This window comes from Actinoplanes sp. TBRC 11911 (assembly GCF_012933445.1).
In the GTDB taxonomy this organism is placed as follows: Bacteria; Actinomycetota; Actinomycetes; order Mycobacteriales; family Micromonosporaceae; genus Actinoplanes.
The window spans coordinates 113466-171136 of sequence record NZ_JABBNC010000008.1; the positions used below are offsets into that span (position 1 = coordinate 113466).

General features: G+C 69.7%; 46 protein-coding genes and 1 pseudogene (1 of these 47 only partly in view). 19 read left to right on the forward strand and 28 right to left on the reverse strand.

Annotation, left to right across the window (positions count from 1 at the left end; all coding sequences use genetic code 11):
• A protein-coding gene (locus tag HH310_RS14190; RefSeq protein WP_169176128.1) for a helix-turn-helix domain-containing protein crosses the window boundary here: on the forward strand, positions 1–354 show its 3' portion. It extends 3 nt beyond the left edge of the window; 354 of the gene's 357 nt are visible here — the last part of the coding sequence; its start codon lies beyond the left edge, outside the window; the stop codon is at positions 352–354.
• A gap of 14 nt (positions 355–368) precedes the next feature.
• Here HH310_RS14190 and HH310_RS14195 read toward each other — a convergent pair whose 3' ends face one another.
• Positions 369–1847 carry an MFS transporter gene (locus HH310_RS14195; RefSeq protein ID WP_169175989.1) on the reverse strand — a complete coding sequence of 493 codons (1479 nt, stop codon included), beginning with the start codon at positions 1845–1847 and terminating at the stop codon, positions 369–371.
• Positions 1848–1998: 151 nt separating this feature from the next.
• A complete protein-coding gene (locus HH310_RS14200; RefSeq protein WP_169175990.1) occupies positions 1999–2751 on the reverse strand; it encodes a universal stress protein in 753 nt (250 codons plus the stop codon).
• Between the two features lie 263 nt (positions 2752–3014).
• Here HH310_RS14200 and HH310_RS14205 point away from each other — a divergent pair, with 263 nt between their 5' ends.
• A complete protein-coding gene (locus HH310_RS14205) occupies positions 3015–5117 on the forward strand; it encodes a heavy metal translocating P-type ATPase (RefSeq protein WP_169176129.1) in 2103 nt (700 codons plus the stop codon).
• Positions 5118–5835: 718 nt separating this feature from the next.
• Here the strand turns inward: HH310_RS14205 and HH310_RS14210 are convergent.
• Positions 5836–6240 carry a hypothetical protein gene (locus HH310_RS14210; protein ID WP_169175991.1) on the reverse strand — a complete coding sequence of 135 codons (405 nt, stop codon included), beginning with the start codon at positions 6238–6240 and terminating at the stop codon, positions 5836–5838.
• A 60-nt stretch (positions 6241–6300) separates the two neighbouring features.
• Here HH310_RS14210 and HH310_RS43815 point away from each other — a divergent pair, with 60 nt between their 5' ends.
• Positions 6301–8283, forward strand: a complete 1983-nt coding sequence (locus tag HH310_RS43815) for an EAL domain-containing protein (protein WP_169175992.1) — start codon at positions 6301–6303, stop codon at positions 8281–8283.
• Here the strand turns inward: HH310_RS43815 and HH310_RS14220 are convergent.
• A complete protein-coding gene (locus HH310_RS14220) occupies positions 8248–8619 on the reverse strand; it encodes a VOC family protein (protein WP_169175993.1) in 372 nt (123 codons plus the stop codon). The two genes, HH310_RS43815 and HH310_RS14220, sit on opposite strands and share 36 nt — an antisense overlap.
• A 9-nt stretch (positions 8620–8628) precedes the next feature.
• Positions 8629–9195: a TetR/AcrR family transcriptional regulator gene (locus HH310_RS14225; protein WP_169175994.1), complete on the reverse strand. Its 567-nt coding sequence runs from the start codon at positions 9193–9195 to the stop codon at positions 8629–8631.
• Between HH310_RS14225 and HH310_RS14230 the strand changes: the two genes are divergently transcribed.
• Positions 9196–10002 carry a chlorophyllase gene (locus HH310_RS14230; RefSeq protein WP_211192159.1) on the forward strand — a complete coding sequence of 269 codons (807 nt, stop codon included), beginning with the start codon at positions 9196–9198 and terminating at the stop codon, positions 10000–10002.
• On the opposite strand, the gene chrA is transcribed toward HH310_RS14230, so the two are convergent.
• Positions 9995–11140, reverse strand: a complete 1146-nt coding sequence (gene chrA / locus HH310_RS14235; protein WP_169175995.1) for a chromate efflux transporter — start codon at positions 11138–11140, stop codon at positions 9995–9997. The genes HH310_RS14230 and chrA overlap by 8 nt on opposite strands.
• A 150-nt stretch (positions 11141–11290) precedes the next feature.
• Between chrA and HH310_RS14240 the strand changes: the two genes are divergently transcribed.
• The 3 genes from HH310_RS14240 to HH310_RS14250 all read left to right on the forward strand — a co-directional run bounded on the left by HH310_RS14240 (position 11291) and on the right by HH310_RS14250 (position 14475).
• The gene (locus HH310_RS14240; protein WP_248293995.1) at positions 11291–12382 is read left to right on the forward strand and encodes a tryptophan dimethylallyltransferase family protein; all 1092 of its coding nucleotides are present in this window, start codon (positions 11291–11293) and stop codon (positions 12380–12382) included.
• A gap of 14 nt (positions 12383–12396) precedes the next feature.
• Entirely contained in the window at positions 12397–13773 is a 1377-nt protein-coding gene (locus tag HH310_RS14245) for a tryptophanase (protein ID WP_211192124.1), read from the forward strand.
• 117 nt (positions 13774–13890) lie between these two features.
• Positions 13891–14475, forward strand: coding sequence for a hypothetical protein (locus HH310_RS14250; RefSeq protein ID WP_169175996.1), 585 nt, complete (start codon positions 13891–13893; stop codon positions 14473–14475).
• Here HH310_RS14250 and HH310_RS14255 read toward each other — a convergent pair.
• The 3 genes from HH310_RS14255 to HH310_RS14265 form a co-directional block, all read right to left on the reverse strand.
• The gene (locus tag HH310_RS14255; RefSeq protein ID WP_312034062.1) at positions 14460–15032 is read right to left on the reverse strand and encodes an NAD(P)H-dependent oxidoreductase; all 573 of its coding nucleotides are present in this window, start codon (positions 15030–15032) and stop codon (positions 14460–14462) included. The two genes, HH310_RS14250 and HH310_RS14255, sit on opposite strands and share 16 nt — an antisense overlap.
• Before the next feature lie 63 nt (positions 15033–15095).
• Positions 15096–15965 (reverse strand): helix-turn-helix domain-containing protein, encoded by an 870-nt coding sequence (locus HH310_RS14260; RefSeq protein WP_169175997.1) that lies wholly within the window; start codon positions 15963–15965, stop codon positions 15096–15098.
• Positions 15962–16630, reverse strand: coding sequence for a GntR family transcriptional regulator (locus HH310_RS14265; RefSeq protein ID WP_312034063.1), 669 nt, complete (start codon positions 16628–16630; stop codon positions 15962–15964). Before HH310_RS14265 ends, HH310_RS14260 begins: the two co-directional genes overlap by 4 nt.
• A gap of 93 nt (positions 16631–16723) precedes the next feature.
• Between HH310_RS14265 and HH310_RS14270 the strand changes: the two genes are divergently transcribed.
• The gene (locus tag HH310_RS14270; RefSeq protein ID WP_169175998.1) at positions 16724–17266 is read left to right on the forward strand and encodes a YbhB/YbcL family Raf kinase inhibitor-like protein; all 543 of its coding nucleotides are present in this window, start codon (positions 16724–16726) and stop codon (positions 17264–17266) included.
• Positions 17267–18856: 1590 nt separating this feature from the next.
• Here the strand turns inward: HH310_RS14270 and HH310_RS14275 are convergent.
• From HH310_RS14275 to HH310_RS14295, 5 genes are all read right to left on the reverse strand, one after another.
• Positions 18857–19411: an ATP/GTP-binding protein gene (locus tag HH310_RS14275; protein WP_169175999.1), complete on the reverse strand. Its 555-nt coding sequence runs from the start codon at positions 19409–19411 to the stop codon at positions 18857–18859.
• A 26-nt stretch (positions 19412–19437) separates the two neighbouring features.
• Positions 19438–19803, reverse strand: a complete 366-nt coding sequence (locus HH310_RS14280) for a DUF742 domain-containing protein (protein ID WP_169176000.1) — start codon at positions 19801–19803, stop codon at positions 19438–19440.
• Entirely contained in the window at positions 19793–20206 is a 414-nt protein-coding gene (locus HH310_RS14285) for a roadblock/LC7 domain-containing protein (protein ID WP_312034064.1), read from the reverse strand. Before HH310_RS14285 ends, HH310_RS14280 begins: the two co-directional genes overlap by 11 nt.
• Positions 20203–22551 (reverse strand): nitrate- and nitrite sensing domain-containing protein, encoded by a 2349-nt coding sequence (locus HH310_RS14290; RefSeq protein WP_312034065.1) that lies wholly within the window; start codon positions 22549–22551, stop codon positions 20203–20205. Before HH310_RS14290 ends, HH310_RS14285 begins: the two co-directional genes overlap by 4 nt.
• A gap of 142 nt (positions 22552–22693) precedes the next feature.
• Positions 22694–23656 carry a carboxylesterase gene (locus HH310_RS14295; RefSeq protein ID WP_169176001.1) on the reverse strand — a complete coding sequence of 321 codons (963 nt, stop codon included), beginning with the start codon at positions 23654–23656 and terminating at the stop codon, positions 22694–22696.
• A 333-nt stretch (positions 23657–23989) separates the two neighbouring features.
• Here HH310_RS14295 and HH310_RS14300 point away from each other — a divergent pair, with 333 nt between their 5' ends.
• Both HH310_RS14300 and HH310_RS14305 read left to right on the forward strand, forming a co-directional pair.
• Positions 23990–24265: a hypothetical protein gene (locus HH310_RS14300; protein ID WP_169176002.1), complete on the forward strand. Its 276-nt coding sequence runs from the start codon at positions 23990–23992 to the stop codon at positions 24263–24265.
• 83 nt (positions 24266–24348) lie between these two features.
• Positions 24349–25254, forward strand: coding sequence for an NAD(P)H-binding protein (locus HH310_RS14305; protein ID WP_169176003.1), 906 nt, complete (start codon positions 24349–24351; stop codon positions 25252–25254).
• 39 nt (positions 25255–25293) lie between these two features.
• On the opposite strand, the gene HH310_RS14310 is transcribed toward HH310_RS14305, so the two are convergent.
• The 7 genes from HH310_RS14310 to HH310_RS45335 form a co-directional block, all read right to left on the reverse strand.
• Positions 25294–30171, reverse strand: a complete 4878-nt coding sequence (locus HH310_RS14310) for a carbohydrate-binding protein (protein ID WP_169176004.1) — start codon at positions 30169–30171, stop codon at positions 25294–25296.
• Entirely contained in the window at positions 30164–30844 is a 681-nt protein-coding gene (locus HH310_RS14315) for a hypothetical protein (RefSeq protein WP_169176005.1), read from the reverse strand. The genes HH310_RS14310 and HH310_RS14315 overlap by 8 nt, the downstream gene beginning before the upstream one ends.
• 1106 nt (positions 30845–31950) lie before the next feature.
• The gene (locus HH310_RS14320; protein ID WP_248293996.1) at positions 31951–32844 is read right to left on the reverse strand and encodes an ABC transporter ATP-binding protein; all 894 of its coding nucleotides are present in this window, start codon (positions 32842–32844) and stop codon (positions 31951–31953) included.
• A gap of 120 nt (positions 32845–32964) precedes the next feature.
• A complete protein-coding gene (locus HH310_RS14325; RefSeq protein ID WP_169176006.1) occupies positions 32965–33933 on the reverse strand; it encodes a hypothetical protein in 969 nt (322 codons plus the stop codon).
• A gap of 59 nt (positions 33934–33992) precedes the next feature.
• A complete protein-coding gene (locus HH310_RS14330; RefSeq protein WP_169176007.1) occupies positions 33993–34613 on the reverse strand; it encodes a hypothetical protein in 621 nt (206 codons plus the stop codon).
• 9 nt (positions 34614–34622) lie between these two features.
• Positions 34623–37643, reverse strand: coding sequence for an OmpL47-type beta-barrel domain-containing protein (locus HH310_RS14335; RefSeq protein ID WP_169176008.1), 3021 nt, complete (start codon positions 37641–37643; stop codon positions 34623–34625).
• Positions 37644–37713: 70 nt separating this feature from the next.
• A complete protein-coding gene (locus HH310_RS45335; protein WP_312034066.1) occupies positions 37714–42210 on the reverse strand; it encodes an Ig-like domain-containing protein in 4497 nt (1498 codons plus the stop codon).
• A 223-nt stretch (positions 42211–42433) separates the two neighbouring features.
• On the opposite strand from HH310_RS45335, the pseudogene HH310_RS14345 reads away from it, so the two are divergent.
• Together HH310_RS14345 and HH310_RS14350 are read left to right on the forward strand one after the other, a co-directional pair.
• Positions 42434–42796, forward strand: a pseudogene (locus HH310_RS14345) (aminoglycoside phosphotransferase); the annotation flags it as partial.
• A gap of 26 nt (positions 42797–42822) precedes the next feature.
• Positions 42823–44145, forward strand: a complete 1323-nt coding sequence (locus tag HH310_RS14350) for a DUF6745 domain-containing protein (protein WP_169176010.1) — start codon at positions 42823–42825, stop codon at positions 44143–44145.
• Positions 44146–44158: 13 nt separating this feature from the next.
• On the opposite strand, the gene HH310_RS14355 is transcribed toward HH310_RS14350, so the two are convergent.
• Positions 44159–45163, reverse strand: coding sequence for a hypothetical protein (locus HH310_RS14355; RefSeq protein WP_169176011.1), 1005 nt, complete (start codon positions 45161–45163; stop codon positions 44159–44161).
• A 200-nt stretch (positions 45164–45363) separates the two neighbouring features.
• Here HH310_RS14355 and HH310_RS14360 point away from each other — a divergent pair, with 200 nt between their 5' ends.
• Positions 45364–46908: an alpha-L-arabinofuranosidase B gene (locus HH310_RS14360; protein ID WP_169176012.1), complete on the forward strand. Its 1545-nt coding sequence runs from the start codon at positions 45364–45366 to the stop codon at positions 46906–46908.
• Between the two features lie 106 nt (positions 46909–47014).
• Positions 47015–47701, forward strand: a complete 687-nt coding sequence (locus HH310_RS14365) for a hypothetical protein (protein ID WP_169176013.1) — start codon at positions 47015–47017, stop codon at positions 47699–47701.
• Here the strand turns inward: HH310_RS14365 and HH310_RS14370 are convergent.
• Together HH310_RS14370 and HH310_RS43150 are read right to left on the reverse strand one after the other, a co-directional pair.
• Positions 47641–48522 (reverse strand): hypothetical protein, encoded by an 882-nt coding sequence (locus HH310_RS14370; RefSeq protein ID WP_169176014.1) that lies wholly within the window; start codon positions 48520–48522, stop codon positions 47641–47643. The genes HH310_RS14365 and HH310_RS14370 overlap by 61 nt on opposite strands.
• 148 nt (positions 48523–48670) lie before the next feature.
• A complete protein-coding gene (locus tag HH310_RS43150) occupies positions 48671–48850 on the reverse strand; it encodes a hypothetical protein (protein ID WP_211192127.1) in 180 nt (59 codons plus the stop codon).
• A gap of 47 nt (positions 48851–48897) precedes the next feature.
• On the opposite strand from HH310_RS43150, the gene HH310_RS14380 reads away from it, so the two are divergent.
• Complete coding sequence (locus HH310_RS14380) at positions 48898–50970, forward strand: glycoside hydrolase family 36 protein (RefSeq protein ID WP_169176015.1); 2073 nt, start codon at positions 48898–48900, stop codon at positions 50968–50970.
• 60 nt (positions 50971–51030) lie between these two features.
• Here the strand turns inward: HH310_RS14380 and HH310_RS14385 are convergent, their stop codons facing one another.
• The 4 genes from HH310_RS14385 to HH310_RS14400 are packed head-to-tail and all read right to left on the reverse strand — an operon-like array spanning position 51031 to position 54136.
• Positions 51031–51864, reverse strand: coding sequence for an ABC transporter permease (locus HH310_RS14385; RefSeq protein ID WP_169176016.1), 834 nt, complete (start codon positions 51862–51864; stop codon positions 51031–51033).
• A complete protein-coding gene (locus HH310_RS14390; protein WP_169176017.1) occupies positions 51861–52772 on the reverse strand; it encodes an ABC transporter ATP-binding protein in 912 nt (303 codons plus the stop codon). The genes HH310_RS14385 and HH310_RS14390 overlap by 4 nt, the downstream gene beginning before the upstream one ends.
• Positions 52769–53878, reverse strand: coding sequence for a hypothetical protein (locus HH310_RS14395; protein WP_169176018.1), 1110 nt, complete (start codon positions 53876–53878; stop codon positions 52769–52771). The genes HH310_RS14390 and HH310_RS14395 overlap by 4 nt, the downstream gene beginning before the upstream one ends.
• A gap of 12 nt (positions 53879–53890) precedes the next feature.
• Complete coding sequence (locus HH310_RS14400) at positions 53891–54136, reverse strand: hypothetical protein (protein WP_211192128.1); 246 nt, start codon at positions 54134–54136, stop codon at positions 53891–53893.
• A gap of 177 nt (positions 54137–54313) precedes the next feature.
• On the opposite strand from HH310_RS14400, the gene HH310_RS14405 reads away from it, so the two are divergent.
• The 4 genes from HH310_RS14405 (at position 54314) to HH310_RS14420 (ending at position 57643) form a co-directional block, all read left to right on the forward strand.
• A complete protein-coding gene (locus tag HH310_RS14405) occupies positions 54314–55477 on the forward strand; it encodes a cytochrome P450 (protein ID WP_169176019.1) in 1164 nt (387 codons plus the stop codon).
• On the forward strand, positions 55474–56397 hold the full coding sequence (locus tag HH310_RS14410; RefSeq protein ID WP_169176020.1) for a GNAT family N-acetyltransferase: 924 nt from the start codon (positions 55474–55476) through the stop codon (positions 56395–56397). The genes HH310_RS14405 and HH310_RS14410 overlap by 4 nt, the downstream gene beginning before the upstream one ends.
• 264 nt (positions 56398–56661) lie before the next feature.
• A complete protein-coding gene (locus HH310_RS14415) occupies positions 56662–57210 on the forward strand; it encodes a DUF402 domain-containing protein (protein ID WP_248293997.1) in 549 nt (182 codons plus the stop codon).
• A complete protein-coding gene (locus tag HH310_RS14420) occupies positions 57203–57643 on the forward strand; it encodes a nuclear transport factor 2 family protein (RefSeq protein WP_169176021.1) in 441 nt (146 codons plus the stop codon). The genes HH310_RS14415 and HH310_RS14420 overlap by 8 nt, the downstream gene beginning before the upstream one ends.
• The last annotated feature ends 28 nt before the right edge of the window (positions 57644–57671 follow it).

Consider the following 57671-nt stretch of genomic DNA (forward strand, 5'->3'; position numbering starts at 1 on the left):
GATGAGTGCGTTGAAGCCCAGGACGTCATGCAGAGCGTGCAGGGCGTCCTCGATACGCTCGCCCGCCGCTGGACCGGAGAACTACTGATGGCCGGGACGGAGGGGGCGCGGCGGTTCCGTGAATACCGGCGTGCTGTCCCCGGCATCTCCGACCGGATGCTGACCTTGCGTCTTCGGGAACTCGAGACGCTGGGCCTGCTGTCCCGGACGGTGGTGCCGAGCACGCCGGTGCAAGTGTTGTACGCACCCACCAAGCACGCCGCCGAACTCCTGGAGGCCGTGCGGCCGCTGGTCCGGTGGGGCACGCAACACATGGCAAAGGCGGGGGCACAAGTAGTCGCCCCCGCCTCCTGACCACTTCCGTTGCCCTAGTCGCCCATCGCGGGCTCGAGAGCGACGGACGGCACCTCGTCGGGCGACGGCTCCACCGGCGTCTCCTCGGGGGTATGCCGGCCGTCGCGAGCCCGAAGCCCGAGGAAGGCGACGAGCGCCGAGGCCACCAGAACGGCCGCGCCGATCATGAAGCCGCGGTCGAAGCCCTTGACCAAGGCGTCGTTCGCCGGGGTGCCATCGGCGACCAGGCTGCTGGTGTACGCCGCCGCGACCGAGGCCAGGATGGCCAGGCCGATCGCGCTACCCAGCTGCTGCGAGGTGTTGATGAGACCGGAGGCGAGTCCGCTCTCCTCCGGCTTCACGCCGACCGACGCCACCAAGAACAGCGACGCCCAGGCGAAGCCCGCGCCGATCGCGGTCAGCAGCATGCCGGGCAGGAAGTCGCCGGCGTAGTTGCTCGTCGGGTGGACGAAGCCCAGCCAGAAAAGACCGCCCGCGATGATGAGCAGACCGGGCCACAGCGCCGCCTTCGGTCCCGCCTTTCCGATGAGCTTCTGAGCGAACGTGCTGGCCACCGCCATCGCGGCCGGCCACGGCAGGAACGCCAGGCCCACCTTGATCGGGCTGTAGCCCTTGATCTCCGCCCAGTACAGCACCGGGAAGAACATCATCACGAAGACGCCGCCGGTCATCAGGAGCATCGAGCCGTTCGAGACCGCCAGCGCCCGGTGCCGGAAAATGCCCAGCCGGACCAGCGGCTGCTTGGACACCGACTCGATCACGAAGAACGCCACGATCAGAGCGGCCGCCCCGGCCACGAAGCCGATGAACTTGCCCGAACCCCAGCCCCAGTCGTCCGCGTTCACGATGGCGTACACCAGGAGCATCAGACCGGCCGTGATGGTGACCGCGCCCGGCAGGTCCATCCGGTTCTTCTGTCCTTCGATACGGTGCCGGCTGTTCGCGACCACCTTGATCGCGCCGATGATGGCGATCGCCGCGATCGGCACGTTCACCAGGAAGATGGCGCGCCAGTCGACCCACTCGGTGAGGATGCCTCCGGCCAGCATGCCGGCGCCGCTGCCGGATGCGGTGACCGCGCTGAAGGCGCCCAGCGCCTTGGTGCGATCCTTCACGCTCTCGAACGTGACCAGGATGATCGACAGCACGGCGGGCGAGGTGAGCGCGCCACCGAGGCCCTGCACCGCGCGGCCGACGATCAGCGTCTCGGAGTTCTGCGCGAGGCCGTTGACCAAGGACGACAGGCCGAAAAGCGCCAACCCGATGATGAACAGGCGCTGACGGCCCAGGAGGTCACCGGCCCGGCCGCCGAACAACAGGAAGCCGCCGAACAGCAGAATGTAGGCATTGATGACCCACTGCAGCTGCGTCTGGCTGTCGAAATGCAAACCGGATTGGATGGACGGCAATGCCACCGTCACGATGGTCGCGTCGAGCACGACCATGAACTGAGCGATGAGGACGATCCAAAGGACCGCCTTGGATCTCGCCATTTTGGTTCCCCCCATAAGGATGAACGCCGGCCGGATCCCCCACCGGCCGTGCGATCCCAGGGTTCGCGATCTCCAAGGCGTTAACAAACTGCCCTTTAGTTACTTACCGAACCGGGGCTTTCGTTTAGTGGCCTCGATTGCTCCGCAGTAGTCAGCGGGCGATGAAGACCGGGCAGTCCGACCTGTCGAGCAGGCGGGAACCGACCGATCCGAGCATGACTCCCTCGTAGCCGTGCCGGCGAGGCGCGACCACGACGAGCTGCGCGTCGCGCGAGCGCTGCACCAGCACCTTGTCCGGGCGCCCGGAGATGACCTCGCTTTCGACGGCGACCTGCGGGTACTTGCCGCGCCACACGTCCAGGCCGGGCACCGCCGGCTCCCGCCCGTCGGTCTTGGCGGTGACCGTCACGACGGGCACTCCGCGCAGCGCCGCCATCTCGAAGGCGCGGCCGAGGACGGCGTCCGCCGCGCCCTCGTCGATCCCGGCGATCACCGGCCCGGCGTCCGCGCCGGAGCGGCCGCGGACCACCACGACGCAACACTTGGCCTGGGTGGCGACCTGGGTCTGGACCGACCCGGCGTGCAGCCCCGGGAAGCGCCCGGCCCGGCGCTCGCCGACGACCAGCATGGCCGAGTCCTCGGCGGCGTGCAGCAGGATCGGCACCGCGTACCCGTGCATGCCCATCGTGATCATCTCGACCTCGGGGGCGGCGCTGCGGGCATGCGCGGCGGCGTCGTGCACCACGGCCGCGGGCTGATCCTCGTCGGCGCTGGGCGTCCGCGGGTAGGCGGTGAGGATGCGCAGCTCGACGCCGCGCCGCTGGGCTTCCGCGGCGGCCCATCGCACCGCGGCGACCGCGCTCGGCGATCCGTCGGCACCCACCACGATCCGAGTCTTCTCCATGGCCGCCTCCCAGCCGGGTTGTGCTCGACAACACTTCCAATGTCTTCCTCGCCACTGCCAAATGACAAGGCGAATCCACCTCCGGCCCGACCTTGTCCCCAGGTGAAATTTCCGACACCCGGAAGGCGGCTCGGCTTCCGTCCGGTACCCCCAGGGGGTATATGTTGGTCGGCATGAGCGACGGAATGGGCAACGGAGGCCACGCGGGCCATCACAGCGCCGCGTCGCCGAACGACGCGGCGGCCGAGCACGCCGAGCACGGGATGGCCGAGCACGCGGACCACGGGATGGCCGGGCACGCGGACCACGGGATGGCGGGGCACGGCGGCCATGGCGCGCACGCCGGGCACGACCCCGCCGTGTTTCGGCGAAAGCTCTGGCTCAGCCTCGTCCTGACCATTCCCATCGTGCTGACCAGCGACATGGTCATGGGCTGGTTCGGCTACTCGCTCGACTTCCCGGGCGTCTCCTGGATCGCCCCGGTCCTCGGCACCGCCGTCTTCTTCTACGGCGGCTGGCCCTTCCTGAGCGGCGCGGCCGCCGAGATCCGCAGTCGCGCACCCGGCATGATGATGCTGATCTCGATGGCGATCACGGTCGCCTACGTGGCCTCCATCCTCACCGCCTTCGACGTGTTCGCCCTGGACTTCTGGTGGGAGCTCGCGGCCCTGGTCACGGTCATGCTCTTCGGCCACTGGCAGGAGATGAAGGCGGTCGTCCAGGCACAGGGCGCCCTCTCCGCGCTGGCCGCCCTGCTCCCCGACGAGGCCGAGCGCCTCACCGCCGACGGCACCACCGAACGCGTACGGCTGGACGCCTTGGTTGTCGGCGATCGCGTGCTGGTGCGATCGGGCGCCCGGGTCCCCGCGGACGGCCACATCGTCGACGGCGCCGCCGAGATGGACGAGTCGATGATCACCGGCGAGTCGCGCCCGGTGTCGCGGCAGATCGACGACCGTGTCGTGGCCGGCACGGTGGCCACCGACTCGGCGATCCGCGTGCGGGTGGACGCGGTCGGCGAGGACACCGCGCTCGCCGGCATCGGCCGCCTGGTCGCCGAGGCGCAGGCGGCCGGCTCCCGCGCTCAGGTGCTGGCCGACCGCTTCGCCGCCTGGTTGTTCTTCGTCGCCACCGGGGTCGGCCTCATCACCTTCATCACCTGGGCGGCGCTGGGCGAGGTCGGGCAGGGCGTCGAACGCACCGTGACGGTCCTGGTCATCGCCTGCCCGCACGCCTTGGGCCTGGCCATCCCGCTGGTGATCGCGCTGTCCACGGCGATCTCCGCGCGAGCCGGCATCCTGGTCAAGGACCGGCTGGCGCTGGAGCGGATGCGCACGGTCCAGGCCGTCCTCTTCGACAAGACCGGCACCCTCACCAAGGGCGAGCACTCTTTACGGGCGGTGGCCGCGGCCCCGGGCCACCCCGAGGACGAGGTGCTCCGCCTCGCCGCGGCGGTCGAGGCCGACAGCGAGCACCCGCTCGCCAAGGCCTTGGTGGCAGCAAGGAAGCGCAGCGTCGCCAACGACCTGGTGGCGGGCGTGCCGGAGCATCCGGTGGCCACCGGCTTTCGCTCGCTGACCGGGCGCGGCGTGCAGGCCAGCGTCGCCGGCCACCCGTACGCCGTCGGCGGCCCGGCCCTGCTGCGCGAGCTCGGCGTGACGGCTCCCAACGATCTGGCCGATTGGTCACGGCGAGGCGCGGTGCTCCTGCATCTGGTCGATCTTTCCGGTACGCCCGAGGTGGTCGGCGCCTTCGCCCTGGAGGACGCGGTACGCCCGGAGGCCCGCGCGGCGATCGCCGAACTGCGCTCGGAAGGCGTCGCCAAGATCGTGATGATCACCGGTGACGCCCGCCCGGTGGCCGAGGCCGTGGCCGCCGACCTGGGTTTCCGGCCGGGCGTGGACGAGGTCTTCGCCGAGGTGCTCCCCGCCGACAAGGACCGCGCGGTCGCCGACCTGCAGTCCCGCGGCCTGACCGTGGCGATGGTCGGCGACGGCGTGAACGACGCACCCGCGCTGGCCCGCGCCGACGTCGGCCTGGCCATCGGCGCCGGCACCGACGTCGCCATCGAGTCGGCCGGCGTCGTCCTGGCCTCCTCGGACCCGCGCGGGGTGGCCAGCGTCATCAGGCTGTCCCGAGCCTCGTACCGCAAAATGATCCAGAACCTGGCCTGGGCCACCGGCTACAACGTCATCGCCATCCCGCTGGCCGCCGGCGTGCTGGCCGCGGTCGGCTTCACCCTGAGCCCGGCGATCGGCGCCCTGCTGATGAGTGGCTCCACGATCGTGGTCGCCCTGAACGCCCAGCTCCTCCGCCGCCTCCACCTCACACCCAGGTCGCCGGTCGAGGCGCCGCCACAAGATTGACAAGCGCCCGGTCAACCTTCCCACCAGATCGCGGCCGCCGTCGTGGCGCGCCGAGGAGACCATTGGCCGAGTCGGTTTAGTGGCAGCCGCACGTGCCGCACAAGCACGGCGACCGGGCTGCTCGACGCGCCGGGCCATCCCACTGACTGGGACCACGCCGTCGCATCGTGGGCTTTCGGTGAATCTTGGAAACTTGCGCCCACATGCGAGCCCCAACTCTCCAAGGTTCACTTCAGGCCCGAGAAAGCCGCCGGGCGAAAGCCTCATAGCGCGACAATTGCTCTCTCCACAATGGACGCCAGTCTCACATGACGGACGTCGGGTCCACGACGTGGTCGCCGGTCTCGGTATGCGGCCGCCAGTCCCACATGATGGAACACCACGCGCCACCTGCCCGGTGTAGCGGGCCGGAGGCCGGATCGCCGCGATGCCTGGGGTCACCGGCATGAAACTGGCGGCACGGCAACCCGGCGGCGCGGCGCTGCACGGCAACGTGGTGGCCCAGCTGGTCACCAAAAATGGGCCATGCGGGGGCGGCGCCTAGCCTCCGATGCCCGTGGTGTGACCCGGTGTGCCACTTGCTTCGGGGTGTCGCGGTGGGCGCTACGCGCGCGCCGCGGTGGGCACCGGCCGCCGAAGGGCCTTCGCGCGTCGTTCAGCGCTCCGACCCGCGTCGCCGATCCCGCTGAGCCCCGCTACCCGGGCGTCGCCGTCGGCGCTATCCGCGTGTCACTGCCCACGCCACGCCCACCGCGGCGGCGTCCTCGGCCAGCGCCGCCGGGATCCCCGGCCGGTATTTACGCCAGGCCGCCCCCGCATAGCTCGCCCCCAGTGCGGCGGCGCCGGCTGCGAGCGCGGACGGCAACACCGGCCGGCCATGACGGCGGGCCAGCAGAGCACCGGCCAGCGCCCCGGCCGCGACCCGGCCGGTCAGTTCGGGCTGGTGCAGGCGGCTGGGCGTACCGGGAAGCTTGTCGCCGATCAGCTCGCCCAGCGCGCCGGCCGCGGTGACCGCCCGGAGCCAGCCGCCGCGGCGCAGGGCCAGCATGGCCAAGGGGGTGAGGCTGCGCGCGCCGGACGCGGCGCCCAGGGCCGCCGAGCGGACCAGGAAGCTATCGACCATGATCGCCAAGCTACCCGCGCCCGGCTCAGCCCGAGAGGCCGGTGTGCCGATAGTGGCGACGTGCGGACTTTTCTCGCCCGGCGGCGCCCGGGTGGCCCCGAGGCGCCGGTCGGGGGTGCCTCACGGTGGCGGCTGGGCCTGCTGTGGCTGATGATCATCAGCGCGATCACGGTGACCGGGGTGAGCGCCGTGGCGATCACCGAGCTGCAGCGCAAGGCCGAGCGCGCCGGCGAACTGCAGGATCTCCTGAACGACATGAAGGTCGCCGCCTGGCAGCAGAGCACGCTCACCTCGCAGGCCGTCATGGCGCACGCGCTGACGCCGGCCGCGGAGCGCCGCCGCGACGAGATCGACGAGGCCGTCGACGCGATCGGGAACGAGTTCGAGGACCGCGACCCGGGCAGTGCCCAGGCCCGTGCGGTGCAAGCGGCGTACATCGTCTACGACACCGCGGTCGACGAGGAGTTCGACCTCTTCGCCGAGAACGACATCGCGGGCGCGCAACGCATCCAGGCCGAGCGGTCCGATCCGGCCTTCCAGGCGCTGACCGCCGAGCTCGAAAGGGCCGACCGGCATTATCAGGAGGCGGCCGACCGGGCCGGCACCCGCGCCCAGGTCGGGACCGCGCTGATCCTGGCCGCCGCCGCCCTGATCATGGTCGTCCTGGTGGGACAGTCGCACCGGGTGCGCTCCCGTGCTTTCCGGCGGGCCACCTTCCAGGCGTCGCACGATGCGCTGACCGGTCTGCCGAACCGCGTGATGCTGCACGAGCGCATCGCGGCCGCCGCGGATCCGGCCGGCGAGCAGATCGGCGCGGCGCTGCTGCTCATCGACCTGGACCGGTTCAAGGAGGTCAACGACACCCTCGGGCACCATTACGGCGATCAGCTCCTGATCCAGGTCGCCCGCCGGATGCAGGGGGTGCTGCGCCGCGACGAGATGGTCGCCCGGCTCGGCGGCGACGAGTTCGCCATCCTGCTACCGGGCGTGACCGAGAGCAAGGACGTCGCGTCGGTCGCGGACCGGCTGCACGACGCGCTGGACCAGCCGTTCCCGCTCGACGGGATCAACCTGACCGTGGGCGGCAGTATCGGCGCGGCCCTGTGCCCCGAGCACGGCAACACCGCCGACGAGCTGCTGCAGCGCGCGGACATCGCGATGTACGCCGCGAAGACGAACCGCACCGGCTACATGCTGTTCAACGCGAGCCAGGACAGCAGCGACCCGCGCAAGCTCACCCTCGCCAGCGAACTGCGCCGCGGCATCGAACAGGGCGAACTCGTGCTGCACTACCAGCCCAAGGTGGACGCCCAGACCAGCGAGGTGCTCGGCGCCGAGGCCCTGGTCCGCTGGCAGCACCCGGAGCACGGCATGATCCCGCCGGACGAGTTCATCCCGCTCGCCGAGCACACCGGCCTGATCACCCCGCTGACCCGTTTCGTCCTGGACGCCGCGATACAGCAGTGCCGGTCCTGGCGATTGGGCGGCCACGAGATCCCGGTCGCCGTCAACGTGTCCACCCACCGGCTGCTGGACCTCGCGTTCCCGGCCGAGGTCGCCAACCTGCTCGCCCGCTGGGAGTTGCCGGCCCGTCTGCTCACGCTCGAGATCACCGAGAGCGCCATCATGGCCGACCCGGACCGGGCGCTGGAGGTCGTCCAGCAACTGCACGCGCTGGGTGTCAGCCTCTCGATCGACGACTTCGGCACCGGCTACAGCTCGATGGCGTACCTGAAGAATCTGCCGGTCGACGAGTTGAAGATCGACCGCTCGTTCGTCAGCAGCATGACCACCAACGAGCGGGACGCGGTGATCGTGCGGTCCACCGTCGAGCTCGGCCGCAACCTGGGCCTGCACGTCATCGCGGAGGGCGTGGAGGACATCGCCACCTGGAACGAGCTGGACGCGGTCGGCTGCCATGCCATCCAGGGCTACTACGTCTCCCGCCCGGTGACGCCTGGCCAGCTGGAGGAGTGGCTGAACCGGCAGCCGACCACCGCCCCGGGGTCAGCCGTTGGGGCGGGAGGCGAGCGCCTGCAGTGACCACTTGTTGCCGTCCGGGTCACTGAAGTAGACGAAGTTGCCCCACGGCTGTACGTCCACGTCGCTGGCCTGGACGCCGGCGTCGAGCAGCTGCTTGCGGGCCACCTCGGCGTCGGCGACCACCACCTGGATCTGCTGCGTGCCCGGGGTCATGTCGGTGACGCCCTCGCCGACGACGATCGAGCACGCCGAGCCTGGCGGCGTGAGCTGCACGAACCGTAAGCCCTCCTGCACCTGGTGGTCGTGGTCGGCGTTGAAGCCCACGCTCTGATAGAAGTCCTTCGCCCGATCGACATCGGTCACGGGCACCGGGATGAGTTCGATTTTCCAGTCCATCCGCTCACCCTAAGTGCGGCGGCAGCCGACGAGGAGCCGCGCGACCATCTCCTTCGCGTCGCCGCGCTCGTACCCACCGCCGAGAATGCTCAAATTCCCCACGGCCCGCATCAACGTGTACGCCTTGACGTCCGCGTCCAGCTCGCCGGCCGCGACACCGGCCTCGATCAGCGTGGCGCACGCGGGCACCAGTTTGTCGAGCATGAGCGTGTGCAGATTCTGCAGACTCGGGTCCTCGGACCGCAGCGCGGCGCCGAGCCCGTGCTTGGTGACCAGGAACTCGACGAACGCGTCGATCCACCGGCTCAGCGCCTCGGCCGGCGAGTCGAGTTCGCGCAGCAGCTTCGGGGCCAGCACGGCGCACTCGTCGAGCTGGTGCCGGTACACCGCGGTGACGAGGTCGGCCCGGGTCGGGAAGTGCCGGTAGACGGTGCCGAGACCGACGCCCGCCCGTCCGGCGATGTCGCGGATCGGTGCGTGCACGCCCTGTTCCACGAACGCCGCCGCGGCCGCCGCGAGCAGGCCCTCACGGTTGCGTCGCGCGGCCGCCCGCCGTGCCCCGGTGGGCTCCGTCACATGATCCTCCTGCCGGTCATCGTCTTCTCGCACGGCAACGCGTGGTCGATGGACGGCTACGGGCCGCTCGCCGACCGGTGGGCCGCGGCCGGGTTCGTCGTCGTGCAGCCGACCCACCTGGACTGGCGCCGCAACGGCATCGGATTCGAGGATCCCCGGTACGCGACCATCTGGCGCGTCCGCATCGCCGACCTGCACGCGATCCTCGACCACCTCGACGCGATCCTCGCCCAGGCCGGCGGCTTGGACGCCCGGATCGACCACGACCGGATCGCCGCGGCCGGGCACTCCTGGGGCGCCCAGACGGCCGGGCACTCCTGGGGCGCTCAGACGGTCGGCACCCTCCTCGGCGCGCGGGTCCTCGGCACCGACGGCGAGGACTTCACCCACCCCGCGGTCCGGGCCGGCGTGCTGATCGCGGCAACCGGGACCGGCGACTCGCTCACCCCGTTCGCGGCCGAGCACCTGCCGTTCATGAAACCGGACTACGCCACCATGACCACCCCGGCGCTGGTCATCGCCGGCGGCAACGACCAGTCCGCGCTGTCCACCCGCGGGCCGGACTGGTTCACCGACGCCTACCACCTCAGCCCGGCACCGAAGAGCCTGCTCACCATCGCGGGCGGCGAGCACACCCTCGGCGGCCTGGCGGGCGAGAAGGTCGCCGAGACCACCGACGAGGACCCGTCCCGCGTCGCCCTGGTCGCCGACGCGGTCGCCGCCTACCTCCTGGACGCGTTCAAGCTCGACGGCACCGCCTGGACGGCTCTCGCCGGCGAAGGCGGCGTGCAGAGCAAACTCAGCTAGGGAGTGGCCCGCCCGCCAGGGCGATGACGACCCCGACCGCGGCGGCGGACAGCAGCGTCAGGACCGGCCCGCGGCGCAGCGCCAGCAGCAGCACGGCGGCGCCGGCCAGCACCGCGAACTGCCACGGCTCGGTCAGCGCCCGGGCCAGCGGGATCGCGGACCCCAGAATGGCGCCGACCGCGCCCGGGCCCGCGCCGTCCAGGAAGGCCCGCACGCCCAGGTTGCCGCGCAAGCGATCGAAGCGGTGCGCGCCCAGCAGGATGAAGGCGAACGACGGGCTGAACGCGACCGCCGAGGCCAGCACGCCGCCCCCCACGCCCGCCGCCGCGTAACCGACCACCGCCACCGTCTGCACCACCGGGCCGGGCGTGATCTGACCCAGCGCCACCGCGTTCAGGAACTGAGCGGCGGTCATCCAGTGATAGTGACCGACCGCGTCGGCCTGCATGAGCGGGATGATGACGAAGCCGCCGCCGTACGACAGGGCGCCCACCTTGATCGCCACCCAGGCGACCGAGAGCAGCACTCCCCCGCCGGCCCCGGCCAGCAGCACCGGCACCGCGGTCAGCCGGCGCGCCGACACCGGGACGCGCTGGGCGATCGCCTCGGCGATGCCGCACGCGATCAGCAGCAGCACCAGCCAGGGTCCGATGGTGGCGGCGGCCGCCCCGCCCAGCGCGAGATACAGCAGCCAGCGGGCCCGGTTGCTCTGCTCGGGAGCTCGCCGCCACCCGGGCCGCACCAGGCTCCACCCGGCCTGCACGGCCACGCCCGCCACGGCGGCGCCCGCACCGGCGCCGGCGGCCTTCACCCACAGCGGCGGATCGCCGCGCAGGAACAACGCCGCGAGCGCCAGGATCAGAACCAGGCCGGGCAGGACGAACGCGGCACCGCCCGCCAGAGCGCCGGCCCGGCCACGCACCCGCCAGGCGCAGAAGATGGCCAGTTGCGTGGAGGCCGGGCCGGGCAACAGGTTGCACACGGCGATCGCGTCCTCGAACTCTCGCGCGTCCAGCCACCGGCGATCGTCGACGCAGAGCTTGCGCAGCAGGGCGATGTGCGCGGGCGGCCCGCCGAAGCCGACGCACCCGATCCGGCCCCACTCCCGGAGGACGGTAACCAGCGAGACGTCGCTCATGCCCGATTACATCAAGACCCCTCCCAGTTGTCGGCCCCGTCCAGGTGAAACTTCGGTTGTGATCTATATCTCTCTCGACTTTGCGTGAGCAAGTGATCACGATGAGTTCGGCACGTGATCAACACGGGGGCCGGCACGGGAGGAACATCGTTGACGCAGGACCATTCGCTCATCGACCGGCTCGGCGGACCCTTGGCAGGACTGTGCGAGGTCGTCGGGATGCCACCGGAGCAACCCGTCGAGCTCCTCACCGGACTGCTCGGCCCGCACGGCGCACGGCCCGCGAACGCCGGCCCGGTCTGGCCCTCGGACATCGCGGACGACCACTCGCCGGCCGAGTTCTCGCTGGCCTACAACGACAACGAGCCGCCGGCTCTGCGCATTCTGGCGGAGGCGCTGGCCTTGACGCCGAGCCTTCGGTCCAATATGGACGCTGCGGAGAGTTTCCTGCAGGCGCACGCCGACCGATTAGGCATCTCGTTCCGGCACCTGGACCGGATCCGCGACCTGTTCGCCGCCGAGCAGCCGCACGGACCGTTCGTTCTCTGGCTCTCCCTGGTCTTCCGCAGCGACCGGCGCCCCGAGTTCAAGGTGTATCTGAACCCCGAGGTGCACGGCGCGGACAACTCGAGCGAGGTGGTGGCCGAGGCGCTGCACCGGCTCGGCCTCGGCGAGACCTACCAGAAAATGCTGGACCACGCCGTACGCCCGGGCGAGCTCGGCAAACGCGACCGGCTCACGTTCCTGGCCCTCGATCTGTACGACGAGCCGCAGGCGCGGGTGAAGCTGTACCTGAGTCATCACGAGGCCCGGGCCCGCGACGTGGCCCGGGCATCGTCCATCGTGGACGGCGTGGACGCGGACGAGGTCGCGGCGTTCTGCTCCGCGGCCGGCTTCCGCGGACGTTTCGACAGGCGGCCGCTGGTCGGCAGCTACACGTTCACCGGCGACGCGGACCGCCCGGTCGGGTACAGCGTCTACGTCCCGATCCGGGACTACGTCGGCGACGACCTGGAGGCCCGCTTCCGGGTCCAGGCCCTGCTCGCCTGGCACGGCTTCGACACCACCCTGTTCGACCGGGCGCTCGGCGCGATCAGCACCCGGCCCCTCGCCGACGGCGTCGGCCTCATCCCGCACGTCTCGCTGCGGCTCGGCCCACCCCGGCCGGGCGTCACCGTCTATCTCTCGGCCGAGGCGTACGGGGTCATCCCGCCCCGCACGGTCCGTGCAAAAGTTGCTTGAAGCGAGGACTAAAGATGCCCATCACCCCTCCCCCGTACCGGATCAAGGTCGTCGAGCCGATCCCCTTTCTCAGCGCCGGCGAACGCCGCGGCGCCCTGGCCGAGGCCGGGTACAACCCGTTCAACCTGCGGGCCGACCAGATCACCATCGACCTGCTCTCCGACTCCGGCACGGGCGCCACGTCGGCGGCGCAGGAGGCCGCGGCGGCGGTCGGTGACGAGTCGTACGCCGGAGCCCGCTCCTGGTTCCGTTTCCACGACGAGATCGCCGAGCTCACCGGCTACCCGCACATCCTGCCGGTGCATCAGGGCCGGGCCGGCGAGCGGATTCTCTTCTCGGCGCTGCTCGGCCGCGGGAAGATCTGCGTCAGCAACACGCACTTCGACACCACCCACGCCAATGTGGAGCTGCTCGGCGCCGAGGCCCGCGACCTGCCCTGCCCGGAGGCGCTCGACTTCGACAGCGACGAGCCGTTCAAGGGAAACATCGACCTGGTCGCGCTCGAGGAACTGCTCGGCGGGCCGGACGGCGGCCGGGTCGGTCTGGTGCTGATGACCATCACCAACAACGGGCTCGGCGCGCAGCCGGTGTCGATGGCGAACCTGCAGGCCGTACGGGCGCTGTGCGACCGGTACGGGGTGCGGTTCTTCCTCGACGCGGCGCGCTTCGCGGAGAACGCGTGGCTGGTACGCGAGCGCGAGGAGGCGTACCGGAACCTGACGCCGCGGCAGATCGCCCACCGCGCCTTCCAGCTCGCCGACGGCTGCGTAGTGAGCCTCAAGAAGGACGGCCTGTCGTCGATCGGCGGGTTCCTTGGACTGCGAGATGTCAACCTGTTCGCCGTCTGCGAGGCCAATCTCATTGCCACCGAGGGCTTTTCCACGTACGGGGGTCTGGCCGGCCACGACCTGGAACGGCTCGCTGTCGGCGTCCGTGAGGTGACCGATCCGGCCTATCTGCAGGCGCGTGCCGAGGCGACCGCCCGGCTGGCCCGCCGGATCAACGAGGCCGGCGTGGACACCGTGCAACCGGCCGGGGTGCACGCCCTGTATCTCAACGCGGGACGGCTGCTGCCGCACCTGTCCCCGGCCGAGTTCCCCGGTCACTCGCTGGGCTGCCAGCTGTTCCTGGACGGCGGGATCCGGTGCGCCGAGCTGGGTTCGCTGTATCTCGGCACCATGGACGAGCAGCACCGCCTGCTGACGCCGGCGCCCTTCGAGCTGGTGCGGCTGGCGATCCCGCGGCGGGTCTACTCCGAGGAGCATTTCGAGTACGTGGCCGACGTGCTCGCGGACATCGCGAAGTCGCCGGAACGCATCCGCGGCTACCGCATCGAGTCGGCGCCGCCGGTGCTGCGCCACTTCAAGGTGCGGCTGGCACCGCTGAGCTGACCGGTTGCGGGGGTGGGTGCCCACCCCCGCAACCTGCCCGCAACCGGGTGGCACTCATCCGGTCCGCGGCGCGGCCGAACTATCCGGGGCCGCCGCCGCGACCAAGGGGACGTTCCGATGAGCCACCTCCCGTACCAAGCGCCGCCCCCGCCGAAGTCGCGCCGGACGCTCTGGATCGTCCTTGGCCTGCTCGGCGCGGTGACGCTGCTCGGGTGCTTCGGCGGATGTGCCGTGCTGGTGGTGTCCGCCGCCGACTCACCGGCCCAGCGCGCCTCGGCCCCGCCTGCGTCGGCTCCCACCGGGCAGATCGCCGCCAAGGTCGGTCAGACCATCACCGTCCTGCCCCGGCACCTGGACGAGGACTGCGAGGTCCGCTACAGCCTGAGCAACGTGCGCCGGGTGAAGCCCACCCTGGCCGCGCCCGAGAACGGCATGTACGTCAGCGCGACGTTGTCCGTGAAGGTCATCAAGGGCACCGAGTGGGCGTCCGACAGCGATCTGTCCTTCGTCACCGCGGGCGGAACCGTCTACCACACCACGTACGCGGGGTTCGAAAACGAGTTCGAGCCGGTCGAGCTGCGCGAAGGCCAACGCAAGGTGGGCCTGGTGGTGTTCGACGTCCCGACCGACGCGCTCAGCGGCGGACGGATCCAGCTGAACAGCCTGTTCGACGACGAGCCGTACGGCTACTGGACGCTCTGATCCCGGACCGTCCGGAGCGCCCGCGACCAGGTGACGAGCTGGTCGAGCTGACCGGCCAGCGCCTCCTCGTGCCGGCTGGACGGCCGGAAGTTCGTCCAGTTCTCGAAGTCGGTCTCGAAGCGGAACATGACCTGACCCCGTACGGTGGCGATCTGTAATTCGACCATCGTGGCGCGGAAGTGCTCGACCGCCCGGGCGCCGCCTTCGTGGCCGTAGCTGACGAACGCGGCGGCCTTGTTGTTCCACTCCTGGTAGAGGTAGTCGATGGCGTTCTTCAGCGCGCCGGGCACGCCGTGGTTGTACTCCGGCGTGACGAAGACGTAGCCGTCGAAACCATCGATCTTCTCGGACCACGTCCTGGTGTGGTCGTGCTGGTATTGACGGAAGGCCGGCAGCCCCTCGTCGAACAGCGGCAGGTGGTAGTCGTGCAGGTCGAGCAGCTCGAAGCTGGCGTCGGCGCGCTTCGACGCGTGGTCGTAAACCCACTTGGCCACGGCTTCGCCGTTGCGACCGGGTCGCGTGCTGCCCATGATGATGGCGATTTTCGGAGACGTCACGGCCGGAAAGCTACGGTCCGCGGCGGCCGGTCAGACAGGGACCGACGGTATGACCCGGCAGCCTCATACCGTTGGTATCCCCCTCGCACCGATCAGCTCGTGCAGCCGGTCCAGCCGGTCGGCGCTGGGCGTGCCCGGCACCGGATGCGCCAGCAACAGCCGCTGGCTCGACAGCGGGCTGAGAACCAACGAGCAGTCCAGCTCGAGCCGGCCGACGGCCGGATGGTCGATCACCTTGCGCGGGCAGAAAAGCGTCGCGACGTCGTGCTCATCCCACAACGCGTTGAACTCCTCGCTCACCGCCCGCAGCGCGTCGACGAACTCGAAGACCTGACGGTCGCCGCCGCGCCGCACGACCGCGGGCCGCAGATCCGCCACGTAGAACTTGGTCGTCGCCTCGTGCTGCTCGCGCGGTTCCAGCCGATCGCGCCAGCCGGGCTCGGTGAACCATCGCCAGATGATGTTCGCCCCGGGGCCTTCGACACCGGCCATCGGCCCGAACAACTCGGCGTTCATCGCGTTCTGCGCCAGCACCGTGCAGAGGTCGTCGGTGATCGCGGCCGCCACCGTCGGGTAAACCGCGTTCATGGTCGCCAGCAGGCTCGGGTCGACGAACCCGCGCGGCTCCGGGACGGCCGGCGCCTTCTGCCCGACCAGCCCGTACAGATAGTCGCTCTCGTCCGCGGTGAGCTGCAGGGCGCGGGCGATGCCGCCGAGCGTGGCCGGCGAGGGCACCGGGCCGCGCCCGCGTTCCAGCCGCTGGTAGTAGATGACCGACACGTTGGCCCGCTCGGCCACCTCGTCGCGCCGCAGACCCGGGGTGCGGCGCCGGTCACGGACGATGATGCCGGCCTCCTCGGGCGACAACGCCTCACGCCGGCGCCGGAGAAAATCGCCCAGTTGCTCGCGGACGCGACCGGGAGGAAGGGTCATACCTCCATATTCGCTCGGTGATTGAGGGCCACCGCGGTCCAGCCGACGTGGTGGCGCAGCAGCTCGGTGGCCAGGTCGGCGTCGCGGGCCAGAGCGGCCTCCTCGATCGCGCGGTGCTCGGCGAGAGCGTCCCGGCCGAGGCTGCTCAGCGCCGCCGCCCACCGGCGGGCGAGCTCGCCGTCGGTCCAGAGCCGGTCGAAGATGGCGATCAGCACATCGTTGCCGCAGCCCTCGAGCAGCGCACGGTGGAAGAGGCGGTGTGCCTCGGACCACGCGTCGCTGAGGTGCGGGTCACCGTCGCGGTCGTGCATCGGCGTGCCGGCCAGCCGGTGGAAGGAGGCCCGCACCCGCGACTCCCATTCCAGGTCACCGCGTTCGACGGCCAGGTGCATCGCCATCGGCTCGATGGTCGCGCGGGCCTCGGAGATCTGCTTCCAGCGCTCGGCACCGGTGGCGGGCACGGCGAAGCCGCGGTTCGGCAGGCGGTCCGCCAAACCCTCGCCGACCAGGCGCAACAGGGCCTCCCGGGCGACCGCGAGGCTCACCCCGTGCCGGGTGGCCAGCTCCTGCGGGCGGAGCGCCTGCTGCGGCGCATACTCGCCGTGCAACAGGGCATCACGTAGCGAGGCGTACATCTGCTCGGACCGTTTTGTCGCAACCGTCACCCTACCGAGGATAATCGATTATCACTAAGATAGTCGATTAGGATTGCGTCTCAACGAACGTCCCAACGAGCCTCCTCAGCGAAGGAAGTAACCATGAGCGGTAACGACCCGTTCGCGCGCCTCCCCGAGGTACCGAGCTTCACGGTGACCAGTACGTCGGTGGAAGACGGCAAGGCGTTCGCCGACCCACAGAAGTCCGGGATGTTCGGAATCCCCGGCGGGCAGGACGCGTCTCCCCAGCTCAGCTGGAGCGGCGCCCCGGCCGGCACGAAGAGCTACGCCGTGACGATCTACGACCCGGACGCGCCGACCCAGTCGGGCTTCTGGCACTGGACGGTCGCGAACATCCCGGTCGGCACGACCTCTCTGGCCGAGGGCGCGGGCGACGAGAAGGGCTCGGGGTTGCCTTCGGGCGCGATCCAGTACCGCAACGACGGCGGCGCGGCTCGGTATATCGGGTCGGCCCCGCCTGCGGGGCATGGTCAGCACCGGTACTTCATCACCGTGCATGCGCTTGATACCGAGGACCTGGGGGTGCCCGCGGAAGGGTCGCCTGCGTTCGTTGGTTTCAACATCTTTAGTCACGTGCTTGGGCGGGCCACCATTGTGGCTACGGCCGAGACTCCAGCCAGCTGAATTCCCCCCGCGAGCCGGGGTGGGCCTCACCCCACCCCGGCTCGACCCCCCTCTCATTCTCGCTCTTGGACGGTGTGGGGCGGGGGATGACTTACGCAGACCGTCAGGCTTGATGTCTGCGTAAGTCATCCCCCGCCCCACACCTTGCATGGAATTTTTGTTCCGGCCAGGTCTTTGGTCACTCGCCGCTGGGTTCTCGGTCCAGCTTGGCTACTCCCCCTACGGGACAGGGGTCCGGCTGCCGCGCTGTGCTCACCCCGGGACGACCCGTTCAGCGAGCGGACCACGGTGGTGGGTCAGGCGAACGAACCATGCCGCCTCACTCTCAGAATCAAACCCCCGCCACCTGATCTCCCGGGTCACCCACTCCCAGCCCCGCGGTGGCCGGGCCATTCGATCAGCTTGCGCCCAGCCGATTTACCAGCCCCGCTGTGGCCGAGCTGGGCGATCAGCTTGCACGCCACCGGGTTTACAAGGCCCGCTGTGGCTAAGCTGAGCAATCAGCTTGCACGCCACCGGGTTTACAAGGCCCGCTGTGGCCGAGCTGAGCAGTCAGCCTGCGCGCCACCGGGTTTCAACGGCCCGCTCTGGCTGAGCTGAGCGATCAGCCTGCGGTCAGCTGTTGGCGCAAGCCGGACGGGTGGACGGCCCGTTGCGGGAGGCACGGAGCGGCGCTACGCCCGCTGGTTGTGTCGACTTTGCTGCTCGCGTCGTCTGGGCGGGTCGGCTCCGCCGAGCAGCCCAGGGTCGTTTCATAGCGCCCGGCGACCGGGATCGCAGCGCGGGGTGGGCATTTGCTGCGCATCGCCGAGCGGGTCGCGTCAGTCGGCACCCACCGCCGCGCTGCAATGCCACTATGTGGGATCCGCGTCCGTTGTGCGGGATCGGCGACCACATGGTGGCAGCGGGTCCACAGCGTGAGAATTGCATCCACAGTGGAGTGTGCTTTTCTCCGCTTTCATCCGCCTTTGATCGGCCACCTTCTCCGCCGTTTCATAGACCTTGGAGAGTTAGGGCTCGCATGTGGGCATAACTCTCCAAGGTCTCGACCAAATCCAGAATGTGGTCGGGATCGGCACATAGTGGGATGGACGGACGAGGCGCGCGTCCCGGCAGGCGCGCTGCGCGTCGACCTGCAGACATGTGTGGCTCGTCGGGCATCTCGGCGGCGGATCGTCGGTGCGACGGCACGGGCCGGCAGCAAGGGCCGGGTGACCGGCTCGCGGGCGGCGCGACAGGGACGGTAAGCGTGGGCCGGCAAGCGGCGGCACCATAAGCGGACGGCCGAGCCGGAGGCACCGCGGGTTTGACTCTAAGAGTGAGGCGGCAGGGTTCGCTCGCTTGACCCACCACCATGGTCCGCTCGCTGATTGAATCGTCCTGGAAAAGTGCAGCGCGGCAGCCGGACCACTGTCCCATAAGGGGAGTCCCCAAGCTGGACCATGAACCCAGCGGCGAGTGACCAACCACCTGGCCGTCACGAAAATCCCATGCAAGGTGTGGGGCGGGGGATGACTTACGCAGACATCAAGCCTGACGGTCTGCGTAAGTCATCCCCCGCCCCACACCGTCCAAGCGTAGGAAAGCCATTCAGACACCTGCAGGAAGACGGCTCATCGCATGCCGCACCAACGCGATCAAAGCCAACTTACTAGACTCCCGATCCCGCGCATCGCAATAAACCAGCGGCACCTCAGAACTCAACTCAAGCGCCGACCGAATCTCATCCTCGCTATAGGCGCACTCACCGTAGAACCGATTAACCGCCGCCACAAACGGAATCCCACGCCGCTCGAAATAGTCGACCGCCGCGAAACTGGTCTCCAGCCTCCGCGTATCCACCAACACGATAGCGCCGACCGCCCCTTGCGCCAGCTCATCCCACATGAACCAGAAACGATCCTGCCCAGGCGTCCCGAACAAGTACAACACGATATCCGGGCTGATCGTGATCCGCCCGAAATCCAACGCCACCGTTGTGTGCGTCTTCCCTTCGACCCCGGTCGTGTCGTCCACGCCCACGCTCGCCTCGGTCAGGATCTCCTCCGTGGTCAGCGGCGCGATCTCGCTGACCGAGCCCACCAAGGTCGTCTTGCCGGTGCCGAAACCGCCGGCGACGACGATCTTGACCGATGTGCGATTCACGTTTCCCAATCCCTCGCGTCGAAAAGTCAGAGCCGTTCGAGGCCGGCCAGAACCGAGTCGAGCAGGCGCATGTCGATGATGTTCTGCTGGGCCGGGGCACCGACCCCCAGGTAACCCTGTTCCACCAGCACGTCCACCATCACCTTGGTGATGGTCAGCGGCAGATGCAGGTACGCCCCGATCTCCGCCACCGAGATCCAGTTGCCGCACTGGTTCAGGACGTCGAGATACTCGGGCTCCAGCCGGCGGCGGTCGGCCGGCAGCGCCACCACCTGGGTGGCCAGGTCGAGGCTCGAGTCGCGCGGGCTGGTCCGGCCGTTGACCAGGACGTAGAGCGGGACGAAGCGACCGGCGGCCGCCTCGTCCTCGCCGTCCCAGGCATCAAACGCCATCGGCCATCACGCCCACCCGGGCGGTGGTGCCCAGGTAGTCGCCGATCCGGCCCACCAGGCGGCTCACCTCGTACGCGACCATGCCCATGTCGACGTCCTCGTCGCAGAGCACGGCGAGGCGCGCGTTCTGGCCGGCCGCCGCGATGAACAGGGTGTGCTCGCCGTACTCGATGATGACCTGCTGCACCGCGCCGCTCTCGAAACGGCGCCCGGTGCCGGCCGCCACGCTGTACATCGAGGAGGCGCCGGCGGCGAGGATCTCCGCGAGGTCCTGCTGCATGGACGTGGACTTCTGCACGATCAGGCCGTCGGTGGACAGCACGACCACGGACACGACGTGGGGTACCTCGACCAGATCATCCAGCATCCAGGGAAGCTCGTTCTGAGGGGTCGGCTTGGTCACGGGTTCCTGCCTTGCTCAGTGTCGGTAGCTGACTCATCGCTGGTGGCCGCGCGGCCCTCGGTGCGCCCCTGCTGGTAGCGCACGAACCGGGCGCGGGCCTCCTCGGGCGACCGCTTCTTCGCCGGCTCGGCCGGGACGGCCGCCTCGCCGGTGTCCTCGAGCAGCCCGGGTGCCAGGTGCTGCTGCGGGCGGCGGTGCGGAAGCGGCGGCCGGCCGGCCGCCGGCTTCTCTTTTTTCTCCGGTTCCGGCCGCGTGCGGGGTTTCTCCGGTTCCAGTACGCCCACAGCAGTCCTGTTCTCGACCGTGGCGATCTCGACGGTGTCGAAACGGTCGTTCCGCGGCGGCGCGACCGGTGCCGGGGCGGCGGTGAGCGGCTCGTCCGGGTCGCGGCCCTCGTCGCCGCCGCTGAGCAGGCGGTCCGGCAGCAGCACGATGGCGAGCAGCCCGCCGTACGCGGACCGGCGCAGGCTGACCTGCACGCCCTCGCGCTTGGCCAGCTCGGCGACCACGTGCAGGCCGACCTGCGCGCCGTCCTTCAGCTCGGTGATGTCCGGGGTGGGTGCGGTGGCGAGCATGAGGTTGGCCTGTTCGACCGCCTCACCGCTCATCCCCACGCCGGCGTCCTCGATCTCGACCGCCACGCCCTGGCTGACCTTGCTGCCGCTGACCCAGACGGTGCTGCCCGGCGAGGAGAACGCGAGCGCGTTGTCCAGCAGCTCGGCGACCAGGTGGATGACCTCGGCGACCGCGTGCCCGACCAGCGCCACGTCGGGCGCGCCACGCAGCGTGATCCGCTGGTAGTCGCGGGCCTCGGCGAACGAGGCGAGCATGACGCGGCGCAGCGGCACCGGGTTCTGGAAGCGGCGGCCGATCTGCCCGCCGGCGAGGATGACCAGGTTCTCCAGGAAGCGCCGGGTCTGGTTGAGCTGGTGGTGGATGTCGAACAGGTTGGTCAGCAGCTTCTCGTCGCCGATCTGGCCCTGCAGATCCTCGACGACCTTCAGGCCGCGTTGCAGCGGGCGCTGCGGGCGCCGCGCCACACCCATCAGCATCGCGGTGCCGGCCGCGCGCGCCTTGGCCTCGTTGACCGCGGCCCCGGCGGCGGCTTGCAGGGACCGGTTGATGACCCGGGCCACCTGACCGATCTCGTCGTGCCCGTAGTCGTCGCCGCGGAACTCGGCCGACAGGTCGACCGCCTCGCGCCGGCGTAATCGGTCCATGAGCGCGGGCAGCCGCTCGTCGACCAGCGCGTCCGCGTCGGTGCCGAGCTTGGCCAGGCGGGTGGACAGGGCCCGGTCGACCAGGACTCGCGACTGCCGGACCGCCCACAGGATCGCGCCGCCGGCGATGAGCAGGGCCAGCAGACTGCCCAGCGACGCGGTGAGCAGCTGGTTGTTACCCGTGCGAAGTGTGCGTGCCGAAACCTGGTCGGCCTGCAGCACGGTCAGTCCGATGAGGTCGTCGGAGACCCGGCCGGTGAGTGCCGTCCACTGTGCCCTGGTGACGAGCACCGAGTTCGGCGCGCCCTTCTTCCAGGAACCGGCCGCGATGATCGAGTTTTCGGCGGCGAGCAGCTGGTGCCATTCGTCGCTCTGCTGCACGGTCGTGTACCGCTGACGGACGCCGGGCTCGAGGTGGACGCTGGCATAGGTCAGATTCGAGTGGTACGCCCCGACGAGGCTCACGTATTCGAGATAGTCGGACTGGCCGAGTTTCGCGGAGGTCAGCGCCCCGTCGATCATGGAGCCGGCGCGCGACATCTCGTCACTGGCCCGGAAGACGTCGGTGGCCGTGAGACCGCCCTGGGTGGCGGTCACGTCCGGCACGCCGCGCGCCTGCGCGTCGAACAGGTCGGTGGACGCGTCGAGCACCTGGTTGTAGTAGGCGTAGGCGCTCGTGGTGCTGGTGGTGCGGGCGTCCACGGCACTGCGGTTGGCGGGGAGCTGGTCGAGCAGGTCGGTCAGGGTCTTCCACCGGGTCTTGATCGAGTCCGGGGCGCGGCCCAGCGCGCTCTCGCCGACCGTGCGCAGGTCGGCGACCCGCTGGTCGGTCTGGCGGCGCTGGTCGAGCAGCTCGGTCAGGCCGCCGGAGGGGCGGGCCAGGTAGGCCACGCTGAGCCGGCGCTCCTGCTGGACGGACGACAGCGCGGAGACGGCGGGGATGGAGACCTTACGGACCGTGTTGGCGACCTCACGGTTGTAGTAGCCCTGAAAGACCAGGTATCCCGAGGCGACGAACCACAGGAGCACCGCGACGAGGCTGGGAATGAGCACCAGCCGGACGACGCGTCGCTTGATCGACTGCTGCCTGGTCACGCCGGGGGCGGGCTCAGTCGGTGTTGACACCAACCTTCATCCAATCTGGCAACACTTGGGGGACAAGACGTATAAATACGTCTTTACCCTATCGAGAAGCCCCGGATCGGTCCACTGTGGTGGGGCGGCACAGTATTGCACCACCGCCCACCCCCATGATCAGCGGCAGACATCAGGTCAGTCGCGTGCCCTCGTACAGGTCGAAATAGGTCTTGTAGAGGTCGGCGGCGCGGTCCTTGAGCACGGTCGGCTCGGCAATGTCGTGGCCGATGCCGAGGTCTTTGGGCAGCTCGTGCACGCCCAGTTTGATGCCGTCGAGGTCGGCTATCTGGCGCGGGATCCGCATGGCGCGCTGGTGGTCGATGAAATCGTCGCCGGCGGACGTCACCACCGCGATCGAGGAGAGCGGCCCTTTTCGGTCGAGGTCCAGGTTGCGGGCGATCCGCAGGTACTGCGAGAGCGACGAATACGAGAAGCCGTTGTCGTCGATATGGTCGGGCAGCAGCCGGAACCCGAAAAGCACGATGAGCGGTTTGACCTCGAAACGCGGCGCCTGCTCGGTGCTCGGCTCATAAAACGGCGAAAGAACGAGCAGATGATGTACGACGGGAGCCCGGTGCCCGGCGAGCCAGGTGGCCAGGACAGCACCGCCGGAGATGCCCGCGACCCCGACGTCGTCACCGAGCCCCGCCGCCACGTTCATGCCGTCGTTGGCGTACGTGGTGAGCTCCTGGGCCTTGACGTGGGTGTGCGCCAGCGGGTCGGTGGTGCCGTGCCGGGGAGCCCGCGGCAGCCAGACGTTGTAACCCTGGTCGAAGTAAACCTTGGCGAGGCCGGCCAGCCCGGCCGGGCAACTCGTGTAGCCGTGCAGCAGCAGAACCGCCTTGGCCGTCCGCTTGCCGTGCGTCAGCAACTGACTGCGGCACTCGGGACGGACGTTCTGGTCGGCAGTGTCGGCGGCGACGACCCGGCCGGCCTCGGCGGTCGCCGCCGCGAAGTCGAGAGTCACCGCCGGGGCGGCACGCAGCGAGCCCGAGCCGAGGGGCCAGGCATAGATCGCGACGATCAGCACGATGATGACAGCGAGCAATGAGCCGACGACCCGGAAGACGGTTTTCTTGACGGTCAAGCGCACGTGTCGGGCCTTCCAGGTCGGGATACGACCAGGAGAACGTTCACTTTCGGACACCGTTCAATACCTGCGTCCATCGTGCTTGATCTCACCGGGCCGCGCGCCGCAACCGAAAAGTCGCCTTTATCGCGTTTTTTGTGGCTAAGCTCTGGGATGCGACCGAGTGATCGTTCGCGTCCCGATACCGTTCAGTCCGTCCATTGTGTTTGACCTCACCGCGGCCGGGTCTGAAAAATCGTCCGGGCGTGAGACTGCCGCTTTGACAGAAAGACGACGTACTCTGCGGTAGGAACCGGTCACGGCCGCGCCGCCCGGGTTCACCCTGAGGAGCTACCGATGAGCACGGAAGACAAACACCGGGACTTCAACGACATCGTCGATCATCTTGCCGCTGATTATCCGTCTCTGGTGCGTCCGCCCTGGCCACGATGGTCCCGGCCGGTGCTGATCGCCGTCTCGATCGCGGCCGCCGTGGTGTGGGGGCTGCTCTCGGTCGCCATGGTGGCGTGGGGGCTGAGCGGCATCGTGCTGACCTGTGCGGTCGTGGTCGTCTGCGCGGTGGCCGCTTATCTTGACGCGCGGCGAGGGCCGGGTCGCACACCGTCGCAATAAAGAATCTTTCCTCCGCTGAACATCTCCGCCTCGCCCGACGTCTGGATGGGGTGACATGGCGTTGAGCGTTTGAGGAGAGGCTCATGATCACCGTAACCGGGGCGGCGAGCTCGTTCGGCTTTCAGATCATCAAGGAACTCATCGGCCGAGGGGTGAGCGCCGGCGAGATCATCGCCGTCTCGCACGACGTGCCCGTGCTAGGCGGCAGCATCGACGACGTCAAGAAGCTCGGGGTCCAGGTCCGCGACGCCGATCTCACCCAGCCCGCTGGTCTGGCCGACATCTTCGCCGGGACCACCCAGCTGATGCTGGTGCCGTTCAGCGGCGACGAGACCTTCGAGCCGGTCACCGACGCGACCCTGCTGCGTAACCGGAATGCCCTGGACGCCACCCGGGCCGCCGGCGCGAGCTGGGTCGGCTACGTCAGCGGCCTCGGCGCGCAGGACGTCAACGCCGACATCTTCGCCGCGCACCGGGCCACCGAGGACCTCATCCGCGCGTCGTGGGGCTCGAACTTCACCTTCCTGCGCAGCGGGCTACAGGCCGAGCGGTACGCGTCCCTGAAGTTCGTGGGCGGCCTGGACGACCAGAAGATCTTCTCGATCGAGGGGGACGGCGAGGTCTCCGCCGTGGCCCGGTTCGATCTGGCGGTCGCGGCGGCCGAGGTGGTGGTCGGGGACGGGCACGCGGGCGCCGCCTTCGAGCTGGCCGGCGAGCCGTTCACGGTGGCCGACTTCGCCTCGATCCTGAGCGACGTCAGCGGCGAGACCATCCAGGTCGAGGATCTCGCCGAGGACGACTACCGGCAGCTGCTGACGAACATCGGCACCGAGGACGTCGAGGCGACCCTGGCCGTCGAGCTGGCCGCGCGCGACAACCGGCTCCGCTCGGACAGCAAGGACCTGCGCACCCTCATCGGCCGCGCGCCGCTGACCGTGCCGCAGGCGCTCGCCGACTTCCTCGGCCAGATCGCCGGCGCCAACGAATGAGAGAAGGGGCCCCGGTTTTCCGGGGCCCCTCCACACTTCTTAGCTGACCTTCTGCCACGGACCGTTCGGGTCACCCGGCTTCTGGTTCCGCGTGTACCACTTGGCCTCGTAGACGTGACTCTGGTACGTCACCCGATCCCCGGCGTTGTAGACCGTGGTCGGCGTCCACGCCGCGGGGCTGCCGTCCGGCGGCGTCGGCGCGATCTCCTCCCACGGCCCGTTCGGGTCGCCCGGCTTCTGGTTCCGGGTGTACCACCGGGCCTTGAACACGCGCCCGTCGTACACGACCTTGTCCCCCGCGTTGAAAATCCGCGATGGCGTCCAGAGCGTGTCGCCGTTCTCGGCCATGGCGAATTCCTGCCACGGGCCGTTCGGGTCGCCCGGCTTCTGGTTGTGGGCGTAGTACGACGCCTGGAACACCTTGCCCTGGTAGCTGACCCGGTCGCCGGTGTTGTAGACGGCCGCGGCCGACCACGCGGCCGGCAGGTTCACCGTCACGGTGACCGGGGCCTGCGCCGGCTCGAGCTGCTCGCTGCCCGAGTAGGCGACCGACATCGCGTGCGCGCCACCCGCGAGACCGGCCGGCAACGTAAAGGTGGCGGTGCCGTCCGCGGCCGGGGTCACCGAGCCGCGCACCGTGGAGCCCTCGGTGAGCGTGACCGTGCCGGTCACCGGGACGCCGCCCGCGTTGACCCGGGCGGTGACCGTGGCCGCGGTCCCCCATTTCACCGGCGCCGAGGCGACGGTCAGCGAAGGCGTCGCGCGGACCGTGCGGAACACGGCCGGTTGCGCGACCGAGAAGCCGCCGTCCGCCGTGCCGGCCGACACGATCCAGGCGTACGAGGTGCCGGGCTGCAGCCCGGTCCACGCGACGGTGGCGGTGCCGCCGGGTGTCACCGTGGTGCTTCCGAGGGCGTCGGACGGAACGTACGCGGCAAGGGAATCCGTGGTGAAGGACGTCTTGCGCGTGGTGAGGTCCACCGGAAGGGTGAGGTTGTCCTCGGATCCGTTGTAGCGCGGCGCGTTCTGGCTGCCGTCCTGGCGGATGTCGTACTCGGTCGCCCCGAAGTTGTTGAGGAACGGCGAGTACGTGTCGATGTGCATCTCGGAGCGCTTGACGTCGAACTGCAGCAGGCGCAGGAAGCTGGCCCCGAACTGGAGACGATCGGTGGCCTTGTGGTCCGGCGTGCCGTCCCCGTTGACGTCGATGTTCCCGTTCGCGTCCGCCTTGCCGGGCCAGAGCTGGCTCGCGGGCACCGTGTAGAACTGGTAGTCCGCCAGCAGCTCGACCACGTCGTGCGCCACGGTCGGGCCGATGTTCGTCTTCAGGTTGGTGCCGACGCCGTGCTCGTGCCCGGCGAGGACGAGGAAGACGTTCGGGTTGCCCTCGACCACCTGCTTGTAGAGCGCGGACCCGTCCGGCTCGGAGAAGGCGGCGCCGCGCCCGTCCGGATTCGGCGACGGCTTGAGGTAGTCGTGCGAGAGCAGGATCCCGTTGCGATCCTTGTACTTCTTGAAGATGGCGTCGGCCCAGTCGGCCTCGTCGCGGGTGACGCCGTAGGAGAGGCCGACCGCCACGAAATCGAGCCCACCGGCCGAGAACAGGACGTAGTTGTTCTGGTTGTCCTTGCCCGGGGCGCCCGGCTTCTCGTCCCACGCGTGGTACGAGTCGCCCGCCGGCCAGGACTTGGCGACCTGGTAATAGCGGTCGGCGCTGAACGTCTTGCTGAACCGCGAGTCCGGTCCGGTCTCGGCGCCGAGCTGGTCGTCGTGGTTACCGGCGATGACCTGGTTCACCACGCCGTTGTCGTCGAGGATCTTCTGGTAGCCCGAGGAGACGGCGAGCTCCTTGTTCACCTCTTCGTTCAGGCCCGGGCGTACGAGCGTACCGTTGGCGTTCTTGGCATCGGGGTCGAAATAGTCGTTCTCGATGACGTCGCCGGTGTGCGCGGTGTAGGCGATTTTCTTCGACTTGGCGTTGTCCGCGATCCACTGTGTCTCGTTGCGGTACGCCGCCTGCCAGACCGCCTGCTCGTCCGCCGTCTCCACATCGGACGCCTCGGTCTTGCCGTCCCAGTCGTCGTAGGTGCCGCCGGCCGCACCCTCCGACAGATACTGCGTGTCGGTGAAGTGGGTGAGGGCGAAGTCGTACGTGCCCGGGTCCTCGAAGTGGTCCTTGTCGTTCTGCGCGGTCGCGTCGTGCGGTGAGAGGTCGTCGGCGAACGGGTCCTCGCCGGTGACCAGAACGTGCACCTTGCCGCCGTCGCGGTAGGTCTTCTCCAGCGGCGCGGTGAGCACGGTGTTCTTCGCGTCCTGCCCGCGAGCGCTGGTCAGCACGACCCACTTGGCGCCGTCCCACACCCGCAGCGAAACGAGGCGGGCCGGGTCGATGGTGCCCTCCCAGCGCAGCGTAGGCGTTTTGTTTGAATCGGCCACGGCGAGGTCGTAGCGCTGGAACACCACATCACGGCCGGACGGGGTGTCGATGGACTTGCCGTCGAGCGGGTGCAACGAAGCCACATCGACCGTCGCGTCGTGCGCCACGTCCAGCGAGGTCGGGACGTCCGAGGAGACCCCTTGATAGCCGGTGCTCGGCAGCACCACGCCGGCCTTGGTGAACGTCGCCGTGAGCGGGGTGTCGTCCGCCCCCGGGATCGTCGCGGACAGCGTCGCGGTGGTGCCGTCGACCGCCGCGGCCAACCCCGTCGGCACGTCCGGGATGCTGGCGCTGCTGAAGTGGATCTCCCGGGTCGCCGTGTTGCCGAGCGTGTCCGCGGCGGTGACGGCGATCGTGTGCGCGCCGGCCGCGAGACCGTGCCCGATCTCGTCGCCCTGCTTGACCGCCTTCCCGTCGAGCGTGATCACCGGCGTACCGGAAACGCCTGTCGCGTCCTTGATCTTGATGTTGACGGCGACCGTACTGGTGAGGCGCTGACCCTCGGCCGGAACGCTGTCCTCGACCTCGGGGGCGCTGTTGTCGACCGTGATGTGCCGGGTGGCCGTCTTGTCGCCGGACGCGGCCGTGATGAGGTGCCGGCCGTCGGAGAGCTTCGTGGTGTCGACGTCCGCCCGCGCGCCCACGCCGGGGAGGTCGGGCACATCGAAGAGGATCGTCTTCTCCAGCTCGCCGTTGTGGCTGCTGCCGCAGGTGCCGTCGCCGATGTAGACGGTGACCGGCGACCCCGTCGGGTACGTCGACGAGCCGATGACGACGTTGGTCCCGGCGACCTCGTGGGTCAGCTGGGTGGCCTTGCCGCCAACCGGGTCGAGCTCGAAGTCACGCATGGTGAAGTCGTCGTAGTTGTCGCACCCGCCGGGCTTGGCGCTGCCGTGGTCACTGCCCGCGACGAAGTCGATGACGTTGGTGCCCGGGACCAGGTATTCGTTCGGGAACGAGAGGTCGGCGACCTCCTTCTCCCAGATGCCCATGTCGACCGGGATGCCGTTGATGACGACCTTGTTGTCGAAGCCGTTGTCCGCGCCGTTGCCGCCGACGAAGAACTTCAGGTGAGCGTCGCCGGTGCCGGCCAGGGTTTCTATCGTGCGCGTCGTCGCCGCCCCGTCGATGCCGAAATGGAACTCGGCGTCCTTGTTGGTGCCGCAGGTGCCGTCGCCCAGCGCGAGCGAGGCGTCCGTCGTGGCCGTCTTCCCGGCGCTCGTGACGATGAACGTGTCACCCGGCGTGACGGTGCCGTCGATACCCAGCGCGAGATCGACCGACGTCCTTGTCACCTTGAAGTCGTCGTGGTTGGCACAGGTCGCGCCGTTGGCGGTCCCGTTGTAGTCACCGGTCTTGAGCTGCACGACGTTGTCGCCGAGCCTGAGGTAACGGGTCGGGAACGCGATCTTCACCGGCTCCGCGCCGCTCACCCCGTAGTCGCCGCCCAGGTCCACCCGGTTGCCGTTGACCAGCAGGTAGTTGTGGTAGCGCGCCTCGACCGAGTTGCCCGCCTCGACGGTCAGGCCCAGGGTGGCCGTGCCCGCGGCGAGACTCTCCGCGTTCTCGGCGGCCTTCCCATCAATTTCCAGTTTGTCCGTTTTGTTCTGCGTGCCCGCCGCGATCACCCGCTGCTCGCCGCGCACCAGCGCACCGTCCGCCGGCGTCACCGTCGGAGCACCGGCCGGGTCGTTGTTGACCTCAACCGAGACGGTGGCCTTAGCGCCCGACTCGGTGACCGCCTGGATCGTGTGCGACCCGTTGGACAGCTTGGTGGTGTCCAGGTCGGCGCTCAGGCCCGAGGTGCCGCCCGGCGTGCCCGAGATGACGAACGTCAGCGCCTGGGTGAGCAGGTGCTGCGCGCTGCCGCAGGTGCCGTCGCCGAAGCTGTAGCTGAACGCGTTCTGCTCGGCGTCCGCGACCACGCCGACCAGGCCGAGGCCGAGGCTGCTCAGCGGGAAGTCGTCGTAGTTCGGGCAACGCAGGCCCTCGCCGAACGGCAAAGTCTCCACGCCGGCGGCGGTCGTGCTCGTGGTGTCCACCCAGGCGGCGCCGGCGCTCACGGTCAGCGTGTTGACGCCCTCGTGCAGCCAGGAGCCGGGAAAGTCGAGCGTGCCGCGGTTCCCGCCCGGGATGGTCGGGAAGAAGACGCGCTCGGTGTGGTCGTTGACCGTGATGTAGTTCTTGTAGCGCTCTTCGGTGCCGTTGCCGCCCATGTCAAAACTGAAGTGGGCGGTGCCGGCGTTCTTCTCGGCCTTGACCGGCTCGCCATCGACCGTGAGCGCGGTGACCGAGTCTTCCTCGGTGGTGGGCTCGACGTTGATTTTCGTGGTGCCGGCGAGGGTCTGCCCGTCGGTCACGTTCAGGCTGGGCGCGCTCTCGGCCGCGTTGCCCGCCGCGAGTGCCGAGCCCGGGCCGATCACGATCGGGCTCACCGCCAGGAGGGCGGCCAGCAGCACGCCCCCGTATCTCTTACGCAAGGTGTTTCCTCTTTCGGCGTCTCGTTAGGACGGCTACCGCGCCGGCGACGACGATGACGCCGGCGAGGACGATGGCGATCTGCAGTGCCGCGTTGCGAGCCGGGTGCGTTTGCGTTGCCCGTACGCCGTCAGCACCGCTCAACACCCACTCGTGCGACTCGTTGCCCTGGCCGTAGACCGCGTGTTCACCGTCCGGTCCGGACGCCAGCGTCTTGTAGGCCGGGTTGAGGTCGGTCAGTGTCCGCACGGCGATGGTGGCGGTGCCGATCGGGCCGTCACAGCGGTAGTCGATGGTCACGCCGTTCTTGACGAGGTCGCCGGGCCGCTGGACGGCCGCCGGGCAGGGTTGTTCCCGGTCGGCGACGGTGATCTGCTTGGTGAGGTAGCCGGCGAACTGCGCGGACGGCCCGATCGTGGCGGCGTCCGACGGCTGGAAGACGGTGGCGCCGTCGAGCAGCACCCGGTCCGGCGGCAGCACCCCGAGCGCGACGCCCAGCAGGGTCAGATCGTCGAGGCCGCCGACCTTCCAGCGAACGTGCACAACGGACGGATCGCTGCCGTCCAGCGCGACCGCGACCGTCTGCGGGTCACCGAAGGGGTGCGCCTGCGCGGCTCCCGGCGTCAGGACCACCGCGGCGATCAGGAGGCAGGCGAGGATCAGGGCTTTCCGCAACGAGGACTCTCCGGGGTGCGCACGGCACACCGGGCGGCGGCCAATGGCCCACCTTGCCGACGTTCCAGAAACTCACAGCTTTTTCCCAGTTATCAACAGGCAACACCCACGCGAACGATGGGCCCGGCCTGACTTCGGGGTGAGTTCCGTAGTCGCTCGCTCTCCCCCGCCGCGATGCCCCTCGCTGCGTTGCCCCTCACCGCGGTGCCCCTCACCGCGGTGCCCCTCACCGCGATGCCCCTCACCGCGATGCCCCTCACCGCGGTCCACGATCCGTAAAATTCCCCGCAAATCCGAAATTTCGGGTACTGAACCCGACGCCTATCAGGTCCGGGTGGGCGCGGGAGCGATGGAAGCCGGATGACCAGGGGCGCGACCGCGCCCACGATCCTGCGGCGTGAACTCGACGGACCAATTCCCGGATATTTTTGCAACCTTGGAGAGTTGCGCCCACATACGAGCCATAACTCTCCAAGGTCCGCGTTCTACCGGGAAATCGTCGCGGATAAAAGGCGCATTATGGGAGAAATATTTGTCTACAGTGGACCGCCATCCCACATCACGGAATCGGCGCCACGATGTGGTCGTCCGTCCCGGAATGCGGAACTGTTCAGCTGGTTCTCGCGCCGCTCACCCTCCGATGCGTTGGCCTTGCGTGGCTGACCTGAGGGCCGTCGCCGTGGGGAGCTGGGACGTTCCGGCCGTGGCGGGTGCCCACACCCGCTGTGGGTCGCCGCGGTGTGGGGAACCGCAGCCTCCCCGGCGTCGCGATTCCCCACACGTGGGTGAGGGTGGCCGCGGCGTGGGGGGCCACGGCCTTCCCAGCGTTGCGATTCCCCACACGTGGGTGAGGGTGGCCGCGGTGTGGGGAGCCACGGCCTTCCCGGCGTCGCGATTCCCCACACGTGGGTGAGGGTGGCCGCGGTGTGGGCAGCCACAGCCTCCCCGGCGTCGCGACTGCCCACACCCGCGTGGGGGGCGCCCATTGGGGGGAGCTGGGACCTGCCCGGGCCTGGCGGCGTCGCCTCGCACGGGACTCCCGGCCGACGGAACCAGCTGAACAGCTACGGAATGCGGACCACGCTGCCACATGGTGGGAGGGGTGGTCAGGCGGTGCGGGAGAGGCGGGCGGCTCGGGCTGACCAGCGGCCGTCCTGGTGGTCGACGTTGATCGGGTGGTCGAACGCCTCGGAGACGTTCTCGGTGGTCAGGACGTCCAGGGCAGTTCCGGCGGCGACCACCCGGCCCTGCTTGAGCAGCAGCGCGTGGCTGGTCGTCGTCGGCAACTCCTCCAGGTGGTGAGTGACCACGATGGACGCGAGCTCGGGGTGCGTCTGCTCGAGCAGGTCGACGGTCTCGAGCAGCTGCTCGCGGGCGGCCACGTCCAGGCCGGTCGACGGCTCGTCCAGCAGCAGCAGGCGCGGTTCGACGATCAGCGCGCGGGCGATCAGCGCCCGGCCCCGTTCCCCCTGCGACAGGGTCGGCCAGCGCAGCGCCGCCTTGTCCGCCAGGCCCAGCATGTCGATCAGCCGGTCGGCGCGGACGGTCTCGTCGCCCGTCGCCTGCCAGCGCGGCGGCAGGTCGACCGACCCGGCGAGGCCACTGAGCACGACCTCACGGACGGTGAGCGGCGATCGCAGCGGGTGACGGGGGTTCACGTGGCCGATCGAGCGGCGCAGCGTCTGGATGTCGACCCGGCCGAGCCGGTTGCCGAGCACCTGCACGGTCCCGGTCGTCGGATGCGTCACCGCACCGCAGAAGCCCAGCACCGTGCTCTTGCCCGCGCCGTTCGAGCCGAGCATGGCCCAGTGCTCGCCCTGGCGTACGGTGAAGCTCACGTCGTGCAGGATCTCCTTGTTGTCGCGGCGGAACGTGACATTCCGGAGCTCGACAACCTCACGCATCGTGCTTGCCCTTCGAAGACCGAGTAGACCGGCCGAGTAGACCGATCTGCGCAGGCTGCCACGAAAGGCCGCGGCGATCTCCGTGATGAGCGCCATCCCGGCGAGCATCGTCGATGGCCGCACACGGCGCGAGCAGCACAAACGCGGCCATCACCGAGCGTAAAGGGCGTGGCGCGGCGTCCCACCCGCCGGGATCGATCAGCGTTTCGGGCGCGTTCACGCGGTTGCTTCGCGGCGGCCTTGCTGACGGGCCTCGTCCAGCATGCGGTTCAGGGTGCGGCGCCGGCGGCGGGCGGCGCGGCGCCACGCCAGCAGCAGCGCGACGACTGCCGCGAGCAGGATCAGGTGGGGCCACGGCAGCGCCCACGCCGCCGTCGTGACCGTCGTCGGGGTGCCGCCGGCCGGGGTCAGCTCGACCTTCGTGGCCAGGCGGCCCAGCGGCCAGACCCCGCCGACGGTGGCCGATTCGGGGCGGGCGGCGCCGGGCATCAGCTCTCCCCCGTTGACGGCACGGGCCCGGGTCTGCGCCCCGAACAACGAGGACACCGCCACGCTGCCCCGCGCGTCGACGCGTACGTTGCCGGAATTGGTGGTGTCGTAGGAAAGCCGGACCGTTCCGGACCGGAACGGATTCCAGGACGCCGAGTAGCGCGCGGTGAGGTGGGTGGCGGTGAGCGCGGGCCGCACCGTCCCGGCGGCGCGCAGCAGCACCCGGAACCCGACGCGGCTTTCCACCCGCACGGTCCCGGAGGCGCTCAGCACCGAAGCCGCGATGCCCGCCGGATGGTCGCCCGGGGTGGCCGCCCGCGGCACGGTGATGCGGAGCGGGACCACCTTCGTCCCTTTGGCCGGCACGCTCACCGTGGGCTGGACCGCGATCCAGGTGCCGCCGTCGACGGACTTCCGGTCGGACGGCAGCATGTTGAAGCGACCCTTGTCGGTCAGGTAGCCGTCCGCGGCCTTGAGCGCGAACACCGCGCCGCTGTCGCTGAAGTTGCGCACCGCCAGGTATTCGGTCGTGGCCTGGCCGGGGTCGAGGGTCTTCTCGATCCAGCGCCGGCCGTCCGGCCCGGCCGCGGTGGCCGGCTGCACGGTCCAGGTGAGGGACGCGGGTTCGGCCCGGGCCACCGCGGGCGCGATCGGGACGGTGACGGCGACGGCGGCGAGCACGGCCAGGATGCGCATGGGGAGTCCTCACGACGAGCGGGCGGGGGCCGCCGGCAAGCGGCCCCCGCCGGGGTTTGCTACTCGAACAGGGAAGTGGTGAGCGTGGCGTGGTACGAACCCGCGGCCACGTCCGCCGGGGTGCGCAGGAACAGGTCGGCGTTCACCGAGTACGAGTCGCCGGTGACGGCCGCCGAGTCGTATGTGGACACCAGCAGTTCCTGGTCGGTGAGGCCGACGTTGTTGCCGGGCTGGGTCTCATCGTCGAGCACCGTGACGACCTCCTCGCCCTCGGTGACCTGGCCGCTCTCGCCGCCGTCGAGCAGGCGCGGCTTCCAGCCCAGATGGTCGGCGGTGATGGTCCCGGCGCCGCCGGTGAAGTCGCTGGAGGTGCCCAGCACCGCCCAGCTCGAACCGGCCGGGATCTCGTCGGCGGTGCGGGTGTCGGTGACGGTCACCGTGGGCAGCGTGCCGGTGAACTGACGGACCAGCAGGTCGGATCCGTTCTCCTGCAGGCTGACCGCGTTCCCGGCGACGGTGAGCGCGAGCACGCCCGGCACCTTGATCGGGGTGATGTCGACGTTGACGTCGACGTCGGCCGAGTCGCCGGGGTCGGCCTGCGCGGCGGCCGGGACGGCGGCCATCCCCGCGAGGACGGCAGCCACCGCGACGGCCGGGTACAGGCGTTGACGGACGTTCATGCAATCTCCTTAGGAACAGGTGAGGGAGTCGTAGGAGGCGGTCAGGGTGGTGTCCGCGACGCGGACGGTGGCGGTGCCGGCCGGGACTGCCGCGGCGCGCACCGGGAACGACTGGTAGGCGTTGCTGCCCGGCGCGACAGAGTCAAATTCCTTGCTCCCGTACGCCGTTTCGAGCGCGATTCCCAGCGCCGAGCTCTCGCCGTTGTGCGCCTGCACGGCGACGTAAGCCTTTCCGCCGATGCACCGTGGCTGCGCCGTCACGGTGACGTTGACGGCGGGCTCGCCCGGCTCGGCGGCGAACACTCGCCACTCGGTAACGGCGACGGCCGAGGAGGTCGCGCCGTTGCTGTTGGCGTTGAAGGTCGCCCGGAGCCGGTTGGTGGTCACCGGGTCGAAGTCGACGTGGTTGAACGCGGTCGAGCTGGTGCCATATGACATGGCACCGGTCACATCGCGCCACGCCGATCCGTCCCAGTACTGGAGTTTCCAGCCGTCCGGTTCCGCGACGCCGTCGCCGGTGCCGGGGTTGGAGTCGCGCCAGAACTTCAGCTCGGTGCCGGTGAACCGGATCGGCCGCGCCCAGTCGTACTGGATCCACTGGGTGGCCGGGCGGTCGCCGGACCAGGTGCCCCAGATCTGGGCCTGGGCCGGGTTCGCCGGGTCGGCGTCGTCGTTGAGGGCGGTGACGCTGTTCCAGCCCGCCGTGTACGACGCGGTCGGCGTGCCGATCGGCCCGACGTTGCCGTTCAGCGGCCCGGACAGGTCCGCCGGAACGGTGACCGACTTGGCGGTCTCCAGGTTGCCGGCGTTGTCCAGCGCCCGGAACGAGACGGTGTGCTTGCTCGCGTCGGGTGCCGCGACGGGCCCGGTGTAGGCGGCCCATGATCCGGTATCGATGGCATATTCGACATGTGATATGCCACTGGTCGCGTCGGTCGCGCTGATGCTGACCTTGCGGTCGGCGACCGTGGCGGCGCTCACCGGTGCGGTCGAGTCGATCTTCACGGCGAGGCTCGACGCCCCGGACCGGTTGCCGGCCCGGTCGGTCGCGGCGGCGGTCACCGTGTGCCGGCCGTCTCCGCCGACGGTCACGTCCGCATAACGCACCGGAGACGCGCTCACCGGCTGGCCGTCGTCGACCTTCGACTCGATGGTCATCCGGCCACCGCGATCGTCGGCCGCCGCGACGCGGACCTTGACCCCGGACCGGAACCAGCCGTCCGAGCCGGCGCTGCCGCTCGGGCTGAGCGTCAGCGACGGTGCCGTCGTGTCGCCCTCGGTGTCACCGGGCGAGATGACCGTGACGTCGCCGATGACCTGCCGGGCGGCGTAGCCCAGCACGCTGCCGCGCACCATGACGCGACCGGGCGCGGCGACGTCGGCCGGCGTCACCTTGTCCCAGTAGACCGGCACCTGCAACGTCTCGGTACCGAAGGTGAGCGGCACGGTGGCGGGCAGCTCGGTCTCGCCCACCTCGACGGTCATCGGCGGCACGGTGACCGACCGGGGCTGGTCGGCGAGCACCTTCCACTCCTCGACCGCGACGGCCGAGTACGTGCTGCCGTTCGTGGACGCGTCGAACACCGCCCGGACCTGGGTGGTGGTGACCGGGTCGAAACTCGTGTTCTGGAAACCCTGGGTGGCGGTCGGGTAGCCGCTGGGGTTCGGCACGTCGGCCCACTGCCCGGTCGCGAGGTTCCAGTACTGGATGCGCCACCGGGCCGGGGCCGCGACGCCGATGCCGCTGCCCTGCGGCTGGTCGTTCCAGAAGTCGATCTGCGACCCGGAGATCCGCATCGGCTGGTCCCACGTGTACTGCACCGACTGCTGCGGCGGGTTGTTGCCGGTCCAGGTACCCCACATGTCAGGTGGCAGCGGGTTGGCGCGCACGATCTCGTCGTTGAGCGCCTTCACCCAGTACTGGGTTGGCACCGGCTCGTTGGAGACGGTGACCTTGGCCTCCTGGGCGATGTTCGCGCGTGGCGTGCGGTCGCGTTCCTTGACCGGGGTCTGCACGACCGTCTTCATCCGGGGCGGGTTCTGCGTGTCGTCCCAGTCGACCTTGTCGATCGCTACCGAGCGGCGGAAGTGGCCGCCGCCGGCCGCGTCTGCCGTGTGATAGGTGATGTACCACTGGCCGCGGAACTCGATGATGCCCGGGTGACTGGTCGTCGAGGACACCGGAGTGAGCACGGTCCCGCGGTAGGTCCACGGGCCCTCCGGGGACGATGCCGTGGCGTACGCGATGCAGGCGTGGTAATTCGCCGGCGTGCACGGCGACGTCGGGCCCGCGTTGTTCCCGGCGTATGCCAGGTAATACGTCGCACCGCGCTTGAAGGCCCACGGCGCCTCGAAGAAGCCGGTCAGCCCGGTGACCGCGCGCTGCGTGCCGATCGGGGTCTTGAGGTCCTGCTGGTATTCGAGGACCCGCACCTGGCCGAACGTGCCCCAATAGACCCAGACGCGGCCGTTGTCGATGAGGATCGTCGGGTCGATGTTCTGGATCGTGTTGGCGGTCGGCACCCGCTGCGAGATGAGCGGCCCGCCCACGTAGTCGGTCCACGGGCCGGTCGGCGTGTCCGAGACCGCGAGACCGATCGCGAACTTGTCGGCGGCCGTCGACGACCGTTCACTCACCGGCACGTACCAGTAGTAGCGGTTGTCGAAGCCCTGGATGACCTGGCCGGCATAGGCGCGGCCGGGTGTCGCCCACGAGAAGACGGTCTCCGGGCGCATCAGCGAAGGATAATGTGTCCACTGTCCAGAAGGGACGTCCGACGTGCGGAACGCGCCCCACTCGTTCATCTGGAAGTCGTTGGTCGTGGGCCCGGCCTGGTCGTGACCGGTGTAGATGTAGAGGTCGTCCCCGACGACCAGCGGCGCCGGGTCGGCCGAGTAGTAGCTGCCGTCGGCGAGGATCGGGTTACCCGCGTGCGTGAACGTGTACGAGTCCGCGGCGTGCGCGGCGGTGGCGGGCACGACCAGCAGGGCGGCCGCGACCAGCCCGGCGGCGGCCGCCCTCCGGAGCATTTTCAACGTGTCTCCTTGCAGGGGGAGGAAGCGGGTGGCGGCGCCCCCGCGCGGGACGCCGCCACCACTGTCAGGAGCAGCTCACGGCGCCGTACGGCACCGGGATCTCGGTGGTCACCTGGCCGCCGGTCACCTTCACCGCCGCGGTGCCGGCCGCCACCGACTTCGCCCGGGTGTTGAAGGACTGGTAGGCCATGTTCCCGGGCGCCACCGTCGAGGTGCGCGAGCCGTACGCCGTGCTCAGCTGGATGCTGAGCGACTGGTCGTCGTCGTTGCGAGCGGTCACCGCCACGTACGCGTTGCCACCGATGCACTGCGCGCGCGCCGAGACCGTCACGTCGAACGCGGCCTCGCCGGTGCCCACCTTGACGGTGGCCGTCGCGGTCTTGTCGGTGCCGGCCACGTCACCGACGACCGTGAAAGTTCCGTCCGAGGCGTACCGGGAAGGGTCGATGGGATCCCACGTGACCGCGATGCCGCTCTGCCGCGAGCCGTCGTTGTATCCGACGGTCACGCCGGCCGGCAGCACCGGCGCGACTCCGGCCGCCGTCGACACCGAGACCGGATCGATCGTGTTGATCTGCACCGGGTCGGAGCCGCGGACCCACACGTGGGCGGTCGCGGTCCGGGTGGTGCCGGCCACGAATCCGGAGACCGTGAAGTCACCGACCGCCGCCACCTGTGACGGGTCGATCGAGCCCCACGCCACCGGCATCGGCAGCTGGGCACCGTCGGCGTAGGTGACCGCGACCGTGGCCGGGAGCGCCGGGACGACACCCACCGGCGTACGGGCATCGACGCCTTGAATCGAATTTGCCGCGGCCGCGAAGACCCGCCATTCCGAGACACCCACTGCCGAGTACGCCGTGCCGGCCGCGTTCGGCAGCGCGTTGAACGTGGCCCGCAGCCGCGTCGTGGTGACCGCGTTGAACGACACCTCGTTCGTCCGCCCCCGCACCGCCGGGTCGAAGCCCGACGCTCCGGTCACGTCCTGCCACGCGGCGCCGTCCCAGTACTGGACCTTCCACGACTTCGGGACGGCGACGCCGCTGCCGCCGGTGGTGCTGTCCGACCAGAAGTCGATGGACGCCCGGTCGAGGCGCACCGCGGACGGGAGGTCGTACTGCAGCCAGCGGGTGGCCGGCTCGTTCCCGGTCCAGGTGCCCCACAGGTCCGTCTGGGCGCCGCCGGTGAACAGCGGCGGCTTGCCGTCGTTGACCGCGCCCACGGCGTTCCAGCCGGCCGTGAACGACGCCGTGGGCGTCGCGGTGCCGGCCACGTTGATTTCGCCCTCGGTCAGCGCGGTCCCGTTCACCACGACGTCCTTGGTCGCGGTGTCCGTGCCGTTGCCGACCGTCAGCCGCAGCGTGTACGAGCCGGACTTGGTGAACCGGGCCACCGTGTTGGGCGAGTTCGCCGGGTCGAACGCCACCGCGCCGCCGTCCGGCGCGTTGACGACCGTCCAGGACGAGGTCAGCGCGGTGCCCGGGTTGCCGTCGTCCTGCGCGAGCCCGATCAGCCGCGCCGACCCGGCCTGGTTGTAGGAGGAGTCCACCCACGCGTCGGCCAGCGGCGGCGCGTTCACCGGCGTGGGTGCGGCGACACCCGTGCCGTACGCCTGCACCTCTTTGATGCCGGTCTTGAAGCCGGGGCTGTGCTGCACGGTGACGCGCAGCTTCGACGCCTTGACCGACGGGAACCGGATCTGGTTGAGGTTGCCGCGTGGGTACGCCGGGTTGCGGGTCTCCCCCGGCACCGGCTTCCACGTGCCGCCGCCGTCGTCGTAGGAGACCGTGAACTGGGCCGGTGGCGCGTAACCCGGGACGGTCGCGGACGTGGTCGTCTTGTAGAAGTACACGCGCACGTCGTCGACGTCCTTCGACCCCTGCAGGTCGATGTCGATCGAGTCGGACGCGTTCGGTGAGCCGGCGGTGCCCCAGAACGGCTCGTTGACGGTGGTGCCGTTGACCGCACCGGCCGGGGTGCGGCCGGCGGCCGAGAACGACGCGGTGGCCGGCTTGCCTTGGACCACATCGACCGAGCCGGTGCTGGCCGGTGCGACGTCGGCGCCGGCCTTGGCCATGACGTCGACGATCCGGTCATTCGCCGCGAAGGACACGTCCTGCGGGGCGTCCACCGCGATCGGGTGGCTTTCCACCACCTGCACGCCCGCGCCGGCCGAGACCGTTCCGGTCGCCGGGTCGTAGACCAGCTTGCCGAGTTTGTCCGCGGTGAAGGCGAGCTGCCCGTCGAGGTAGACCGAGTAGCCCTCGGGACCGCCGTAGTAGTTGGTGCCGCCCGGGGCGTCCCAGACCACGGTCAGGTCCCGGTCGCGGTAGCGGATGTTGTTGGCCGTGAAGTGGTCCCAGCCGATGTCGATCGGGTCCAGCTCCACCTTCGCGTCCGACCGCGGGCGCAGGCCCATGGCGTCCTCGATGACGGTGAAGTTGGTGGCGCCCAGGATCGTGTGGTGGATCCACGAGCGGTAGCCGATGGTCTGGTTCGCGGCCGAGCCGTCCGCCCAGAACTCGTTCTGGTCCGGGTACCGGTTGTCGCCGTTGCCCTGGTATTGCGCCCAGGCGTTCCAGTACAGCAGCTTCTTGTACCACTCCGCGTCGATGTACTGGTTCGGGTAGTTGCGCAGCACCGAGGACAGCATCCTAAACGTCACGGTCGAGTTGATGACCGAGAAGTTGTTGCTGCCCGGCGATCCCGCGGCCGCGGCGGCTGCCTTGTCGGCCTGGTTCGCCGTGGTGAACGGGAAGATGGGGTACTGCTGGTCGTCGGCGAACAGGCGCAACGCTTCCACGTACGGCTGGGTGTAGTCGGCGTCGCCCGGCTTGGGCATCAGACCCACCGCGTACGGGTAATAGTTGTTGATTTCCTTCCACGGCACCTTTTCGTTGCCGTTGACGAGGTTGTGCTTGACGAGGTTGCCGTACAGGCCCATCTCGTCCGGTGTGGACCGGGCCGGCTCCCACAGGTATTGCAGGACCGCCTGTTTGATCTGCTCGGCCTTCGCGTCCATCTCGGCGGCCTTGGCCGTGTTGCCGATCGTGCGGTACGCGGCGGCCGACGCCTTCGCGTTCGAGTACAGGTAGGCGTTCTCGGCGCGGTCCATGTTGCCGCCCGGCTTCCAGTCGAACGACACCGCGTCGGCGTCGTTGCCGGTCATCGCGCCCCAGTTGTACTCGATGAGCCCGTTGCCGTTGGTGTCGTAGGCCTGTTGCAGCCCCTTGACGTCGTTCTCGGCGTACTGGGCGAGGTTGTTCGCGATGGCCTTGGGCCCGCCGTGCAGCTCGTAGGAGCGCCACGCCGCCTCGGACAGGTACTCGGTGTAGCTGTTCGACCAGTTGGCCGGGTCACCCGGGTTGTCCACGTACTTCGAGCTCTTCGCGACCTCGCCGGCGGACACCCACGGCCCGTACGAGTAGATCGGGTCGCGGAAGTACTTGAGGTCGTCGACGAACATGCCGACGGACAGCACGATCGAGTTGTTGTACCCGAGGACGCCCTCCATCGACGTGGGGAACTGGTAGTCGTTGCCCGGCAGGTCGGCGTCGAGGAAGTTGTACCGCATCAGCCACCAGCGGTAGAACAGCGTCTTGTCGATGTTGTTCTCGGGAGTGTCCAAATAGGGCACGTTCTGCGCCCACCACCGGTTGTACGCCGTGACCTGCTCGGTGTACGCCTCGGCCGGGTCCAGCCCGCGGTAGTGGCTGTACTCGGTGGCCGACACCGGCTGCTCCTTGGTGACAAAACCCATTTGCAGCTTCGTACGCGCCGACCCGGTGGCCGGCACCGCGACGGTCCTTTGTAGAGCGCCAGCGACCGGCGTGAACCCATCGCCGGAGAAACGCGGGAAGATCGTGGTGAGCTGGTTGAACGCCTTGACCGCGCCGGTCAGCTCGTTTCCCTCGGCCGTGCCCGCGAACGCCGATTTCGCCGTCAGCACCACGTCCTTGGCCGAACCGTTGGTGCTCGACACCTCGAGGTTGGCCACCGCCACGTTGCCATCGGTGATGAACTTCGTCTCGACGACCCGCAGCCCGGCCCCGGTGTTATTGAAGACCCCGCGGAAATAGCTGGGCGTCTGCTTGCGCTGCGCGGCGTCCTCGGTGAGCGTGACGTCCCCGCCGTTCACCTTCGCCGTTATCGTGTACGCCCCCTGGCCGCCGGCGATCGACTCGATGTACGCGACCTCGCCGCCGAACCCGAGCGTGCCCGGCTGGTGCGTCTTCATGAAGACCGCGCGACCACGGCTGAACAGGTACTGGTTGGCGTCCCCGTTGGACCCGCCGGGCTGGTTTCCGGTGCGCGCCAGCATGCGGTCGAACCAGAAGTCGTTGTCGCTGCTGGATCCGGCCCCGGCCGCCACGTCGGCGTCGAAGATGGCTTGAAGCTGGTTGCGCACGTGGTACCCGGTGCGTTCGTCGGGCACCGGATCGGCGGCGCCCTTGAAGACCGGGTACGGGGTGTCGGAGTTGGGCGCGGCGCTGGCGGGCGCCGCGACGAGAACGGTGAGCAGCAGGCCGCCGACCGCGGCGGCTACCGCTGGTCTTCTCACGACAGGACACCTCTCTTCGGATGGGCGCGGCACCCCCGGCCACACACGCCCCGAAAGATCTGAAAACCTTTTCGGGCATGCTTACAGCCGGTTTCACGAGTGTCAACAGTCGAGTGTGAATGCGTCGATCTGTTAACCTGACGCCGAAAAGTTTCGGCAAAAAGCGGTTGCCCTGGTGGACGGCGCCCCGCGGCATCGGCGACCGTGACCCGCGCCTAGCGCGCACGTGCGGGAGCTGCGGTCGGCGGTGGCGGACCGGTCGGCGTACGGGCTGGTGCATGGGGAACTCGGGCCGGACCACGTGTTCGTGACCGCGGGCGGCGAGCCGGTTCTCATCGACATCGAGGGACTGACGTATTTCGACGTCGAATGGGAGCACGCCTGGCTGCGGATGCGCTTCGGGGAGGCGTACCGGCAACTGGGTCCGGTGGAGCTGGATCCGGACCGCCTGGAGCTCTACCGATATGCGCAGGTCCTGTCGTTGATCGAGGGGCCGCTGCGGATCGCCGGAACCGATTTCCCCGACCGGCAATGGATGCTCGACCTGGCCGAGTGGAACATCACGCAGGCGCTCGCCGTGCTCTGACCGGGTTTCGCTGCGAGAATCGGGGCATGGGTCCCGGCACCCGGACCGACACCGACTGCGCCGCGGTGACCGACGGCATCCGCCGCCGGTACGCGGACGCCGGGCTGCCCTGGCCCGGCCGGGTGGTGTGGGTGCCGTCACCGCTCGCGGGACAGCTGGCGGCCGCCGACCTCGCGCGCCGGCACACCCCGCTCGCCGGACGGCTCCGAGGGCTCGGCCGAGCCGCGCGAACCCTGGCCGCCGGCGCGCTGAGATTCGGCGGCATCGCCGCGTCCTCCACCGTGATCATGGTCGCCGTGCTGATGTACGCGCTGCCCGGCGACCCCTGGGACGGCCGGGACTCCGGGATACCGGCGGACTACGCCCGCGAGTTCTGGATCGTCTCGCTCGCCGCCGGGCTGCTGACGATGGGCCTGCTGCTGTGGCTGGTCGCCCAGGCGACCATCGGCGGTGAGGTTCTCGCGGCCGGCGTGGTGCTGCTGTTCGGCCCGGCGTTGCTGGCGGTGTTCGGGGGCCACATCGCCGGTGCGTTCCTGACCGCGATCACGGGCGGTTCCGGGACGCCGTCGACGAAATGGGTGATGACGCTGCTCACGATCACGGCGGTGTCGGTGGTCGCCGTGGCGGTCGCGGCTGGTATGGCCACGATGTGCCGCGTCGACCCGCCCCTGCTGCGCTTCACCGACCCGGCCCACGCCCGTCTCGCCCGGCCGGGTGCCTTCGCCGACGGCATCGACCAGGCCGTCGACGTGACGCTCGCGTGGACCGTGCGGCACCGGCATGCGTGGGCGCTGCGATATCCGGTCGGGCGCTTCGGCGGTCACCGGCATGCCTGGTGGTGGCCGCACACCGCCTTCGTGGTGGTCTGCGAGCGGCCCGGCGAGCTGCATCTGGACGGGGAGCGGCCGCATCGCGCCGACGGCCCCGCTCTCGCCTGGCCGGACGGCTATCACGTCTACGCGAGCCGCGGCGTCGCGGTGCCGGCCGGGCTGGTCGAGGACGGCTGGGACGCCCGCGAACTCCACGCGCACCCCAACACCGAGGTCCGGCGGGCGGCCATCGAGCTCATCGGCTGGACCGAATACATCGACCGCGCCGGCTGGCGGCTGTTCGCCACCGCGCCGGACCCGGGCAACGCGCCGCACGAACTGGCGCTCTACGAGGACCCGAGCGAACGGCTCCGGGGCGTCCGGGTGCTGGTGATGACCAACGGCAGTCCAGACCGGCACGGCAAGCCGCTGCGGTACGCCGAGACCGTCCCGGACACCATCGACGACCCGGTCGAGGCCGCGGCCTGGCAGTACGGCTGCCCGGTCGAGCTGTACCGGGAGCTGCGGCGGCGCACCTGAGCGGCGCGCCGTCTCACCGTCGCCGCCGGCGCCCGATGAGGACCCCGAGGGTCACGACGGCGGCGATCAGGATGGCCACGACGGCTCCGATCGGAATGCGGGACCGGCTCAGCGCTTCGGGAGCCGCGGCGGCCGACGGCCTCGGGGCCGCGGACGACATTTCCGGGGCCGGGGCGGTGGACTCCTCGGCGGGCGGGGCGGCGGGCTCGCGCCCCAGCGGGTAACTCAGGATCGGGCCGGCGCCCTCGGAGACCGTCAGCAGTGCCGACCCGTCCGGCGTGTACGCCACCGACTCCCCCTGCGGCTCGTTCGGCAACGGGATCGTCCGGCGGGGCGTGCCCTGCGTCACGGCGCTGACCACGTCGCCGCCGGGCACGTCGAACTCGAACGCGTCGGCGTACGTCCGCAGTGTCACGCGTTGCCCGTCGGGGCTGACCGCGCCACCGGTGATCACCAGGCGGCCGGGCAGGCCGAACGGGTTGCTGGTGCTGGTCAGCGGCACGCGGACCCCGCCGGCCCGGCGCAGTGGCGTCGTCTCCCCCGCGCGCAACGGTCCGGACGGGACGTACACGGCCGCGCCGGCGATGCTCTTCGTGACGACCAGCGGAGGGCCGCCGCCGGACGGGAGGAGCAGCGCCTCGGCGTCGTGCGCGCCGTCCGGATAGCTCAGTCGGTAGAGCTGCGGTTTCGTCGAGCCCGGCGCCAGCTTCCAGTACGCGATCGTCGACCGCGATTCGCCGTTGTCGCCGATGTCGCCCACCCACACGGTGCCGTCGGCGGCCGCCGCCAGGTCCTCGGTGTCGCGCGGCCGCGACGGGTAGGCCACGGTACGGACCACGGCGCAGCGCTTGTTCAGGAAGAAGATCCGGCGGTGGTCCGGGTCGTCCGAGCCGTCGTCGACCACCACGTAGCCGGTGCCGGTCGCCGCCAGGCCGGAGACCTCGGTCAGTCGTTCGTCGCTGATCCGGCACACCGGCTGCGGGGCCGCGAGCACGGCCGCCACCAGAAGAGCCACCATCAGCCGACATTCCTCACGAGCCGCACCCGCCAAGTAAATCAGGCCCGCGCATCGCGGTTCCGGGATCCACCTGTTAACGTTCACATAGATAGACAGACGTGATCTCGTACGGGAGGAAGGAATTTGAAATCTGTCTATCTAAAACTCTCCGCTGTCAGGCTCCCCCCTGCCTTCCCCTGCGCATCGGAAGAGGTTGACGAATGGCATCACTGAAACGATCGCTGCTGGCGGTCGCCGCGGCCGGGACCCTGATCGCCGGCACGCTGATCGGCACCGGAGCGGCGCTCGCCGCGGGCACCGGGCCCTGCGACATCTACGCGGCCGGCGGCACCCCCTGCGTCGCGGCGCACAGCACCACCCGCGCCCTCTACGGCAGCTACAACGGGCCGCTCTACCAGGTACGACGCTCGTCCGACAACACCACCCGGGACATCGGCGTCCTGGCCGCGGGCGGCGTCGTGAACGCGGCCACGCAGGACTCGTTCTGCGCCGGCACGACCTGCCTCATCACGATCATCTACGACCAGACGGGCCGCAACAACCGGCTCACCCAGGCCCCTCCCGGCGGATTCTCCGGACCGGCCGCGGGTGGTTACGACAATCTCGCGAATGCCACCTCGGCGCCGATCACCGTGGGCGGTCACAAGGCGTACGGCGTCTTCGTCTCGCCCGGCACCGGCTACCGGAACAACAACACGAACGGCGTCGCGACCGGCGACGCGGCCGAGGGCATGTACGCGATTTTCGACGGCACGCATTACAACGGCGGGTGCTGTTTCGACTACGGCAACGCGGAACGCAACAGCCGGGACAACGGCAACGGCACGATGGAGGCCATCTACTTCGGCAACATCAAGGTCTGGGGGTACGGGACGGGGAACGGCCCCTGGGTGATGGCCGACCTCGAGAACGGGCTGTTCTCCGGGGTGAACCAGCATTACAACGCGAACGACCCGACGGTCACGCACCGATTCCTCACCGCGATTATCAAGGGCCAGCCGAACCATTGGGCGATCCGGGCCGGTAACGCGCAATCGGGCGGCCTGTCCACCTACTACAACGGGGTGCGGCCGAATGTCGCCGGCTACAACCCGATGAAGAAGGAGGGCGCCATCATTCTGGGCATCGGCGGCGACAACAGCGTCGGCGCCGCGGGCACGTTCTACGAAGGCGTGATGACCTCGGGATATCCGTCCGACGCGACGGAGAACTCGGTGCAGGCGAACATCACCGCGGCCGGCTATTCGACAGCCTCGACCGGCGGCGGACCGACGCTGACAGCGGGTTCCCGCATTTCACTCCGAGCCACCACGGCATGCTGCACGACCCGCTATATCAGCCACTCGGGCAGCACCGTGTCGACGCAGGTGGTCTCCTCCTCGAGTGCGGCCGCCCTCAAGTCCGGGAGCACCTGGACCGTACGCGCCGGGCTGGCCAACAGTTCCTGCTATTCGTTCGAGGCGCGCGACGCCACGGGCAGCTATCTGCGGCACCAGAACTACCAGTTGAATCTGCAGCCGAACGACGGGAGCTCGCTGTTCGCGCAGGACGCCACGTTCTGCACCCAGAACGGGCTCAGCGGCCAGGGCATCTCGTTCGCGTCGGTCAATTATCCGGACCGCTACATCCGGCACTACAACAACTCCGTCTACATCGCCAACAGCACGGGCACGAACGCGTTCGACTCCGCGACGTCGTGGACCAACGACGTGAGCTGGGTGTCCGCCTCACCCTGGACGCCCTGATCTGTTTCCGGGTGGCGGCCCGCCGGCCGCCACCCGGCCGATGGAATTCGCCGGCTCGCTGGAGATCGCCGATTTCCGTTGACGGTGTTCGATATGATCCCGCGTCGTGACGGTTACTCACGGGGTTCCGGACCGCCGCCGCGACCTACGCGGCTGGCTACTGACGCCGGCGGTGACCCTGCTGGTGGCACCGGCGCTGACGGCCATCGTCGGCTTCCTGATGCTCGCGGACTCCGACGCGTATCCACGGTTCTGCTACCCGGTCGTCGATCAGAACGGCTGCGAGGAAGCCGTCTTCGCGATGTTCGTCCTGCACGCGCGGATCTTCGCGGCCGCCTGGCTGCTCCTCTGGGCCATGCCATGGTGGCGAGGCCTGCGGGCGTACCGGATCTGGTTGGCGGTCGCGGCCGGCGCGGTCCTGCTCGCCGCGCCGGTGCGGCTGGTGGACTGGTCGGCGCCGTACGAGGCATACCACTTGGATCAGTTGTTCGGCCAGACGAGCACGCAGTTGTGGGACTACCGCAAGCAGGCGGTCGCCGCCATCATCGCCGTCCTGATCGTCGTGGCGCCGGTGATCGCGTCGCTCGTGCTCCTTCTGCGTGACCGGCGACGCGGCGCGCTCGCGTGGGCGGCGGTGGCGACGCTGCTGATGATCCCGTCTATCGCGGTCCTCCGGTACACCTACCACCCGCCCAAGCAGTCCACCCACGCTCCGCTTGGCGACCTCCCGCGTCAGAGTGGGTCGCGGCGCTTCCAGGGGCCCTCCCAACTCGTCCAGGCGATGCGCGGATAGTTCCGGTCGGCCACGGTGTGAAAGGTCTCCTCGACGTAGGTGGTTCCGGTGGCGCCGTCGGACGTCCACTCCAAGGCGATCCGCCACCGGCAGTCGCAGGCCTGGGTGACCGCCGTCAGGCGAAAGATCTCGGGGTCGGAATTGCTTATCCGGTACGGGAAATCGGGCGTCCCGTCGTCCGGTCCCATGCGCCCGGACGGGTCGTCGAGGTCGGCGGTGAAGTAGCGGGGCTCGGTCGGGTCGCCGCACTCCTCGTATTCGAGCTGCACGACCGCGGCCGTGGCGGGCGGGCCGGCCCGGTCCAGGTAGTCCACGAACATGCGACGCAGAACCACGGTCTTACCAGCTTTGCCCTGCACCTCGACCTGGTAGTGCGTCTCGTGGCGGTCGCCGGCGTCGTACCGGCTGATCCAATCGTCGACCTTCTCCGGGGCGTCGTCGTAACCGCCGTCGGGGGCTTCGATGTCCGCGGTGTCTCGGGCCACGACAAAGCCGTTGGCAAGCCGGCCACATTCATAGAGGGCGTCCGAGATCCGGCCGGTGCGCACCGACGGGCTGGGCGGGGCCGCAACCGGCGCGGAGGAAGGCGAGCTGCGGACGGCCGGCGAGGGCCCGATCCGTTCACCGGTAACGGTCAGCGGCGCGGTGGGATGCACCCAGGCGACCGCGGCGTCGATCATCTTGCCGGTGATGCCGGTGAGTTGCGCGGCGACCGCCGCGAGCACGGCCGCCACCACGAACGCGATGACGCGGCGACCGCTCTTGGCCGGCTCCGGCGTACGCGGGGAACTTGGTCTTGGATCGTTGCGCCGCCGCGCCATGTGGCCTCCTCACCTCGGTGAGGTCCACTGTCAAATGTCACCGGCGCCGTGGCAATCACATGCCGGGTCAGGCCGCGTCGCGTCTCGTCCATGCCGCAGGCGCGATCGGGCGACCCCGAAAGGACCTCGCAACCGGGTCGGCCGCCGATCACTGCCCGTTGGTGATGGAGGCCCGGAAGCGGTAGCGGTCGCCTCGGTAGACCTGGGTGGTCAGCTCGATCGGGCGGCCCGGCTGGTTGAAGGTCAGGGTGGTCGCCACGGCGCGCCTGTTCACCCCACGGGCGGCGAGAAGAAGCCCCTCCCCCGGGTCGACGGTTGGTATCTCCATTGGTCTGAACGTGATCCTCGCATCGAACCAGCCCGAAGGGATCCGACATGTCTGACATGAAACGGCGTACCGTGTTAAAGCTGGCACTGGGGGGAGCCGGCGCGGCCGCATTCCCCGCCGCGGCTGTGGGATTGGGCGCCACATCCGCCTCCGCCGCCGATCGTGGCACCGATGTCGTGGGCGTCGGCGACCACTCCATCACCGTGGAGTTCGACGACCGGTTGCACACCCGGGTCGCCCTGAAGAACGTCAAGGTCACCCGCTTCGACCCCAGCGAGGCACTGCTGACCGGCGGAGCGGCGATCGACACGTTCGCGTACCGCGGGCACGAGACGCACCGGATCAGCCACCCCCGGCACGGCGCGGGCGTCCAGGTGGTCGTCCGGGGTGACTCCGCGAGCGGCGTACGCAAAATCGTTGAGCTCACCTCGTACCAGCGGCTGGCCGGGATGCTCGTGATGAGCGTGTCCTATGCGAACTTGTCCGGTGCGGATCTGAAGGTCGTCGGCTGGCGGAACGGGGCGCACGAGCTCCTCGAGAAGCCCGCCGGCTTCTACACGTTCTCCGGCACCACCCATGAGGACCGTCGCGACTGGGTGCAACCGATGGCGGCCGACTTCGTCCAGAAGAACTCGCTGGGGATGGACGCCTCCGACTACGGCGGTGGCACACCGATGGCTTCGGTCTGGCGGCCGGACGCGGGCCTGTCCGTCGGGCACGTCGAACCGGTGGCGACGATTCTGCGCCTGCCGGTCCGCAGGACGGCCGGTGGCGCGAGCATCGCTGTCGAGGGCGACACACCCCGCACCCTTTCGCCGGGCCAGAAGCTGACCACCGCCACCACGTTCCTGACGGCCCTGCCGGGTGACCATTTCGTTGCCCTGCAGCGCTATCGCGACTTCATGTCCGACGTCGGCCTGCGGGCGTCCAAGGCGCCGGCTCCGGCGTTCGAACCGATCTGGTGTGCCTGGGGCTACGAGCGGGACTTCACCGTCGAGCAGGTCGTCGCCACGCTGCCCAAGGTGCGCGAGATCGGTCTCAAGTGGGCCGGGCTCGACGACGGCTGGCAGACCAACGAGGGCGACTGGGACCTCAACCCGGCAAAGTTCCCCCGCGGCGAAGCCGACATGAAGGCCTTCACGAAGCAGATCAAGGACGCGGGTCTGCGGCCGCGGCTGTGGTGGGCTCCGCTGGCGGCGGACCCGGACAGCAACCTGTTCCGGACGCGCCCCGACATGCTCCTGCTGGACCGCGACGGCAACAAGCAGGAAGTGACGTGGTGGGACGCCTGGACACTGTGCCCGGCGTACCGGCCCACGGTGGACTACTTCGTCGGGCTGGCCAGGAGATTCGTCCGGGACTGGGGCTACGAGGGGCTGAAGATCGACGGGCAGCACCTCAACGCGGTGGCACCTTGCTACAACCCGGCCCACCGGCACGCCCGCCCCGAGGAGTCGACCGAGGGCCTGGCCCGGTTCTGGCAGGCGGTGCACGACGCCGTCCACGAGGTGAACCCCGCCGCGGTTGTCGAGCTCTGTCCCTGCGGCACGGTCTTCGCGTTCCACAACCTGCCGTACGTCGACCAGTACCCGGCCTCGGACCCCGAGTCGTCGTACCAGGTGCGCAGCAAGGGCAAGACGATGAAGGCGCTGATGGGCCACGGGTCGAGTTACGCCGGCGACCACGTGGAGCTGAGCGACGGCGGCGACGACTTCGCATCCAGCTACGGCGTGGGAGCGGTCTTGTCCACCAAGTTCACCTACCCCGCGGGCCCGGACGAGGACACCGTGCTGACCCCCGCCAAGGATGCCCTCTGGCGCAAGTGGGTGGCCCTGTACCAGAAGAACATGCTGCCCGCCGGCGAGTACCGGGGCGAGCTGTACGACATCGGTTTCGACAAGCCCGAGACGCACGTCGTCACCAAGGACGGAACGTTGCACTACGCGTTCTACGCCGACCGGTGGGACGGGACGGTGGAGCTGCGTGGTCTGGACCGGCGCCGGTATCGCCTGACCGACCCCTTCAACGGCAGGTCCCTGGGCACGGTCGACGAGCGGCACAACACCGTGCGTTTGAGCTTCGAGAAGTTCCAGCTCATCGTGGCCGAGCCGACCCACTGACCGTTGGCGAGACGGCCGCCGGCTCCCGACCGGCGGCCCCTCCCCCACAATCCGGCCACGCTAGTTCGCGACGTCCTTGGTCAGGAAGTTTGCCCAGGCCGCGCCGAGCAGGACCACCAAGTAGACCAATTGGATGCCGGCTCCGCGCTCGATGTCGCGCCACAGCACCGGCTCGCGGAAGAAGTCGATCCAGGCCAGCCAGTACCGGGTGGGCAGGTACGGGCGGATCGCCGCGGCCGCGTCCAGCGTCACCAGCACCTGGCTGGTCACCAGCACGGCCAGCGCGCCCATCGCCGCGCCCAGCGCCGAGTCGGTCACGGTCGACAGGAACAGGGCGATGGCGGCGACGCCGAGCATCGACACCACGATGTACGCCACGGTGCCGAGCAGTCGCAGCACCAGTCCGGCCGGGCTGATCGTCACGCCGGACAGCGACGTCACGTCCGGCGGCAGCGTCACCCCGGCGGAACTCGTCGTCGCCCCGAACAGCGCCAGCCCGGTGATATATGACGTGACAAGCACCGCCCCGATCGCGAACAGCACGAAGACGATCAGGGACAGCAGCTTGGCGACCAATAACCGGGTGCGCCCGACCGGCCGGATCAGCAGGTACCGCAACGTCCCGGTCGCGGCCTCGCCGGCCACCGTGTCGCCGGCCAGCACCGCCACCGACACCGGCAGGAAAACCGGCAGCACCAGGGCCATCGCCGCCGCCGGGTAGAGCGCCCCGTTGCTCAGCACCGCCGACAGGAACGCGCCACCCTGGCCGGGCGGCGGCGGAATCTTCGTGGTGGCAAGGAAAATCGCGACGATCAGCGGCAGGCCACAGAGCAGACCAGCGATCACGTACGTCCGTGGGCGGCGAAAAAGCTTGGCCAGCTCGACCCGGATCATGCGCGCGCCTCCACCCGGTCGGAACTGCCCGTGGTCGCGTCCAGCACCACCTGTTCGAGGGTGCGCCGCTCCGGAACCATCGACGTGACAGTGACCCCGGCCTCGACCAGCGAAGTGTTCAGGGCGCCCGGATCCGCGTGCCGCACGGTGAGTAAATCCCCGTCCCGTCCCTCGACCCGGCCGTCGAGCAGGGCAACGGCCGCATCCGGCATGGGCGTTCCGACCACCACCCGACCGGTCGGCGTCCGCAGCAGGTCCAGCTGGTCCTGCACGACCAGCCGGCCGCGGTCCATCACGCCGACCCGGCTGCAGAACGCCTCGATCTCGGCGAGCAGGTGGCTGGAGAGGAAAACCGTGGTGCCGTCCGCGTTCAACGCGGTCAGCAGGTCGCGAACCTCGTGGATGCCGCGCGGATCCAGCCCGTTGGTGGGTTCGTCGAGGATCAGCAGGCGTGGCTTGCGCAGCAGAGCCCCGGCGAGGCCGAGCCGCTGCCGCATGCCGAGCGAGTACGCGCGTACCGGCCGGCGGTCGATCCCGGCCAGACCAACCCGTTCCAGCGCCTCGTCGACCCGGCGCCGGCGGTCCCGGCGCATCGATCCCGGTCCGGCCGCGTCGAACAGCGCGAGGTTCGTGCGGCCTGACATGTTCGGGTACGCGCCGGGGCCCTCCACCATCGCGCCGATCGACGGCAGCACCTCGCGGACCCGTTTGGGCACCGGCACGCCGAGCACCTCGATCTCGCCGCGGGTCGCGAACACCAGCCCGAGCAACATCCGGACCAGCGTGGTCTTGCCGGAGCCGTTGGGGCCGAGCAGGCCGTAACGGTCGCCTTCGCGTACCTCGAGATCAACGGCATCCACCGCTGTCGTACGCCCGTACCGCTTGGTCAGGTCTTTGGTTTTGATCATCGAACCACCAGGTCGGAGGCGACGCGTCGCAGCAGGGCCGGCTGGACCAGACCGGCGACCAGGGATGTGCGGCGGGCCGCGCGCGTGACCAGCACGTTCAGCAGCCCGGTCGAGATGATGGCCGCGTCACCGGTGTCCAGTCTCGTGCCGAATGTCGAGATCTGCTGGTACGCCTCCCGCCCGAAGCGCCCGGGCAGCGAGACGACGACAAACGAGCTCAACCCGTTCCCGTACGCGTCGGCAGCGGTCAGCCCCGGCACCAGATTCCGGCGCGGCACCCCGGCGATGGTGGCCGGCAGCGAATCCGGCCGGCGCTGGTTGATGGCGCTGAGGATGTCCGGGGCCTGGGTCTCGGTGAAGCCGATGCCCGCGCGCGGCGCCGGCGGGGTCAGCACGCTCGCGTCTGGCTCGCTGAAGTGGATCTCCAGGAAGCGGGTGGTGAAGACCGGCCGGGCGCCGCCGCGCGCGGTCAGCTCGGCCTGTAACGGCAAGCCGGTCTGCGGATCGGCCCAGATGTCGACGTGCGCGACCGTGGTGTCTGGTCCGGCCGGGACCAGCCGCAGACCGGCCGCTTCGACGCCCGCGATCCGCCGGCCGGCCAGCGCCTCGACGCGGTCGCCGGCCGAGGTGCTCAGCAGCCGGCGCACCAGCTCGGGTGGCGTGACGTCGGCCGCGCGCGGGAGGCGTACGGGCTGGTCGCCGACGATGCGGGTGAGCTGGGAATGGCCGTAGTCCCAGAGATATTGCGCCTGTGGGGTTTGATATATGTCATTTTCCGTGCCGGGGCCGAGCACGTCGACGCGCCAGCGATTGCGCGCCGCGTACCAGGTGCGCATCTCGGTGGTCGTGCTGAACAGGGCGGTCACCTGGGTGAGGTTCGGGATGGCGGGCAGGCCGAGCAGACCGGAGCTCTGCGCGTAGCCCTGATAGGCCTGCGTGCCGGACGCCGCCATCCGGGCCCGCAGCGTCTGCGGGTCGACCGCGGCGGCGCGGGCGGGCCAGACGTTGATCACGATGGGGATGGCCGCGAGCACGACCACCACGGTCGCGACCAGCAGCCATCGGCGCAGTCCCTGCGCGCTGACGACGGTACGGCCGGTACCCATAGATCCGCGAGGCTACCTCCGTTTCCTGGCAGCGGTGCTCGAAAGCGTTGCCTCCAACAGGGGTAACGCCCTGGTCACCTGCCCGGTTCGAATCAGCGCGTCCCACATCGGCTCGAACTTCTTCCACCCGCCCGGGTACGCCACGTGGCGCACGCGGTCCGCTGCCGGTTTACCTTGGGCGCCCGTCCAGATGTTGCGCCACCGGTAGAAGTCCCGATACGCGCGCCAATAGGCGTCTTCGAGCTGCTCAGGCGTCATGCCTCGCGGCTGAGATATCACATGTCGCGTGAAAAGGCATTCACGGGGTGCAGATTCGGTGCGTTGCCGGCTTCCCGCGAGAACCGCGCTCTGTGAAGCGGGGCACTCCGCTGAATTCGCGCGCGGCATGGACGTCTGGCGGGGCGGTAACGACGTTCATTAGGTAACGGGTGCGCTATGGACAAGCTGTTCGGGTTGCTCTACCGCAGCCCGGCCGACCCCCATCCCCTCCTGAAGCGGTTGCGCGCGGAACGCCCGGTCACCCCGATTCGCCTGCCGTCCGGCGAAACGGGGTGGCTGGTTACCCGCCACGACGACGTACGCCGATGTCTGGCCGACGATCGCCTTATCAAGGACGGGTCCACCAGCGTGACCGGTGACCGCTTTGCGGCCAGTGACGCCGACTGGCGGGCGACCGGGCGGCACCTACTCTCGCTGGACCCGCCGGAACACACCGGGCTTCGCCGCGTCGTGCAGGGCGCCTTCACCCGGCAACGGATCGAACGCCTGCGCGGTTTCGTGCGTGCGACAACGACGCGGCTGCTCGACGACCTCGCGACCGACGGCGAGCACGACTTCATCGCCGAGTTCGCGGTGCCGCTGCCGATCCAGGTGCTCTCCGAGCTGCTCGGGGTGCCCGCGAACGACCGGGGCGCGTTCCGGCAATGGACGCTGGCGCTGACCGGAGCCGCGTCCCCGGAAGGACGTGCGTCGGCGCGCAGCGACCTGCTGGCCTACATCCGGAAGTTGCTCGCCGCCAAAAGCGATGCACCGGGCCCGGATCTGATGTCGGCGCTACTGGTGAGCGAGAGCCTGAGCCGCGACGAACTCACCTCGATGGTGACGATGCTGCTGATCGCCGGCCACGACACCACCGTCAACCTGCTCGGCAACGGCATGCATCTGTTGCTCACCCATCCGGCGCAACGGGATCTGCTGATCGAGCAGCCCGAGCTGATGCCCCTCGCGGTCGACGAGATGCTGCGTTTCGACAGCCCCGCCCAGTCGGCCACGCATCGGCGCACGACCGCCGACATCACCCTCGGCGATCAGACCATTCCGGCCGGTACGACGGTGCTGCTGTCCCTGCTCTCCGCGAACCGCGACCTGCCCGGCGCGGACACGTTCGACGTCGAGGCGGCCACCCCGTCGCATCTGGCCTTCGGGCACGGCATCCACCACTGTCTCGGCGCGCCGCTCGCTCGCCTCGAGGCGGAGGTCGCCTTCGCCGCGTTGCTGCGGCGCTTCCCGCGCATGCGACTGCGCGACGACTTCCGGCCGGCGTGGCGGCTCAGTGCCCTCGTGCACGGGCTGGAAAGTTTGCCGGTGCGCACCGCATGAGCGACGTCGTGCTGCGGGACATGCGACCCGGTGAACTGGACGCCGTCGTGGAGTTGCTGGCCACCGCGAGCGCCTGGGACATCCGGCACCGGCTGCGTGTGCGGCTGACCGCGACCGAACCGGATGCGCTCAGCTATGTCGTCGTCGCCGCCCGGGACGGCGACATCGTGGGCGCCGGCAAAATCACCAATGAGCCCGCGTTCCCCGGAACCGCTTCGGTGGCGGTCGCCGCGGTGCTGCCGGGGGTCGGCGATCGGCTGATGGACCGGATCGTCGCGCGGCTGACGGAAATCCGGGGTGCGACGCGCGCGACCATGGCGTTGCGCGACGACGTCGCCGAAGGGCGCCGGTTGGCCGAGCGCTACGGGTTCACGCTGGCGAACCACGACATCGGACTGCGGCTGGCCCTGCCCGGGCCGGAATCGGCGTTGGCCACGAGTGCGCAAGCGGCCGCTGCTGAGGCTCGGGTGCTGGTTCGCGTCGCCGAGCCGGCCTCGGAGGAGGCCACCATCATGGCGGCCGTCGCCCGCGGTCTGGTCGGCCTGCTGGTCCCGTTCGGTGCGGACCAGAGCCTCGATCCGGCCGCGACACGCGCGCTGATCCCGCCGAACGCGGTCATTCTGCTGGCCTTCACACCGCTCGCCGTGTGCGGGGTGATGGTCGTGGCACCGCAGACCGGCAGCGACGAGTGGCACATCGAATTCACCGGCGTGGACCCCGATTTCCGCGGGCGAGGCGTGGCCACCGCGCTGAAAACCGAGGCGCATCTCGAAGCGTTCCGGGCCGGGGCGCGCGCGATCACGACGGTCAACGACGAGGCCAACACCGCGATCGTGCGCTTGAACCGCAAGCTCGGGATGACACCCGCGCCCGGCTACTGGGGGATGGTCCGGCCGCTCCAGGACGAGGCGTCCGATTGATGAACGTATGTATGCCGTCCCCCATCCGCGATCGTTCGCGATAGGGAGGCGCACACGATGACCGACGCGCCGCGGCTCGACCCCCGGCGAGGTCACCAGCTGCACAACCTCATCGGCGTGGCCCGCAAGCCGAACCGCCCGTGACGGCCATGCGTTTCCGGCCGGGTCAGCTCATCACGCGCCGGTACTTTCTCGGCGACCGGTGCACGTGGGTGAACCCGATGCGGGTTCATCCGCGACGATGACGCCGGGCTGCTGCTGTGGATGCCGGCCGGCAGCGAGTTCGCGGTCCTGCGCGACGCCGACGGACGGCGCCTGCACGACACCCCGCTGGACGAGATGCGGCGGCCGGGTCTGGTCCGCGATGTCTGGCACTCCAACGACATCCTGGTGCTGATGCCGCCCGATGCGGGGCATTCCGTGTGGTGGTTCTTCACGGAGGGCCACTTCGCCGGCTGGTATGTGAATTTGGAGAAGCCCTTCACGCGTACGGACGCAGGGGTTGATACCACCGATCTCGTCCTGGACGTCTGGGTGGAGCCGGACCGTTCGTGGCAGTGGAAGGCCGAGGACGAGATGGCCGCGCGCATCGGCCGGCCGCACTATTTCGACGGCGCGACCGCCGCCGGGATCCGTGCGGAGGGCGAGCGGCTCATCAAGCTCGCCGAAGCGGGCGCCTACCCGTTCGACGGCACGCATGTCGACTTCCGGCCCGACCCGGCCTGGACGCCGCTGACCCTCCCGTCACATTTCGCGGCGCTGTCTCGTCGAGGTGCAGAGACCTTGACGAGAAGGGAAAGCGACGATGAGTGATTTCCAGGCCATCGCCGACCGGGTGGAGATCGAGGCGCTGCGCGCCGAGTTCACGGACGCCGCGATGATGCGCGACCGGGCCCGGCTGGCCGCGCTGTTCACGCCGGACGGGGTGCTGCGGATGCCCAACATCCCGGCCGAGGCGACCGGTCCCGCGGAAATCCAGGCCAAGGGCGAGCAGCTGCAGGCGCAGTGGGACTTCTTCATCCAGAACACCCACCCGGGCGCGCTCGAACTCGACGGCGACACCGCGACGGGGCGCGCTTTCATGCACGAGGTGGCCCGCGCCTTGGACGGCCGCCAAGGTGTGAACTTCGCGGTTTACCACGACCGCTACCGCCGCACCGCGGACGGCTGGAAGTTCGCCGAGCGGGTTTATGAGGTGCGCTACCTGGACACCACCCCGCTGGCGGGCGCGGCCCCGCCGGCATAGCCATCGATCGTTTGTCTCCGGCTACCGA

Bases quoted from the DNA above. Each gene is read 5' to 3' on its own strand.
- HH310_RS14250 (WP_169175996.1), top strand. From the start codon at position 13,891: ATGAGCCACCTCCCGTACCAAGCGCCGCCCCCGCCGAAGTCGCGCCGG.
- HH310_RS14355 (WP_169176011.1), bottom strand. From the start codon at position 45,163: ATGGTGGCTCTTCTGGTGGCGGCCGTGCTCGCGGCCCCGCAGCCGGTG.
- HH310_RS14210 (WP_169175991.1), bottom strand. From the start codon at position 6,240: ATGGTCGATAGCTTCCTGGTCCGCTCGGCGGCCCTGGGCGCCGCGTCC.
- HH310_RS14230 (WP_211192159.1), top strand. From the start codon at position 9,196: ATGATCCTCCTGCCGGTCATCGTCTTCTCGCACGGCAACGCGTGGTCG.
- HH310_RS14245 (WP_211192124.1), top strand. From the start codon at position 12,397: ATGCCCATCACCCCTCCCCCGTACCGGATCAAGGTCGTCGAGCCGATC.
- HH310_RS14195 (WP_169175989.1), bottom strand. From the start codon at position 1,847: ATGGCGAGATCCAAGGCGGTCCTTTGGATCGTCCTCATCGCTCAGTTC.
- HH310_RS14395 (WP_169176018.1), bottom strand. From the start codon at position 53,878: ATGGGTACCGGCCGTACCGTCGTCAGCGCGCAGGGACTGCGCCGATGG.
- HH310_RS14335 (WP_169176008.1), bottom strand. From the start codon at position 37,643: ATGCTCCGGAGGGCGGCCGCCGCCGGGCTGGTCGCGGCCGCCCTGCTG.
- HH310_RS14325 (WP_169176006.1), bottom strand. From the start codon at position 33,933: ATGCGCATCCTGGCCGTGCTCGCCGCCGTCGCCGTCACCGTCCCGATC.
- HH310_RS14410 (WP_169176020.1), top strand. From the start codon at position 55,474: ATGAGCGACGTCGTGCTGCGGGACATGCGACCCGGTGAACTGGACGCC.
- HH310_RS14270 (WP_169175998.1), top strand. From the start codon at position 16,724: ATGAGCGGTAACGACCCGTTCGCGCGCCTCCCCGAGGTACCGAGCTTC.
- HH310_RS14370 (WP_169176014.1), bottom strand. From the start codon at position 48,522: ATGGCGCGGCGGCGCAACGATCCAAGACCAAGTTCCCCGCGTACGCCG.
- HH310_RS14200 (WP_169175990.1), bottom strand. From the start codon at position 2,751: ATGGAGAAGACTCGGATCGTGGTGGGTGCCGACGGATCGCCGAGCGCG.
- HH310_RS14390 (WP_169176017.1), bottom strand. From the start codon at position 52,772: ATGATCAAAACCAAAGACCTGACCAAGCGGTACGGGCGTACGACAGCG.
- HH310_RS14320 (WP_248293996.1), bottom strand. From the start codon at position 32,844: ATGGCGCTCATCACGGAGATCGCCGCGGCCTTTCGTGGCAGCCTGCGC.
- HH310_RS14330 (WP_169176007.1), bottom strand. From the start codon at position 34,613: ATGAACGTCCGTCAACGCCTGTACCCGGCCGTCGCGGTGGCTGCCGTC.
- HH310_RS14415 (WP_248293997.1), top strand. From the start codon at position 56,662: ATGCCGGCCGGCAGCGAGTTCGCGGTCCTGCGCGACGCCGACGGACGG.
- HH310_RS14350 (WP_169176010.1), top strand. From the start codon at position 42,823: ATGGGTCCCGGCACCCGGACCGACACCGACTGCGCCGCGGTGACCGAC.
- HH310_RS14205 (WP_169176129.1), top strand. From the start codon at position 3,015: ATGGCCGAGCACGCGGACCACGGGATGGCCGGGCACGCGGACCACGGG.
- HH310_RS14405 (WP_169176019.1), top strand. From the start codon at position 54,314: ATGGACAAGCTGTTCGGGTTGCTCTACCGCAGCCCGGCCGACCCCCAT.
- HH310_RS14400 (WP_211192128.1), bottom strand. From the start codon at position 54,136: ATGACGCCTGAGCAGCTCGAAGACGCCTATTGGCGCGCGTATCGGGAC.
- HH310_RS14360 (WP_169176012.1), top strand. From the start codon at position 45,364: ATGGCATCACTGAAACGATCGCTGCTGGCGGTCGCCGCGGCCGGGACC.
- HH310_RS14420 (WP_169176021.1), top strand. From the start codon at position 57,203: ATGAGTGATTTCCAGGCCATCGCCGACCGGGTGGAGATCGAGGCGCTG.
- HH310_RS14260 (WP_169175997.1), bottom strand. From the start codon at position 15,965: ATGACCCTTCCTCCCGGTCGCGTCCGCGAGCAACTGGGCGATTTTCTC.
- HH310_RS14385 (WP_169176016.1), bottom strand. From the start codon at position 51,864: ATGATCCGGGTCGAGCTGGCCAAGCTTTTTCGCCGCCCACGGACGTAC.
- chrA (WP_169175995.1), bottom strand. From the start codon at position 11,140: ATGAGCGACGTCTCGCTGGTTACCGTCCTCCGGGAGTGGGGCCGGATC.
- HH310_RS14305 (WP_169176003.1), top strand. From the start codon at position 24,349: ATGATCACCGTAACCGGGGCGGCGAGCTCGTTCGGCTTTCAGATCATC.
- HH310_RS14300 (WP_169176002.1), top strand. From the start codon at position 23,990: ATGAGCACGGAAGACAAACACCGGGACTTCAACGACATCGTCGATCAT.
- HH310_RS14280 (WP_169176000.1), bottom strand. From the start codon at position 19,803: ATGGCGTTTGATGCCTGGGACGGCGAGGACGAGGCGGCCGCCGGTCGC.
- HH310_RS14220 (WP_169175993.1), bottom strand. From the start codon at position 8,619: ATGGACTGGAAAATCGAACTCATCCCGGTGCCCGTGACCGATGTCGAT.
- HH310_RS14380 (WP_169176015.1), top strand. From the start codon at position 48,898: ATGTCTGACATGAAACGGCGTACCGTGTTAAAGCTGGCACTGGGGGGA.
- HH310_RS43150 (WP_211192127.1), bottom strand. From the start codon at position 48,850: ATGGAGATACCAACCGTCGACCCGGGGGAGGGGCTTCTTCTCGCCGCC.